General features: G+C 64.8%; 57 protein-coding genes (1 of these 57 running past the window's edge). 41 read left to right on the forward strand and 16 right to left on the reverse strand.

Translation table 11 applies throughout. The features are described 5' to 3' along the window. Positions 1-258: the 5' portion of a hypothetical protein gene (locus tag VMF11_13655; protein ID HTU71350.1), read on the reverse strand. 192 nt of this gene lie to the left of the window's left edge; only the first 258 of its 450 coding nucleotides appear in the window; it begins with the start codon at positions 256-258; its stop codon lies beyond the left edge, outside the window. A 132-nt stretch (positions 259-390) separates the two neighbouring features. Between VMF11_13655 and VMF11_13660 the strand changes: the two genes are divergently transcribed. Beyond that, positions 391-939, forward strand: a complete 549-nt coding sequence (locus VMF11_13660; GenBank protein ID HTU71351.1) for an acetate uptake transporter — start codon at positions 391-393, stop codon at positions 937-939. On the opposite strand, the gene VMF11_13665 is transcribed toward VMF11_13660, so the two are convergent. Then, positions 936-1316 (reverse strand): hypothetical protein, encoded by a 381-nt coding sequence (locus VMF11_13665; protein ID HTU71352.1) that lies wholly within the window; start codon positions 1314-1316, stop codon positions 936-938. The genes VMF11_13660 and VMF11_13665 overlap by 4 nt on opposite strands. Positions 1317-1332: 16 nt before the next feature. Between VMF11_13665 and VMF11_13670 the strand changes: the two genes are divergently transcribed. Further along, the gene (locus VMF11_13670; GenBank protein HTU71353.1) at positions 1333-2589 is read left to right on the forward strand and encodes a tetratricopeptide repeat protein; all 1257 of its coding nucleotides are present in this window, start codon (positions 1333-1335) and stop codon (positions 2587-2589) included. On the opposite strand, the gene VMF11_13675 is transcribed toward VMF11_13670, so the two are convergent. Then, positions 2555-3262, reverse strand: a complete 708-nt coding sequence (locus VMF11_13675; GenBank protein ID HTU71354.1) for a dienelactone hydrolase family protein — start codon at positions 3260-3262, stop codon at positions 2555-2557. The genes VMF11_13670 and VMF11_13675 overlap by 35 nt on opposite strands. Positions 3263-3292: 30 nt before the next feature. Here VMF11_13675 and VMF11_13680 point away from each other — a divergent pair, with 30 nt between their 5' ends. Genes VMF11_13680 through murI form a run of 4 tightly spaced genes read left to right on the forward strand, consistent with a single transcriptional unit; the run spans position 3293 to position 6886 of the window. Then, positions 3293-3652, forward strand: a complete 360-nt coding sequence (locus tag VMF11_13680; GenBank protein ID HTU71355.1) for a hypothetical protein — start codon at positions 3293-3295, stop codon at positions 3650-3652. A 3-nt stretch (positions 3653-3655) separates the two neighbouring features. Continuing rightward, positions 3656-4168 (forward strand): GerMN domain-containing protein, encoded by a 513-nt coding sequence (locus VMF11_13685; GenBank protein ID HTU71356.1) that lies wholly within the window; start codon positions 3656-3658, stop codon positions 4166-4168. Then, complete coding sequence (locus VMF11_13690) at positions 4140-6110, forward strand: N-acetylmuramoyl-L-alanine amidase (protein HTU71357.1); 1971 nt, start codon at positions 4140-4142, stop codon at positions 6108-6110. Before VMF11_13685 ends, VMF11_13690 begins: the two co-directional genes overlap by 29 nt. Beyond that, positions 6107-6886 carry a glutamate racemase gene (gene murI / locus VMF11_13695; GenBank protein HTU71358.1) on the forward strand — a complete coding sequence of 260 codons (780 nt, stop codon included), beginning with the start codon at positions 6107-6109 and terminating at the stop codon, positions 6884-6886. The genes VMF11_13690 and murI overlap by 4 nt, the downstream gene beginning before the upstream one ends. A gap of 656 nt (positions 6887-7542) precedes the next feature. On the opposite strand, the gene VMF11_13700 is transcribed toward murI, so the two are convergent. The 3 genes from VMF11_13700 to VMF11_13710 form a co-directional block, all read right to left on the reverse strand. Next, positions 7543-10182: a DctP family TRAP transporter solute-binding subunit gene (locus tag VMF11_13700; GenBank protein HTU71359.1), complete on the reverse strand. Its 2640-nt coding sequence runs from the start codon at positions 10180-10182 to the stop codon at positions 7543-7545. Then, the gene (locus tag VMF11_13705) at positions 10179-10370 is read right to left on the reverse strand and encodes a hypothetical protein (GenBank protein ID HTU71360.1); all 192 of its coding nucleotides are present in this window, start codon (positions 10368-10370) and stop codon (positions 10179-10181) included. Before VMF11_13705 ends, VMF11_13700 begins: the two co-directional genes overlap by 4 nt. Positions 10371-10539: 169 nt before the next feature. Continuing rightward, on the reverse strand, positions 10540-11184 hold the full coding sequence (locus VMF11_13710) for a phosphatase PAP2 family protein (GenBank protein ID HTU71361.1): 645 nt from the start codon (positions 11182-11184) through the stop codon (positions 10540-10542). A 68-nt stretch (positions 11185-11252) separates the two neighbouring features. Between VMF11_13710 and dxs the strand changes: the two genes are divergently transcribed. The 5 genes from dxs (at position 11253) to VMF11_13735 (ending at position 16338) form a co-directional block, all read left to right on the forward strand. Then, complete coding sequence (gene dxs, locus VMF11_13715) at positions 11253-13163, forward strand: 1-deoxy-D-xylulose-5-phosphate synthase (GenBank protein HTU71362.1); 1911 nt, start codon at positions 11253-11255, stop codon at positions 13161-13163. Beyond that, a complete protein-coding gene (secG, locus tag VMF11_13720; GenBank protein HTU71363.1) occupies positions 13160-13531 on the forward strand; it encodes a preprotein translocase subunit SecG in 372 nt (123 codons plus the stop codon). The genes dxs and secG overlap by 4 nt, the downstream gene beginning before the upstream one ends. Before the next feature lie 64 nt (positions 13532-13595). Beyond that, the gene (locus VMF11_13725) at positions 13596-14516 is read left to right on the forward strand and encodes an ABC transporter ATP-binding protein (GenBank protein ID HTU71364.1); all 921 of its coding nucleotides are present in this window, start codon (positions 13596-13598) and stop codon (positions 14514-14516) included. Further along, positions 14507-15529 carry a dipeptide ABC transporter ATP-binding protein gene (locus tag VMF11_13730; protein ID HTU71365.1) on the forward strand — a complete coding sequence of 341 codons (1023 nt, stop codon included), beginning with the start codon at positions 14507-14509 and terminating at the stop codon, positions 15527-15529. The genes VMF11_13725 and VMF11_13730 overlap by 10 nt, the downstream gene beginning before the upstream one ends. A 23-nt stretch (positions 15530-15552) precedes the next feature. Then, entirely contained in the window at positions 15553-16338 is a 786-nt protein-coding gene (locus VMF11_13735) for a phosphodiesterase (GenBank protein HTU71366.1), read from the forward strand. A 72-nt stretch (positions 16339-16410) separates the two neighbouring features. Here the strand turns inward: VMF11_13735 and VMF11_13740 are convergent, their stop codons facing one another. Beyond that, positions 16411-16761 carry a hypothetical protein gene (locus VMF11_13740; protein HTU71367.1) on the reverse strand — a complete coding sequence of 117 codons (351 nt, stop codon included), beginning with the start codon at positions 16759-16761 and terminating at the stop codon, positions 16411-16413. Between the two features lie 219 nt (positions 16762-16980). Here VMF11_13740 and topA point away from each other — a divergent pair, with 219 nt between their 5' ends. The 3 genes from topA (at position 16981) to trmFO (ending at position 21014) form a co-directional block, all read left to right on the forward strand. Further along, positions 16981-19176, forward strand: a complete 2196-nt coding sequence (topA, locus tag VMF11_13745) for a type I DNA topoisomerase (GenBank protein ID HTU71368.1) — start codon at positions 16981-16983, stop codon at positions 19174-19176. A gap of 69 nt (positions 19177-19245) precedes the next feature. Next, the gene (locus tag VMF11_13750) at positions 19246-19440 is read left to right on the forward strand and encodes a type II toxin-antitoxin system HicA family toxin (protein ID HTU71369.1); all 195 of its coding nucleotides are present in this window, start codon (positions 19246-19248) and stop codon (positions 19438-19440) included. A 221-nt stretch (positions 19441-19661) separates the two neighbouring features. Next, positions 19662-21014: a methylenetetrahydrofolate--tRNA-(uracil(54)-C(5))-methyltransferase (FADH(2)-oxidizing) TrmFO gene (gene trmFO / locus VMF11_13755; protein HTU71370.1), complete on the forward strand. Its 1353-nt coding sequence runs from the start codon at positions 19662-19664 to the stop codon at positions 21012-21014. Between the two features lie 5 nt (positions 21015-21019). Here the strand turns inward: trmFO and VMF11_13760 are convergent, their stop codons facing one another. Next, positions 21020-21733 carry an SIMPL domain-containing protein gene (locus VMF11_13760; protein HTU71371.1) on the reverse strand — a complete coding sequence of 238 codons (714 nt, stop codon included), beginning with the start codon at positions 21731-21733 and terminating at the stop codon, positions 21020-21022. 39 nt (positions 21734-21772) lie between these two features. On the opposite strand from VMF11_13760, the gene hslV reads away from it, so the two are divergent. Genes hslV through VMF11_13820 form a run of 12 tightly spaced genes read left to right on the forward strand, consistent with a single transcriptional unit; the run spans position 21773 to position 31345 of the window. Further along, entirely contained in the window at positions 21773-22303 is a 531-nt protein-coding gene (gene hslV, locus VMF11_13765; protein HTU71372.1) for an ATP-dependent protease subunit HslV, read from the forward strand. Beyond that, complete coding sequence (gene hslU / locus VMF11_13770) at positions 22300-23724, forward strand: ATP-dependent protease ATPase subunit HslU (protein ID HTU71373.1); 1425 nt, start codon at positions 22300-22302, stop codon at positions 23722-23724. The genes hslV and hslU overlap by 4 nt, the downstream gene beginning before the upstream one ends. A 56-nt stretch (positions 23725-23780) precedes the next feature. After that, on the forward strand, positions 23781-24251 hold the full coding sequence (locus VMF11_13775) for a hypothetical protein (protein HTU71374.1): 471 nt from the start codon (positions 23781-23783) through the stop codon (positions 24249-24251). A 58-nt stretch (positions 24252-24309) separates the two neighbouring features. Beyond that, positions 24310-24825 (forward strand): peptide deformylase, encoded by a 516-nt coding sequence (def, locus tag VMF11_13780; GenBank protein ID HTU71375.1) that lies wholly within the window; start codon positions 24310-24312, stop codon positions 24823-24825. A 10-nt stretch (positions 24826-24835) separates the two neighbouring features. Beyond that, entirely contained in the window at positions 24836-25672 is an 837-nt protein-coding gene (fmt, locus tag VMF11_13785; protein ID HTU71376.1) for a methionyl-tRNA formyltransferase, read from the forward strand. Then, positions 25669-27003, forward strand: a complete 1335-nt coding sequence (locus VMF11_13790) for a transcription antitermination factor NusB (GenBank protein HTU71377.1) — start codon at positions 25669-25671, stop codon at positions 27001-27003. The genes fmt and VMF11_13790 overlap by 4 nt, the downstream gene beginning before the upstream one ends. A gap of 13 nt (positions 27004-27016) precedes the next feature. Next, entirely contained in the window at positions 27017-27718 is a 702-nt protein-coding gene (locus tag VMF11_13795; protein ID HTU71378.1) for a DUF3662 and FHA domain-containing protein, read from the forward strand. 2 nt (positions 27719-27720) lie between these two features. Then, the gene (locus VMF11_13800) at positions 27721-28143 is read left to right on the forward strand and encodes an FHA domain-containing protein (GenBank protein HTU71379.1); all 423 of its coding nucleotides are present in this window, start codon (positions 27721-27723) and stop codon (positions 28141-28143) included. Further along, the gene (locus VMF11_13805; GenBank protein ID HTU71380.1) at positions 28134-28892 is read left to right on the forward strand and encodes a hypothetical protein; all 759 of its coding nucleotides are present in this window, start codon (positions 28134-28136) and stop codon (positions 28890-28892) included. Before VMF11_13800 ends, VMF11_13805 begins: the two co-directional genes overlap by 10 nt. 34 nt (positions 28893-28926) lie before the next feature. Next, entirely contained in the window at positions 28927-30156 is a 1230-nt protein-coding gene (locus VMF11_13810) for an FtsW/RodA/SpoVE family cell cycle protein (protein HTU71381.1), read from the forward strand. Then, entirely contained in the window at positions 30117-30902 is a 786-nt protein-coding gene (locus VMF11_13815) for a divergent polysaccharide deacetylase family protein (GenBank protein HTU71382.1), read from the forward strand. The genes VMF11_13810 and VMF11_13815 overlap by 40 nt, the downstream gene beginning before the upstream one ends. Next, a complete protein-coding gene (locus tag VMF11_13820) occupies positions 30899-31345 on the forward strand; it encodes a cytochrome c (protein HTU71383.1) in 447 nt (148 codons plus the stop codon). Before VMF11_13815 ends, VMF11_13820 begins: the two co-directional genes overlap by 4 nt. On the opposite strand, the gene hpnI is transcribed toward VMF11_13820, so the two are convergent. Then, positions 31337-32419: a bacteriohopanetetrol glucosamine biosynthesis glycosyltransferase HpnI gene (gene hpnI / locus VMF11_13825; GenBank protein ID HTU71384.1), complete on the reverse strand. Its 1083-nt coding sequence runs from the start codon at positions 32417-32419 to the stop codon at positions 31337-31339. The two genes, VMF11_13820 and hpnI, sit on opposite strands and share 9 nt — an antisense overlap. After that, a complete protein-coding gene (hpnK, locus tag VMF11_13830; GenBank protein ID HTU71385.1) occupies positions 32416-33228 on the reverse strand; it encodes a hopanoid biosynthesis-associated protein HpnK in 813 nt (270 codons plus the stop codon). The genes hpnI and hpnK overlap by 4 nt, the downstream gene beginning before the upstream one ends. 71 nt (positions 33229-33299) lie before the next feature. Between hpnK and VMF11_13835 the strand changes: the two genes are divergently transcribed. The 9 genes from VMF11_13835 to VMF11_13875 are packed head-to-tail and all read left to right on the forward strand — an operon-like array spanning position 33300 to position 42430. Next, a complete protein-coding gene (locus VMF11_13835; protein HTU71386.1) occupies positions 33300-34061 on the forward strand; it encodes a hypothetical protein in 762 nt (253 codons plus the stop codon). Next, on the forward strand, positions 34045-35103 hold the full coding sequence (gene fni / locus VMF11_13840) for a type 2 isopentenyl-diphosphate Delta-isomerase (protein ID HTU71387.1): 1059 nt from the start codon (positions 34045-34047) through the stop codon (positions 35101-35103). Before VMF11_13835 ends, fni begins: the two co-directional genes overlap by 17 nt. After that, positions 35100-35912, forward strand: a complete 813-nt coding sequence (locus VMF11_13845) for a squalene/phytoene synthase family protein (GenBank protein ID HTU71388.1) — start codon at positions 35100-35102, stop codon at positions 35910-35912. The genes fni and VMF11_13845 overlap by 4 nt, the downstream gene beginning before the upstream one ends. Then, a complete protein-coding gene (locus VMF11_13850) occupies positions 35905-36780 on the forward strand; it encodes a squalene/phytoene synthase family protein (protein ID HTU71389.1) in 876 nt (291 codons plus the stop codon). The genes VMF11_13845 and VMF11_13850 overlap by 8 nt, the downstream gene beginning before the upstream one ends. Beyond that, positions 36777-38048 (forward strand): hydroxysqualene dehydroxylase HpnE, encoded by a 1272-nt coding sequence (gene hpnE, locus VMF11_13855; GenBank protein HTU71390.1) that lies wholly within the window; start codon positions 36777-36779, stop codon positions 38046-38048. Before VMF11_13850 ends, hpnE begins: the two co-directional genes overlap by 4 nt. Then, on the forward strand, positions 38045-39934 hold the full coding sequence (gene shc, locus VMF11_13860; GenBank protein HTU71391.1) for a squalene--hopene cyclase: 1890 nt from the start codon (positions 38045-38047) through the stop codon (positions 39932-39934). The genes hpnE and shc overlap by 4 nt, the downstream gene beginning before the upstream one ends. Then, complete coding sequence (gene hpnH, locus VMF11_13865) at positions 39885-40892, forward strand: adenosyl-hopene transferase HpnH (GenBank protein ID HTU71392.1); 1008 nt, start codon at positions 39885-39887, stop codon at positions 40890-40892. The genes shc and hpnH overlap by 50 nt, the downstream gene beginning before the upstream one ends. After that, complete coding sequence (locus tag VMF11_13870) at positions 40879-41838, forward strand: NAD-dependent epimerase/dehydratase family protein (GenBank protein HTU71393.1); 960 nt, start codon at positions 40879-40881, stop codon at positions 41836-41838. The genes hpnH and VMF11_13870 overlap by 14 nt, the downstream gene beginning before the upstream one ends. Next, positions 41822-42430 carry a hypothetical protein gene (locus VMF11_13875; protein HTU71394.1) on the forward strand — a complete coding sequence of 203 codons (609 nt, stop codon included), beginning with the start codon at positions 41822-41824 and terminating at the stop codon, positions 42428-42430. Before VMF11_13870 ends, VMF11_13875 begins: the two co-directional genes overlap by 17 nt. On the opposite strand, the gene VMF11_13880 is transcribed toward VMF11_13875, so the two are convergent. Together VMF11_13880 and VMF11_13885 are read right to left on the reverse strand one after the other, a co-directional pair. Continuing rightward, complete coding sequence (locus tag VMF11_13880; GenBank protein HTU71395.1) at positions 42413-43564, reverse strand: hypothetical protein; 1152 nt, start codon at positions 43562-43564, stop codon at positions 42413-42415. The two genes, VMF11_13875 and VMF11_13880, sit on opposite strands and share 18 nt — an antisense overlap. Further along, the gene (locus VMF11_13885) at positions 43554-44747 is read right to left on the reverse strand and encodes an MFS transporter (GenBank protein ID HTU71396.1); all 1194 of its coding nucleotides are present in this window, start codon (positions 44745-44747) and stop codon (positions 43554-43556) included. The genes VMF11_13880 and VMF11_13885 overlap by 11 nt, the downstream gene beginning before the upstream one ends. Positions 44748-45015: 268 nt before the next feature. Here VMF11_13885 and VMF11_13890 point away from each other — a divergent pair, with 268 nt between their 5' ends. Next, positions 45016-45471, forward strand: a complete 456-nt coding sequence (locus tag VMF11_13890) for a tetratricopeptide repeat protein (protein ID HTU71397.1) — start codon at positions 45016-45018, stop codon at positions 45469-45471. Here VMF11_13890 and VMF11_13895 read toward each other — a convergent pair. Both VMF11_13895 and VMF11_13900 read right to left on the reverse strand, forming a co-directional pair. After that, positions 45452-46285 (reverse strand): hypothetical protein, encoded by an 834-nt coding sequence (locus VMF11_13895; protein ID HTU71398.1) that lies wholly within the window; start codon positions 46283-46285, stop codon positions 45452-45454. The genes VMF11_13890 and VMF11_13895 overlap by 20 nt on opposite strands. Next, a complete protein-coding gene (locus VMF11_13900) occupies positions 46285-46908 on the reverse strand; it encodes a TetR/AcrR family transcriptional regulator (GenBank protein ID HTU71399.1) in 624 nt (207 codons plus the stop codon). Before VMF11_13900 ends, VMF11_13895 begins: the two co-directional genes overlap by 1 nt. Before the next feature lie 84 nt (positions 46909-46992). On the opposite strand from VMF11_13900, the gene VMF11_13905 reads away from it, so the two are divergent. Beyond that, positions 46993-47745: an SDR family NAD(P)-dependent oxidoreductase gene (locus VMF11_13905; GenBank protein HTU71400.1), complete on the forward strand. Its 753-nt coding sequence runs from the start codon at positions 46993-46995 to the stop codon at positions 47743-47745. Positions 47746-47754: 9 nt separating this feature from the next. Here the strand turns inward: VMF11_13905 and VMF11_13910 are convergent, their stop codons facing one another. Both VMF11_13910 and VMF11_13915 read right to left on the reverse strand, forming a co-directional pair. After that, complete coding sequence (locus VMF11_13910; protein HTU71401.1) at positions 47755-47952, reverse strand: hypothetical protein; 198 nt, start codon at positions 47950-47952, stop codon at positions 47755-47757. A 71-nt stretch (positions 47953-48023) separates the two neighbouring features. Continuing rightward, positions 48024-48620 (reverse strand): hypothetical protein, encoded by a 597-nt coding sequence (locus VMF11_13915; protein ID HTU71402.1) that lies wholly within the window; start codon positions 48618-48620, stop codon positions 48024-48026. Positions 48621-48668: 48 nt separating this feature from the next. Between VMF11_13915 and VMF11_13920 the strand changes: the two genes are divergently transcribed. The 4 genes from VMF11_13920 to VMF11_13935 all read left to right on the forward strand — a co-directional run. Continuing rightward, positions 48669-49592: a hypothetical protein gene (locus VMF11_13920; GenBank protein HTU71403.1), complete on the forward strand. Its 924-nt coding sequence runs from the start codon at positions 48669-48671 to the stop codon at positions 49590-49592. A 10-nt stretch (positions 49593-49602) separates the two neighbouring features. Continuing rightward, on the forward strand, positions 49603-50115 hold the full coding sequence (locus VMF11_13925; protein HTU71404.1) for a metallophosphoesterase: 513 nt from the start codon (positions 49603-49605) through the stop codon (positions 50113-50115). Between the two features lie 72 nt (positions 50116-50187). After that, entirely contained in the window at positions 50188-50577 is a 390-nt protein-coding gene (locus VMF11_13930) for a PadR family transcriptional regulator (protein ID HTU71405.1), read from the forward strand. Between the two features lie 25 nt (positions 50578-50602). After that, positions 50603-51365 (forward strand): acyl-CoA dehydrogenase N-terminal domain-containing protein (locus VMF11_13935; protein ID HTU71406.1); only part of this gene is annotated, 763 nt, incomplete at its 3' end.

Raw genomic sequence — 51365 nt, forward strand, 5'->3', positions numbered from 1 at the left:
CATTGACGGAAGCGGCGCTTCCTCTTCGCGCGACCAATTGAACGAGAGCGCGCGTTCGCTGCAGCTCTCCGGAAGAAATCGGAATCGCGCTTCGATCGGAACGCCGCGCAGACCGGCGCGAATGCGTATCGCGAAGGGGTCGTGTCCGTTTGCCGGCGTGCATTCGGCGAGCGCTTTGAGCGGATCGATCGTCCCGTGCAAAAGCCACACAGCGGATTGCAATTCCGCCAATCCATCACGCGTCCGCAGCTTTGCCATGGCCCCGGCCTCCGTGGATGTTTCTTCGGTGCGACACGTACTGCTCCCGGTTGCTCGATACCCCAAGCAGGGAGCCGTGCACTTTTGTATATTCCCTTTTGCATAGCACATCCGTCTCGCGGAGGATCTCAAATGCAAGTCCCCCCGAAGATGGCGAATCCGGCAGCGCTCGGACTCGCTGGGTTTGCCCTCACTACATTCTTGCTCTCGTGCGCCAACGCCGGACTGCTCCCCGCAACCGACGGCGTCTGGATCGGTTTTGCCCTGTTCTACGGCGGCTCGGCGCAATTGCTCGCCGGCATGTGGGAATTTCCCCAAGGCAATACGTTCGGCGCAACCGCGTTCAGCTCGTACGGCGCGTTTTGGCTCGGAACGGCATTCTACGTCTGGTTCTTTGCCGGTAAGGCGGCTTCGGTGCCGCAGGACCTCGCCTATCTGCTCTTCGCCTGGGCCGTTTTTACCGTCTATATGACGATAGAGGCAGTCCGCCACACGGCATTGCCGGTGAAGCTCGTCTTCATCGTTTTGTCGATCACGTTCATTCTGCTCTGGCTCGGTGCCGGTTTCGCCCAACCCGGGCTGACCGTTGCCGGCGGCTGGACCGGAATAGTAACCGCAGTTCTCGCCTGGTATGCGTCGTGGAAGGCTGCGCACGACGCGCATCCATCGCTCCCAGTCTAAGGCGGGGACGGTGAAGCTTCGGGCGTGGCAGTAAACACGTACTGCCCGGCCTTCGGGCCGAGCGGCGCACCGTAGCCGATAATCGAGCCGTCGGGTTTCATCTTACCCGCGATGTGCACGCCGCCGAGGGTCGCGATATCGAACCAGATATCCGACCCTTGACGGCCGCCGCGCACCGTTTCGAGCCGGCCGCCCGTATCCGGGCGATAGGTACCGTTCACGTAACCGTTCTGAATCGTTATTTGCATTTCGCCGGTGTACCCGAACGCCTGAAACCGCGGGCGGATCTCGGTATGATAGCGCTTGACGACGGGCGCCGCCTGTGCGACCAGCGCCGGCGCGGGATGAACCAGCGCGAGCAATAGCGCAAGAATCATGGTGGCCAATGATACCATGATCCTCGCGCGCTTTCCTGAATTGGGCGAGCATACGGTTGCCCCGCCGGCGCTTCGTCCGTTCAGCGGAATCAGCGAGGCGGAACGCGAGCTGAGCGTGTGCTGCCGCGCCGCGCCTGCACCGCGCACGTACGCCATGCTCGGGAACGTGCTCGTACGCGAAGGACGGTACGTCGACGCGCTGGAGGCCTATCGCAGCGCCGCCGAACTCGACCCTTCCGATGCGTCCGCGCATTGGGCCTGTGCGGAGATCGCGCACGTACTCGACGATCTCGCGACGAGCCGGTTCCATCGCACGTGCGCGCTGACGCTGCGCCGCGTCTACCCGGATCCGTTGCCGGTCGGCTCGCGTACGCCGATCCTGCTGCTCTTACGCGATGCCCCTTACAGCGTCAACACGCCGCTGGAGCTGATTCTCGACCGCTCGCGCGTCGCCGTACACAAATACTACGTCGAGGAGGACGCGGAGCCGACGCTTCCGCTGTTCGCGCTGGCATTCTGCGCGTTCGGCGCAGCCGAGGCCGCCGCGCCGGCGATCCGGCGCGTCGCGGCGCTGACCGCTCGAGCCTCCGCCGCCTTCAACGACCCGGCTCTCCTGAACGGCACGGCGCGCGAAGCGCTCGCGCACACCCTGGACGGTATCGACGGCGTGCTTGCCGCGCAGGCGAGCGTCGTGACGCGCGAGCAGAGCGGATCGATCGCGATCCCGGCCTTGGTCCGGCCGGTGGATACGCACGCGGGCGACGGCCTTGCCTACCTGACCGATGCGGCGGACCTGGAGCGCCACCTCGCGCGCTTCGCCGCCGCGCGCTATCACGTCGGCCGATTCATCGAGTATCGAAGCGCCGACGGCTTCTACCGGAAATTCCGCGCGATCTTCGTGGACGGCGTCGCCTACCCATATCATTTGGCAATCGCGCCGCAGTGGAGCGTGCATTATCAGACCAGTCCGATGCGCGAGTCGCCCGCGCTGCGCGCGGAGGAGCGAGCCTTTCTCGAGGCGCCCGAACGGGTTGTGCCGGCCTGGAACCGGCTGATGCCGCAGATCGCGCGTGCAATCGGACTCGACTACTTCGGCATCGATGCGACCGTACTCCCGGACGGGCGGCTCTTCGTATTCGAAGCCGATGCCGGGATGCTCGTTCACGACGAAGATGCGCGCGACGTCTTTGCCTACAAGCGGCCGCACGTCGCGCGCATTCGCGAAGCGCTACACGCAGCTATTGCAGTCCGTACGCAGCCAAAAACTCTTTGACCAGCGCCCACGCTTGCCGTGCGGCGATCGCGTTGTAACTGGCGCGCGCATCACAAAAGAAGCCGTGGTCGGCCTGGGAAAAGATCACTTGTTCGTGATTGGCCTTGGCGGCCGTGAGCGCGTCGGAGACGGCGCGGTATTGATCGGGTCCGATGTGCCCGTCGAGCCCGCCCCAAAACATCAGGATCGGCCCGCTCTGGGCGGTGGCTAGGCCGAGTAGATCCGGCACGATGCCGCCGCCGTAGAACGAGACCGCTCCACCGAGCTCGGCGCGTGCGTTGGCCATGTACGCGACGCGTCCGCCCATGCAAAACCCGATCGCGCCGATGCGCCGCGCGTCCAGACCTCGTGTCCGCAGCCATGCGTAGGTTGCATCGATGTCGGCGTTCAACCCCTCCGGCCGCAGGCCCGCCATGTGTTCTCGCGCCCCTTCGAAATCGGTGTAGCTGCCTTCGAAGCCGGGCCCGGTGCGGTGAAACAGCTCGGGCGCGATCGCGACGAAGCCCAGCTCCGCGAAACGGTCGGCGATCGAGCGGATGTGCGCGTTCACGCCGAAAGCCTCCTGAAAAACCATCATTCCGGCTGCGCCGCCGGAACGCGGTCGCGCAACATAGGCACTCATCGTCGTTCCATCGGCGACGTCGAGCGCAATGCGTTCGGTTGAAGAGGACACGGATTCTCCTTCTCGGTACAAGAGCTATCTATGAGTGCTGTTGGTATCGTTCTCGAAATCCATTTGGTTCTGGCCTTTCTGGTGGCGCTCTGCGCCGTGGTGTTCAGTTGGACCGCCAATGGCCGGCGCGTCGTCAACGCCGTCGTCGGATTGCAATTCCTCGTCGGGCTGGTAGCGGCTGCAATGCTGGGCGCGAACCATCTTCCGATTCCTCCTGCGGTTTGGCTGCATCTGCTCATCGCCCTTGCGATCCTGGCGTCATACGGGATTGCCATGCGAACGGGAAAGCGAGCTGGCGGAGCACGTACGGCATTGCTGTATTCGATCGCCGGCGTCGTGCTGGTCTTCCTCAACATTTGGCTGGGGCTGCATATGGCGGGGATGACCTAAGCAGTGCGATCGTTGCGAATCGTTTTTGCGGTCGTCGTCGTCGCGCTGGCAGCGGCCGCCGGATGGTATTTTCTACATCCGCGCGCGCCGGGCGGCGAGAACCTCACCGTCTACTATACGAAACTTGACGGCACCACACTTGGATCCTGGCAGGTTTCCACCCGCACCGCGCAGCCGGGCGAGGAGAGTGCTGCGCGCTTGCACGACCTGGCGACCTACGCGGCGGTTCAAGCGGTGGCCGGGCCGCCGCCGGATATCCAGGCGGTGCGCTTTCCCAGCGGCACACGCGTGCTCGACGTTGCGGTCAACGGGCCGACCGCCGTGGTCGATCTGCATATGGGACCGAGTGACGGCGGCTCATTCCAAGAAACCGGCGAGTTCAAAGGTCTGGTGTATACGCTAACGGGAATTCCCTCTATCAATGCGGTCCAGATTACGATCGAGGGCCGAACTGTAGAGACGCTCCCGGGGGGACATCTTGAGCTCGATGAACCGCTTCGCCGCTCGGATTGGTAGCGCGTGTGCGATCTTCGTGCTGCTCGCAACGACCGTCGTCCGTGCCGACACGGTTAGCTACGCATTCGAACGATCGTCGATAACCTTCACCCACATCACCCATACTGGAGGCGCAACCGCGATCGGCATCGACGATCCGGCGCTGCGCTCGCTGCTCAAAGCGCTCGGCGCCGCGCTGACCTGGCGCGCGGGAGACCGCACCGTGCTGATTGCAACGTCCGCGCCCGAGGTGATCAGCTTCGGCGTCGGCGACGACCAGTACAGCATCGGCGCGCTCACCGCGCAGGCCGGCTTTGCACCGTATATGAACGGCACCGAAGTCTACCTTCCATTCGACGACCTGATGCGCGCGCTCGGCGTCGCGCCTGCGGGCGGCGTGCTCGAACGGCTCCTCACGTCGGTCGACGTCGAAGGATATGGTCCGCAGGCGGTGGTGGTCGCGCGCGGCGGCGGAATCTTGCACGGGCGCGCGATCGGCGATACACCCGATCACCTCGTCTACGAATTCGACGGAGTGGGAACTACGCTCGCGCCCGAACGTACGGTCAACGCGGGCGGCATCCGCGATCTGCAGATTACATCCGAGGGAAGCGTGCGCGATCCGAAAACCTACCTCTCATTCGATCTCGCACCGAACACGCGGCACGATCCGCCGCAGTCGGGAAGCGGCGAATTCGAGATCGCTTTCGGCGCGAACGGCAGCGCTCCGCCGTTGATGGAGCCGCTGCGCGAATCCCTTGCCGTCGCGGGCGCCGCAGCGCTGGCGGTCGTGGCGGAAGCGACGACCGCGCCCGCTCCGGTAGTGACGGCATCTCCGCTCGCAAATGCGCCCGCGGCGGCGAACGCCACCGTCGACAGCGTCAGCGTGAGCACACTCGCCGACGGCAGCGAAACAGTGGCGATCGGCGTGACCGGCGATGCATCCTACGAGTGGCATCGTCTGCGCGCGCCGGACGACCGCTTCTGGATCGACATCAAAAACGCACAGCTTGCGGGCGGCCCGCTGGAACAAGCCGAGGCCAATCCGTTGATCGCGCTGCGCGTGCGCCAGATCGATCCGCAAACGGTTCGCGTTGCGCTCTCGCTCGCCGGCGACACGGCGCTCGCGGTTTCACCCTCGGCGAGCGGAATCACGGTGAACGTCGGAACGACGATGGTCGGCGAGAGCGCGCCGCGCGAGGGCACGGGCACGATCGGCGCGGTGGTCTCCGCCAACGAACCGCAGCCCTCGATCACGCCGGTTCCGGCCGACGAGTACGGCGCGAGCAATTCGGGCGACGACACCAGCTGGAAATTCGGCCCGCGCGGCTACGTGCCGACCAATCCGAAGCTGATCGTCATCGATCCGGGGCACGGCGGCGACGATCGCGGCTCGGTTCACGGTGATCTTCAAGAAGCCGTGCTCACCCTCGACATGGCCAAGCGCGTGCAGTCGATTCTGATTGCGCGCGGCTGGCAAGTGAAGATGACGCGCACGACCGATCACGACGTCGACGCGACGCCGACCAGCACGGCTGAAGCGAAGAAAATGGGATACGACAACGACGCCGCCGACGATTTGCAGGCGCGCGACGACATCGCCAACGAGAGCGGCGCTCGATTGTTCGTCAGCATCCACTGCAATGCGTACATCAATAGCGGACCGAATGGAACGACGGTCTACTACTACAAACCGATTGATCAGCCGTTGGCTCAGATCATGGATCGCGACATCGCAATGGCCGGTCTCGCGAAAGACGACGGCATCGTCAAGGAGCACTTGTACGTAACCGCACATGCCGACATGCCGGCTGTATTGATCGAGACGGCGTTTCTGACCAATCCGGGCGATTACGCCAAGCTTTCCTCACCCGATTGGCGCGCGCAGATGGCCCAGGCGATCGCCAACGGCATCGACCAGTATGCGCGCGAGTACCCGGTCGTCGGCAGCACGCAGCAGTGATCGGCCTGTTCGATTCGGGACTGGGCGGGTTGACCGTCATCCGGCGCGTACGCGAACGCCTGCCGGACGTCGACATCCTCTATTTCGCCGATCAAGCGCACGTGCCGTACGGCGGACGCGCGCCGGACGATCTCTTCGCGTTGGTGCAGAGCAACCTCGCCTGGCTCGACGAGCGCGGGGTTGAGGCGATCGTCATGGCGTGCAACACTTCCTGCGCGATCGCAGACGTGTACGGATGGCCCTCCACCCGCGCCGAGGTGTTCGACCTGCTCGACTCGGCGACGATCGCGCTGCAGCGGCGCGCCGCGCGGCGCGTGGGTGTCGTCGCGACCGAGGCGACCGTTCGGTCCGGGGCGTACGGCCGGCGCATTCGCAACGCCATCCAGCAGAGTGAAGTGTGGGAAGTCGCCGCTCCGCAATTGGTGCCGCTGGTCGAAGCGGGCGAACACGAGAGCGAGGCAGCGCGCATCGCCGTCGCGCGCGTTTGCGCGGAGCTTCCGCCCGGGCTCGACGCAGTCGTCTACGGCTGCACGCACTACCCGGTGCTCGAGGCGCATTTTCGCGCTGCGCTCGGACCGGCCGTTGAATTGGTCGATCCCGCGTTCGTCCAGGCGGCGCGGCTGGCGGAGTTCTTGGCGCTCGACGAAACGCCGGTCGGCTCCGGAACGACACGTTACGTAACCAGCGGCGATCCCGAGCGCTTTCGCGCCAGCGTCGCCCGCATCATGGAAGAACGCACGCCGGTGATCATGACTACCTCGCTCCTGTCATCCTGAGGTGCCGCGCGAAGCGCGGCCTCGAAGGACGAACGAGCCCGCCTCCTCCGTCATCCTGAGACGGCAGTGCCTCCGTCATCCTGAGATGCTAGTGCCTCCGTCATCCTGAGACGGCAGTGCCTCCGTCATCCTGAGGTGCCGCGCGAAGCGCGGCCTCGAAGGACGAGAAGGACGAGAGCGACGGCGCTAGCGGACGGCAGTGCGCGCAGCAGAAGACGACGTATGAAGCGGTTTTACGTTTACATGCTACAGTGTGCCGACGATTCATTCTACGTCGGGATCACCAGCAAACTGGAGGAGCGTCTCGGGCAGCACGATTACGGCTGGGACGAACGCTGCTATACGTTCAAACGGCGGCCGTTACGCTGCGTCCACATTTCGGAATTTGCAACGTTTGACGACGCCGTCGCGTGGGAGAAGCATCTCAAGGGTTGGAGCCGCGCGAAAAAGCGCGCATTGGTAAATGGCGACTGGGGAGAAGTGCGGCGACTTGCAAAGCGTCCTTCTCGTTCCTTCTCGTCCTTCTCGTCCTTCGAGGCTCGGTCGCTGTGCGACCGAGCACCTCAGGATGACGGAAGCGAACGCACCTCAGGATGACGGAGGCGAATGCACCTCAGCCCTTCGAGGCTCGCTTCGCTCGCACCTCAGGATGACGCCTAGCTAAACAGGGCGCGGCGCTGGCGTTCGAGTTCGACCGTCGAGGTCGCCGCGGAGCGGCTATCCTGGACGTGCGATTCGACCAATGCGGCCATCTGTGAGTAATCGCCGTACATCGCGTAGGCGCGGCGGGCTTCGTCGTTGGCCGCGTCTTCGGCCTGTTCGAGCGTAAACTGAGCCGAGCTGGCAAATTGCTCGATGCGCCCGAAGGCTTCTTGCGCCATGCGCGCCTGGCGCGCGCTGTGTTCGGCTTTGGCGACGCCGTTTTCGATTGCGACGCCGGCAGCCTTGCCGCGCGATTCCAGATCGCTGAGCACCTTGCGAATGTCGAGCGTCGAGGCTTTGGTCTTGTCGGCCAAGCCTCGCACCTCGCCGGCGACGACGTTGAAGCCCTTGCCGTGATCGCCGGCGCGGGCGGCTTCGATCGCCGCGTTGAGCGCGAGTAGATTCGTCTTGTCGGAAACCGAGCGAACGAGGTTGATGATGTTGAAGATCTGGTGCATCGACTTTGCGAATTGATCGAGCGCGCTGCGGCTCTGGACTGCCATCGCGGAGAGCACGTTGATCGTTTCGATCAACTCGCCGACCGTGTCGCGCATGATGCGCACCTGCGGTGCGACCTGCTCGAACCGCTCACCGAGCGCCTGAAAATCTTTGCCGAGCTGCTCGTTCGAGGAGCTCAGCCCCATCGATTCTTGCGAGAGCTGGTTGAGGCTGGCGATCTGCGAGCGTGATTGCGTCCTGATCGTGTCGCCGGTCGCGCGCACCGAGTTGACGGAGCGGTCGATCGACTCGACGATGTCGTTGAGGGTGAAGCCGTGCGTCGGCCCGCCGGCAAGATTGATGCGCGGCCGCCAGCTCTCCAAATTGCGGTTGAGCAGCAGGCGGAAGACGTCGGTGGGGAAGAGCGGCTCCATTCGTTCCCACACGAACCGGGCGGCCTTGACGAAATCTTCCCGTTCGTCCGGCGCGAGTTCGTGGACTTCGAGATTCTTGCGCAGCTCGGCGAGCGCGTGCGCCTCGTCTTCGGTCGCGATGCGCCGGTGATACTCGGTCGCCTCTTTGAAGGCGAGTTCGATGATCGCGCGATCCTCCTCGGACAGCGAGCGCCAGCGCTCGACGTTGCCGAGCACGATCTGCGTGTTGTAGGTGTGCGCGGTCAGCGACAGGTAGCGCTGGAATTCGTTGAGCCGCGCGCCCAGCGTGTTTGCGAGCGGGTTCTCCTGCGCGTCCACCTCGTGATTCTGAAGCGAACGGTAGAGATCTTGGAATGGAATCACCTTTGGTGAAGCCCCGAGCGCGTGCATCAGCGCGAGGTAGACCACGGAGTCTTGGATGCGCACCCGCATCTTGCGCATGTCGGCCGGACGCCGGATCGGATGCAAGTTGTTGGTGAAGTGTCGCATCCCGTTTTCGAAATACGCCAGGCCGTGCAAACCGAACGATTCGAACGAGGTCAGGATATGCCGGCCGAGATGGCTGTCGAGCAGCCGGTAGGCCGCGTCGCGGTCGGCGAACACGAACGGAAGATCGAGCAGTTGCGCGAGCGGCAGCAGCGCGCCTGCAACGTAGGTGGTGACGCTCACCATGTCAAGCTCGCCCGAGCGAACGCGCAGCATCGCTTCCATTTCACTGCCGCCGGCGAACGGAATCTCGAGCTCGAACGTGAGCCGCCCGCTCGAAAGCTCGAGCGTGCGCTTCGCGACGTATTCCCACGCGCGCGACGGCGGATAGCCGAGCGGAAGCAGCGTCGCGACTTTGATCGTGGTGTGATCGGCCTTCGGCGCCGTGCGCGAGCGCGAGATGTATTCGATCTCCGCGCCGTAGTAGGCCAGGCGCTGCGTTGCAAAGGCGGATTCGAGCGCTTCGCGACCCTGCGCGGCCGCGACGTTCGCCAGTCCGTCGGTGGCCTTGCGCATCGCCTCCGCCGCCAGGCTGTGATTGCGTCCGCTGACCACCGCCCGATCGATGGTCACGGACAGGTCGGCGGCAAGTTCGGCGATCTCGGCCAGCGACGTGCGTGCGACTTCAGCGAGCGGCGCCGATTCGGCGGAGCGTTCGGCGTTGGCGCGGACGGAGCGAATCGTTGCCTCGGCTTCGCGCTGGATCTCCAGCACGAGGGTCTTGATCGCCGAAGTCGATTCGTTGGTCGTCTTTGCCAACCGTCCGACCTCGCCGGCGACGACGGCGAATCCCAATCCATGCGTTCCGGCGCGCGCGGCCTCGATTGCGGCGTTGAGCGCGAGCAGCTGCGTTTCGTCGCTGACGTCTTCGACGAACTCGGTCATGCGCCCGATCTCGCTCATGAGCCGGCCGAAGTTGTCCATCGCGGTAGCGGTGTCGGCCGAAAGCTCCGCGAGCTGCTGCACCGAGGTGAGTAAATTCTCGACGACTTCGAACGAGTTGCCCAAGTCGGAGGCGGCGGCTCGCGCCGAAGCTTGCGCGGTTTGCAGGCGCTCGGCGGTCTCACGCGAGGCAGCGGCAAGGGTGCCGGCGGTATCGGAAAGCGCGACCATGAGCGTGGTCTGTTCCTGCGCGGTCGCCGCGATCGCTTCGGAGGCGCGCCGAACGTCCTCGACCGCCTTGGAGACGCTCGCATTGAATCGGTCGAAGAGCGCGTCCTCGCGTTCGGAGATCATGATTTCGAGCTATTCGACGGACCGAGGAACCACCCATACGCCGCGTAGCCACGATAATGCGGTTGCGGACCGAAGCTGCGCCCCACCGAAAAGAGCAGCGCGTGGATTTCACCCAGGGAGTGGATGTAGCCCAAACCGACATCCGACTGCTGATAGTCATCGTGTGGGGTGGTTCGGGTCAACTCCATGCCAATAGTATCGTCCGCGGCTAGCGGATACATAGCCGCTAGGCCGGCCTGCCAATCGCCCGGGCCGGTCGCATCGCGTCCGACGCCGGGCTACGCCGGTCGCGAAGGTCACCTACGGATAGAGGGAGACCTGCGGCGCGTGCGCGCCCTCCGCTGCGCGCGTTCGGGCTCAGATCGCGACCGGCGCGCCGACGTGAAAGAGATGGAAGAAGAGCGCAGTCGAGAGCGTCGCCAAGACGGCGCCGGCAAGGACTTGCAGCAGCGTATGCGCTTTGAGATAGACGCGCGCCCAGCACACCATCGGAATCAGGACGAGAAACGGTAGCGTCTGGCTGCCGTAGAGCAGCGTGAGGGCAACCAGCGGGGCGGTGATGCCGATCGCGTGCGTGCTGATTTTCCAATACCGCGTGATGTACTGCACGATCAGGGTCGAGAGGGTATAGGCCGCCATCGCCGCGATCATCAGGCGCGGCGCATGAATGACCCACATCACCACCGTGCCGGCAAGATAGAACACGACGAAAGCGCTGAAGACCGCCTCGCGTTCGTGCCGCACCGACATGTCAAGATCCGAGATGCGATCGCTTCCGTAGAGCCAGAAGACGTACATCATCGGCCCGATCGAGGTGAAGAACGTAGAGATGAAGAGCAGCCACCAGAAGTCCAGCTCGTTGCGCGCGCTCGCATGGGCAAGGATTACGAAGAGGGCCAGCGCGGTAAGAAATGGATTGAAGATCGTCGAGAGGATGCGCGCGAGGTCGCGCCAGGCCCGCCGATTCTTGATCGGAACGATCTCTTGGAGCGGATCGTGCATTGGCCCGGTAGATTAGCCCCCTTGGCCGGAATCCCCTCAACCCTCGGCGAACCATCGCCGCTCACATTATGATCATTGAACGAATCGAGTCCCCGGCCGGCGTCAAAGCCCTTTCCCGCGATGAGTTGGACGTGCTCGCTCGTGAAATCCGCGACATGCTCGTCGTTACGTGCTCGCGCAACGGCGGCCATCTGGCGCCGAATTTGGGCGTCGTCGAATTGACCATCGCGCTTCACCGCGTTCTCGACCTGCCGACCGACAAACTGGTTTGGGACGTTTCACACCAGGCCTACGTCCACAAGATCCTCAGCGGCCGCCGCGACCGGTTCCACACCCTGCGCAAGGGCGGCGGCATCTCCGGCTTTGCGATGCGCAGCGAGTCGGCATACGATCAATTCGGCGCGGGTCACGCCTCGACGTCGGTCTCGGCCGCCTACGGAATGGCGGTCGCGCGCGATCTCTCCGGCGGCGGCGAAACGATCGTCGCGGTGCTGGGCGACGGCGCGCTGACCGGCGGGCTCGCGTACGAAGCGCTCAACAACGCCGGCCAGCTCCATTCGAATTTCATCGTCATTCTCAACGACAACGAGATGTCGATCGCGCCGAACGTGGGATCGATCGCCTCGTATCTTTCGATGCTGCGCAGCAAGCCGTTTGCCAATTTCGTGCGCGAACGCGCCAAAGACGTGTTCGGACACATCCCGTTCGGCGGGGCCGCGCGCAAAGCGTTCGCCAGTGCGGAGATGGGGGCGATGCGCTTCGTCGCGCCCTCCGAGAAGGCCGCGGTCATCTTCGAAGAGCTGGGCTTTCGCTACATGGGCCCGTTTGACGGGCACAACGTCGATACGATGATTGCGGCGCTGGAGACGGCCAAGAGCGTCGACCGCCCGGTGCTGCTGCACGTACGCACGGTCAAAGGCAAGGGCTACGAGCCGGCCGAGAAGGATTCGCGGACCTTTCACGGCGTCTCGAGCGCGTTCGACGTCGAAAACGGAAAACTCGAAGTCAAGCCCGACGCTCGGCCAACCTTCTCCGACGTCTTTGCCGGCGCGCTGATCGAACTTGCGCAGTCGTATCCCAAGCTGATCGCGATCACCGCCGCCATGCCCGACGGAACGAAGCTCTCCAAATTCGCCAAGCAATTTCCGGAGCGTTTCTTCGACGTCGGCATCGCCGAGGCGCACGCCGTTTGCATGGCGGCCGGCGCATCGACCAGCGGTCTGCAGCCGGTGTGTGCGATCTACTCGACCTTTCTGCAACGCGCCTACGATCAGGTCGTGCATGACGTGTGCGTGCAGAATCTGCCGGTCGTCTTCTGCCTCGATCGCGCCGGCTTCGTCGGCGACGACGGTCCCACGCACATGGGGCTCTACGACGTCGCCTATCTGCGCACGCTTCCCAACATGACGGTAATGGCGCCGCGCAACGAAGACGAGCTTGCGCCGATGCTGGCGCACGCGCTTACACGTAGCGGCCCGGCGGCGATCCGTTATCCGCGCGGTTCGACCAGCGGACGCCACCGCGATCCGGTCGCGCCGATCGAGCACGGCCGCGCCGAGGTGTTGCGCCGCGGCACCGGCGTCGCGGTCCTCGCCCTCGGGAATACGGTCGAGGTAGCGCTCGATGCGTACGGGCTGTTGGCGAGCGGAGAATTCGGCCGCTCCGACCGGCTGCCGACCGTCGTCAACGCGCGGTTCGCCAAACCGATCGACGGCGAGCTGCTGGCGGAACTGGCCGCCGATCACGACACGTTCCTTACGCTGGAAGAGCACTCGCTCGCAGGCGGCTTCGGATCGGCGGTCGTAGAGAATGTGTCGGATTCGGGCCTTGCGGTTCGGGTGCAGCGCGTCGGCGTTACCGACGTTCTGGTTGCGCACGATTCCCAGCCCAGCCAACGCGCGCTCTTCGGGCTATCCGCGCAAGCGATCGCGGAGCGCCTTGCGCGCGCGCTCGACCCGCATCAGGAGATACATCGTTGACCCTTTTACTCGCCGCAGCCGCAAAGGCCGCGACCGCTGCCGCCAAGGGCGCGCCCCTCAAAGTGCTGCCGCCCGTTCAAAACCTCGTCGTTCCGCCGGCCGCGACGCAGCCGCAGACCGTCTTTCAGGAACATTTCGGATGGCTCACCCACGGCATCGCCGGAATCTTCATTGTCGCGGCGATCGCGTTGATCGTGCTGCTTGCGGTTCAGACGACCAAACAAGAGGGTCTCTCGGGAACGATCGGCGGACGGGTCGAGTCGGCGTACTCGCGGATGGGCGGTGAGGAACAGCTCAAGCGGCTGACCGGATTTACCGCCGTCGTCTTCGTGCTCACGGGATTCATCCTGTCATTAACGGGGATCTAACGCGCTGAGCGCATTGCTCGACGTTCGCAACCTCCGGACGACGTTTCGAACGGAGGACGGCCCGGTGACGGCCGTCAACGGCCTTTCGTTTTCACTCCAGCCCGGCGAGACGCTGGGAATCGTCGGCGAGTCGGGCTCGGGGAAGTCGGTCACGGCACTCTCGATCATGCGCCTTCTCTCGCGTAACGCGAGCGTCGCCAGCGACGGCATCTTTTTCGAGGGCGAGAACCTGCTCGCCAAGAGCGAAGCTCAGATGCGCAGGATCCGCGGTCACAAGATCGCGATGATCTTCCAAGATCCGATGACGAGCCTCAATCCGGTGCTCACCGTCGGCGAACAGATCGCCGAAGCGGTGCGCGTGCACCTGGGGTATTCGCGCGCCGATTCCCGCGCCAAGGCGGCTGAAATGATGCGCAAGGTCCGCATCCCTTCACCCGAGGAACGCATCGACGACTATCCCCATCAATTCTCCGGCGGCATGCGTCAACGCGTGATGATCGCGATGGCGCTCTCGTGCAATCCGCAACTGTTGATCGCGGACGAACCGACGACCGCGCTCGACGTGACGATTCAGGCCCAGATCCTCGAGCTGATGAACGAAATGCAGCACGAGACGGGAGCGGCCATCGTCATGATCACGCACGACCTCGGCGTGGTGGCCGAAGTGTGCAAGAACGTGCTGGTGATGTACGGCGGAAATCTCGTCGAATACGGCACGGCCGATCAAATTTTCAGCGAGCCGAAGATGCCGTACACGCAAGGGCTGCTCGCATCCCTTCCCCGCCTCGACCAGAGCGAGCATCGCCGCTTGCAGCCGATCAAAGGCCAACCACCGAACTTGCTCAATCTTCCGGCCGGATGCGCGTTCGCACCGCGCTGCGATGCACGGATGACGGTTTGCGACGAACCCGTCGCCCTCTACGACTTCGGCGCCGACCACGCGGCACGCTGCTGGCTCTACGACGGGAAGGTTCCATGCCGCTGATCGAGGTCCGCGATCTCTACAAGTACTTTCCGATTCATGCGGGCCTGTTTTCCCAGCATGTCGCCGACGTCAAAGCCGTCGACGGCGTGAGTTTTACGATCGATGCCGGCGAAACGCTGGGCTTGGTGGGCGAGTCCGGGTCGGGCAAAACGACGATCGGGCGCATGCTGCTCCACTTGCTTGCGGTAACGAGCGGGTCGATCGCCTACGACGGCGCCGAGATCACGACGATGCGTGCCGACGAGATCCGCCGCCTGCGGCGGAAAATCCAAATCATCTTCCAGGATCCCTTTGCCAGTCTCAATCCGCGCATGACGATCGGCGAGATCATCGCGGAGCCCCTGCGTATTCATGGGCTCGCCCGCGGTGCGCAGGCGCAGGCGCGCGTCCAAGAACTGCTGCGGCTCGTCGGATTGCGGCCTTACAGCGCCAATCGCTACCCTCACGAGTTTTCGGGCGGCCAGCGGCAGCGGGTGGGCATCGCCCGCGCGCTCGCGGTCGACCCGAAGTTCATCGTCTGCGACGAGCCGGTCTCCGCACTCGACGTCTCGATCCAGGCACAGGTGATCAACCTGCTCGAGGACCTGCAGGCGCAACTGGGACTGACCTACCTGTTCATCGCGCACGACCTTTCGGTCGTGCGCCACATCTCCACCCGCGTCGCGGTCATGTACGTCGGCAAGATCGTGGAGCTCAGCTCGCGTGACGAACTCTACGAGCGGCCGCTGCACCCCTACACGCAGGCGCTGCTCTCCGCGATTCCCATTCCCGATCCGTCCGCCGAGCGTCGCCGCAAGCGCATCGTGCTCACCGGTGATATTCCCTCACCGGTCGATCCGCCGTCCGGGTGCCGCTTTCACACGCGCTGTCCGGTCGCGTTCGACCGCTGCTCGGTCGAAGACCCGGCGTTCACAGAATACGGCAGCGGTCATTTTGCGGCGTGCCATTGGGTCGACGAGCACCGCGGCGCCGCACCCGACTTGACCCACGGCCCGGCGTTAATTTCGGGATAAGGCGCGCGCGCTATGCTCGTCGTGTGATCGTTGCGCAGATTTCCGATCTTCACATACGACGCCGGGGGCACGTGCTGCACCACATGCCCAACACCGCCGACTACCTTCGCCGCACGATTGCGCGGCTGCATGCACTCCACCCCCGCCCCGATCTGGTCCTGGCAACGGGCGACCTCACCGAACGAGGTTCGCCGCACGAGTACCGGCGATTGCGGTCGATGCTCGGGCGGCTCGAAATTCCGCACTTTTTGATTCCGGGAAATCACGATGATCGCGAAGCGCTACGGCGGGCCTTTCGCGATCATCGTTATTTACGGACGTTCGCCCACCACGCAAGCTTCGCGATCGACGCCTGGCCGCTGCGGATCATTGCGCTGGACTCGACCGATCCGGGGCGCGCCGGCGGATTCGTGGATGGCGAACGCCTCGGATGGCTCGATGCCGAACTGGCCGCCTATCCGCGCCGCCCGACGATCGTCGCGCTGCATCATCCGCCGTTTCGTACCGGCATACCGGCGATGGATGCGTACGGCTTTGTCGGGGTCGAGCGGTTGGCTTCGGTCGTGCGCGCTCATCCGCAGATCGCGCGCATCGTGTCCGGCCACGTCCATACGATTCTGATGCGCCCCTGGAACGGCGCGATCGCATGCACGGCGCCGAGCACCTCGCCGCAATTCGTGATCGGGCGTTCGCGCCTGGGCATCGGGGTGGAGTCAGCCGGGTTCTTGCTCCACGAATGGAGCTTCAATGCCGACGTGCACACCTACATCGTCCGTTTAGAGGGTGGAATCGAACAGCAGATCGCGTAGGCGGTGTTTAAAAAGCGAGGCGGACGTTGTACGTCCGCCTTCATTTAGAACTGCGCAGATTCTCGCGTTCGGTTAAGCCTTTTTCTTGCGCGAGGACTTTCTGCGTCCGGCCTTCTTGCGGCCCGCGGCCTTTTTGCGTCCGCCGGCCTTCTTGCGGCCCGCAGCCTTTTTGCGTCCGGCTTTTTTCCGTCCCGCCTTTTTGCGTCCGCCGGCCTTCTTACGGCCGCCCGCCTTTTTGCGTCCGGCCTTTTTGCGTCCGCCGGCCTTTTTGCGTCCGCCGGCAGCTTTCTTGCGCGTCGCTTTTTTACGTCCGCCGGCTGCCTTTTTGCGTCCGCCCGCGGCGGCTTTCCGGCGAGCCTTACGGCGCGGCTTTTTCTTGGCCTCACCCATCGTCTCGCCATTCATCATGGTATCGGAGTCCATTCATTCCTCCTCGTCCCCCGGGGGACGAACAGCGTTATTTGGACAGCGCACGAAATGCGCTTTAAGCGCACTATAAAGGATTTTTTCGAATCATGCAAATCGCGCGTACGCACGCGTACGCGCGCGCACGTGCGCGCGTGCGCGAGCGGGGTCGATTCTTCGACTCGCTCGGGGCGCAAGGTTTGCCCCGGTCTTGACCCCGGGAGTATACTTAGCCCCGTGAAAAAGCCCCTGATCATCGTGGAGTCGCCGACCAAGGCGCGTACGATCAAGAAGTTTCTGCCGCCGCGCTATGCGGTCAAGGCATCGGTGGGCCACGTACGCGATCTGCCCAAGAGCACGCTCGGCGTCGACGTCGAGCACGACTTCGCGCCGAAGTATCTCACGATCAAAGGCAAGGGCGACATCATCAAAGAGCTCAAGAGCGCGGTCAAAAGCGCGAGCGACGTCTATCTCGCGACCGACCCGGATCGCGAAGGCGAGGCGATCGCATGGCATTTGGCCGAGCTGCTCAAGCTCGAGGACCCAAAGCGAATCGAACTCCACGAAATCACCAAGGATGCGGCGCTGGCCGCGCTGCGGGACCCGCACCGGATCGACATGGATCGCGTGAACGCACAGCAAGCGCGCCGCATTCTCGACCGGCTGGTCGGCTATAAGATTTCGCCGCTGCTCTGGGCCAAAGTCCGCGGCGGCCTCTCGGCCGGGCGCGTGCAGTCGGTCGCCGTGCGGCTCATCGTCGATCGGGAGCGCGAGATCAACGCGTTCACGCCGCGTGAATATTGGACCGTTACCGCTCAGCTCGCGACGCAGCGCGATCCCTCCGCCGTCTTCCCCGCCGATTTGGTGGCGCATCGCGGCGAGAAGCTCGAAATCACCAACGAAGCGCAAGCCGCTGGGATCCTGCGGGCGCTCGAGGGCGCGGCGTTCTCGGTCGCCTCGATCAAGCGCCGTGAGGTGCGGCGCAACGCTCCCGCGCCGTTCACGACCTCAACCCTCCAACAGGAAGCATCACGTAAACTGCGGCTGCGGGTGCGGCGCACGATGCAGATCGCCCAATCGCTCTATGAAGGCGTCGACCTGGGCGGCTCGGAGGGGACGCAGGGTCTGATCACCTACATGCGTACCGACTCGACGCGCATCGCCGACTCGGCGCGCGAGCACGCGCGGGAATATATCTCGCAGACCTACGGCGCCGAATTCCACGGCGGTGCGGCGCACAAGGTGCGCGAAGGCGCGCAAGACGCGCACGAGGCGATTCGTCCGACCAGCGTCTTCCGTACGCCCGAGAGCGTGGCGCACGTGCTCAAACGCGATGAACTGCGCTTATACACGCTGATCTGGGAGCGCTTCACCGCCTCGCAAATGGCGCCCGCCGTCCTCGACCAAACGACCGTCGACATCAGCGCCGCGGAATATACGTTCCGCGCGACCGGCAGCATCGTGAAATTCGCCGGCTTCACCCGCGTATACGAAGAAGGCAAAGACGAAGATCCTTCGACCGGCTCAGGGCAGGCTGCGCAAAACGGCGAAGATGCCGCGAAGGCGAACGGTGCGCTCCGAGGCAAAGGCCGCGTGCGGTTGCCCGAACTGCACGAACGCGACGCGCTCGATCCGCGGGCGATCGAACCCAAGCAGCACTTCACCGAACCGCCGCCGCGATACACCGAAGCGACGCTCGTCAAAGCGTTGGAAGAGAACGGCATCGGGCGCCCATCGACCTACTCGACGATCGTCGATACGATTCAAGCGCGGGGCTACGTAACGCAAGAGGAGCGCCGCTTCAAGCCGACCGACATCGGCATCGCGGTCAACGACCTGCTGGCCGAGCATTTCAAGGACATCGTCGATCTGAAATTTACCGCCGGCATGGAGGGCGATCTCGATAAAGTCGCCGAGGGCCACGCCGACTGGGCCGGGATTCTGCGCCAGTTCTACGCACCGTTCGCGCATCAGCTGGAAGAGGCGGAAAAGAAGCTGCCGCGACTCGAGATCAAGGACGAGCCAACCGACGAGATTTGCCCCAATTGCGGCCGGCCGATGGTAATCAAGACCGGCCGTTTCGGCAAGTTCATCTCATGCACGGGCTATCCCGAGTGCAAGACGACCAAACCGATCGTCAAGGACACCGGTGCAAAGTGTCCCAAGGACGGCGGCATGATCGTCGAGCGCCGTTCGAAGAAGGGCCGCACGTTCTACGGCTGCGCCAACTATCCGAACTGCGACTTCGTCTCGTGGGATCGCGTGATCCCGCAGCCCTGTCCGGTTTGCGGAAGTTACGTCGTCGCGAAGAACCGCCGCGGCGGCGTCGTGCACCTCGAATGTGCCGCCGACAAGGAACACGACGTCTCCTCGCTCGCGAAATCCACCTCCGGTGAGGAACCGAGCGAAGACCGCGAACTCGCGGAAGTCTAGCCGTGTGCGAAGAGTCGACAGCGTTCCCATCCCCTTGCCATTAGGATCGATCCGGGTGAATGAAGATGAGTGCCAGCGAAGGTTCGAGACGCCCTCAGGGCGCTCAAGCGTGATGGTTGGGTTCTCACCACCCAACGAGGGTCGCACCGCCAATTCAAGCACCCACGTAAGCCCGGGAAGGTGACGGTGAGCGGGCATGAGAGCGATGATCTTCCCCCGAAGTTGGAACGGTCGATTTTGAGGCAGGCGGGGCTCTGGCCATGAAGTTTTTCGTTGAGATATCTAAGACCGATACCGGATACGCAGCGCACGCGCCGAGCGTTGTCGGGTGCGTCGCAACCGGTGCGACGCTCGAAGAAACCGAAAGGCGAATTGGAGAAGCGCTGCAATTGCATCTCGATCTGGATTCAATTCCCGATCTTGAGTTTCGTGTATGTGCTTAAGGGAAATCGCCATGCGATTGAGGATCGACGCCGTGATGGGAAATGTTCAATAAGCTGACCGTCATCGGAGGCGGCCTGGCCGGCTGCGAGGCGGCGTGGCAGGCGGCGAATGCGGGCGTGGACGTCGACCTGTACGAGATGCGTCCGCTGCGGAGCGGACCCGCGCACACGACCGGACGACTCGCCGAACTGGTGTGCAGCAACTCGCTGCGCGGCGCGGCGCTCGAAAACGCCGTCGGCTTGCTCAAAGAAGAGCTGGCGCGGCTCGATTCGATCGTCGTCACCAGCGCGCGCGAGGCCGCGGTTCCGGCCGGCGGCGCGCTCGCCGTCGACCGCGCGAAATTCGCCGACGCGGTCGAGGGGCGCATCACCGCACATCCGCGCATCGCGCTGCACCGTCAAGAGGTGAGCGCGATTCCGCTCGATCGTCCGGCGATCGTCGCCTGCGGCCCGTTACCGAGCGACGCATTGCTGCAGAGCATCGACGCACTGCTTCGAGAACCTCAGCATGACACAAAAGGGCGCCTGCACTACTACGATGCGGCCTCGCCGATCGTGGCTGCGGATTCGATCGACGAATCGCCGATGTACCGGAAGTCCCGCTACGAAAAGGGCGAGGGCGACGACTATCTCAACATCCCGCTCGATCGCGCGCAGTACGCGCAGCTCCTCCACGATTTGCGCACGCTCGAGCGCCATCAACCCAAAGGTTTCGAGCTGGACGCAAGCGCCAACTACTTCGAAGGCTGCTTGCCGATCGAAGAGATGGCCGATCGTGGCGACGACGTGCTGCGCTTCGGACCGCTCAAGCCGGTCGGCCTACGTGACCCGCGCACCGGACGGACGCCGCACGCGGTCGTGCAGCTGCGCAAAGAAAACACCGAGGGCACGGCGTTCAACCTGGTCGGATTTCAAACGCGGCTGTCGTGGCCGGCGCAGAAGGCGGCCTTCGGAAAGCTGCCGGGCTTGGCCGACGCGGAGTGGCTGCGGCTCGGCGTGATGCACCGCAACACGTTCCTCGACTCGCCGCGCGTGCTGGATGCGCGTCTACGGCTACGCGGTTACGAGAACCTGTACTTCGCCGGACAGATCACCGGCGCCGAGGGCTATGTCGAGGCGGCCGCCTGCGGTGCGATGACCGGTCTTCATGCGGCGCGCGCGATTCTCGGACTCGAGCCCATCGAATTTCCGCGCGAAAGTGCGTTCGGCGCGGTCGTCGCGCATCTGCAAAACCGTGCGACACACGACTTTCAACCGGCCAACGCGACCTGGGCTTACTTCCCGCCGCTCGACCGCGAGGTTCGAGACAAGAAAGAACGGCGTCGCCTCATGGCGCAACGCGCGCTGGCTGCGATCGATGGTTTCAAAAACCGAATCGCCCTGCTGCCGGTATAACGCGGTTACTTGATCGCGTAGGTGATCGTGATCGTTGAGGCGACCGGCACCGTCACGTAGTCCTGCGGCGTCTGGGGCGCGTCGGGTCCCGTCATCATGCCGTTGACGAAGTACTGCGTCGAGCAGGAGCCGTCGGGCGTGTTTTGTTCGATCGATTGAACGTTGATCGCGCCGCCGATATGTACGTTCAGATCTTTGGCGATCGATTCGGCCTTCGCATGAGCCCGCGCGATCGCGCGTTCGCGCGCGCTATCGAGAGCGGTTTGACAGTCCGCTGCGCTGAGGAAGACCTGCGCGCTATTCAGCAGAACGCCCTTCATCGAAGCCACCGCCGTCCCGACCGTGACGATGCCGCTTTGCAGCATCGCAACCGTCGGATGCATCGCCGTCGCCGTGATCGTCGCCACATTCGAGGTGCCGGGAGCCCGGAAGTTGATCGGCAGCCGTACACTCGCCGGATCGGCGCCGGCTTTGACGAGCGCGTCGACGATCGGCTGGACCTTCTCGGTGTCGAGGGTGAGAGCGCGGTTCGCGGTCACGATTTGCAGCGTGATCCGCGCGCTCGTAGCGGGAACGCGCGTCGACGCGCTGCCGGTGACGGTGATGCCCCGGGCTGCGTTCGGCGCCGGTCCGGATATCGGGCCCCGCAACATCGGCTGGGCGCCGGCGACGGACGGCAGGAGGAGTGCGGCTACGACAACGACCGTTGTGCGCTTCATGAAACCCCCAACGCTTGGAACGGGTAGAACGGTGACGACATGAGGATTCGCTCCACCACTATTCTGGCCGTTCGCCGCAACGGCATGCTGGCCATCGCCGGCGACGGGCAGGTCACCCTCGATAAGACGATCGTCAAGCACAGCGCGCGCAAAGTGCGTAAGATCGCGGGCGGCAAAGTTTTGGCCGGGTTCGCCGGATCGGCCGCCGACGGCATCACGCTGCTCGAGAAGTTCGAGAACAAGTTCGCCGAGTTCAAAGATATCACGCGCGCGTCCGTCGAGCTGGCCAAAGACTGGCGCCAGGATCGTGCGCTGCGGCGGCTCGAGGCGCTGCTCGTGGTCGGGACGCCCGACCATCTCTTCGTGCTCTCCGGCACGGGTGACGTGATCGAACCCGACGAGGGCATCGCGGCGATCGGCAGCGGCGGACCGTACGCGCAGGCGGCGGCCGCCGCGCTGCTGCGCAACAGCGATCTTTCGGCGCCCGACATTGCGCGCAAGGCGCTGGAGATCGCGGGCGAAATCTGTATCTACACCAACGACGACATCACGGTTGAAACACTTCCATGACCACCGCACTTCCCGACATCGCCGGACTCACGCCACGCCAGATCGCGAGCGAACTCGATAAGTACATCGTCGGCCAGGGCAAGGCCAAACGCGCGGTCGCGATCGCGCTGCGCAACCGCTACCGCCGCTCGCACGTACGCGAAGACCTACGCGAAGAGATCACGCCGAAAAACATTCTGATGATCGGCCCGACCGGTGTCGGCAAGACCGAGATTGCGCGGCGTCTGGCCGGCTTGGTCGGCGCACCGTTCGTCAAAGTCGAAGCGACGAAATATACCGAGGTCGGTTACGTGGGCCGCGACGTCGAGTCGATGGTGCGCGATCTGGTCGAAGCCTCGGTGCGCATGGTGACCGAAGAGCGCCGCTCCGAGGTGGCGGAGCTCGCCGAGAAAGCCGCAGTCGAGCGGTTGATCGACGAATTGCATCCCGAGACCGCGACGCGATCGAACACGCCCGGCAATCCGTTCGCCGCGACGCTCGGTTCGATCTTCGGGAACTCCGCGCCGCAACCGCAGCCGCAGCCGCCGTCGGGACCGCCCAGCGACGTCGCGCGGATTCGCGAACAAACCCGCAGCGAGATCGAGCGTGGCTTCTACGACGTGCGCCTGATCGAGATCGAGGTCGAAGAAACGCCGAGCGTGCCGATCGGCATGATCGGCATGGACCAAGGCGGCGGCGCGGATCTGGGCGAGATGCTCGGCGGCTTGATTCCCAAACGCAAGACGAAAAAGCGCGTCACCGTCGCCGAGGCGCGGCGCATCTTCACCCAAGAAGAGGCCGCCAAGCTGATCGACATGGACGCGGTCAAACGCGAAGCGCTGCGCCGGGCGGGCGAGGATGGGATCATCTTCATCGACGAGATCGACAAGGTCGCGAGGCGTGAAGGCGCGCGCGGCGGTCCCGACGTTTCACGCGAAGGCGTACAACGCGACATCCTGCCGATCGTCGAGGGCAGCACGGTCACGACCAAGCACGGCCAGGTAAAAACCGATCATGTGCTCTTCATCGCGGCGGGAGCCTTTCACATCAGCAAGCCCTCCGACCTGATTCCCGAGTTGCAGGGACGTTTTCCGATCCGGGTCGAGCTCGACTCGCTGACCGCCGAGGATTTCAAGACGATTCTCACCCAGCCGAAGAACGCGCTGATCGAGCAGTACCGGGCGTTGCTCGCGACCGAAGGCGTCGCGCTCACGTTCACCGAGGATGCGATCGAGCAGTTGGCCCGCTTCGCGATGCAAGTCAACGAGCAGAGCGAGAATATCGGTGCGCGACGGTTGCACACCGTGCTCGAGCGGCTGCTCGAAGACATCAGCTACGGTGCGCCGGAGGAGCGCGGCGCGGTGACGATCGACGCGGCCTACGTTCGCGAACGGCTCAAAGACGTCGTGGAAAACGCCGATCTTTCGGGATATATTCTCTAATCGATCTCTAAAACGTTCTCATTCTTTGCCCAGGAACGCCGGAGTAGGATGGTAGCATGTTGACCTTGCGCAATCTCATCGCCGGTTCCGCATTTGCCGTATTCGCCGTGGCGATCGCCGCCTGCGGCGGCGGCGGAACCACGATCCAAGCTCCGACGCCCGGGCCGACGTGTTCGCCGGGTGAAGCCGTCCAGATGGTCTATCCGATTCCCGGCGCGACCGGCGTGACCGATAATCCGCAGCAGTTCGTATTCGCGGTCGCTTCGCCGCTGCCGAACACCTGGAACGCCTACATCAACACCTCGGATTCGCTGAGCGGCTCGGTACAGACATACGCCGGTATGGAGACGATCCCGGCATCGAACGTCCCCTCTCCCTCGGCAACGCCGTCGATCTCCAACCCGTACTACCAAAGCATCACGCTTACCGGAGGATTCTCTTCGGGCGAGACGATTTACGTCTGGCTCAACAATGAGTCGAGCAATTGCACGCCGCTCGGCCCGGTCGGGAGCTTCACGACGCAATAGGGTCCTCCTCGAAGGGCTCGGGATGACAGAAGGGCATGGGCCGTAGAATAGGCGCCCCATGCCCTACATCCGCGAGATCATCACGGACGGTCATCCGACGTTGCGTAAGGTTGCCAAGAAGGTCAGTCCGAGAGAATTGGCCGACCCTCTCTTTCAGCAGCTCATCGACGACATGTTCGAGACGATGTATGCCGCACCGGGCGTGGGCCTCGCCGCGCCGCAGGTCAACGTCTCCAAACGCCTCTTCGTGATCGACGTGCAAGACGATATCCACGATCCCGCGGTCGTCGTCAATCCCAAGATCGAGCTGGCCGAAGAAGAGGTCGAGCTGACCGAAGGCTGCCTCTCGGTCCCCGGCTTCGTCGGCGAGATCACGCGCTACCGGCGCGTTGCGGTCAGCGGGCTCGACCGCAACGGCGAGAAGATCCGGCTCGAAGGCGAGGGACTCTTCGCGCAATGTCTGCAGCACGAGATCGATCACCTCAACGGCGTGCTGTACGTCGACAAGGCTAAAGACGTGCGCTTGCCGCAAACCGAAGAAGAGCACGAAATCGTCGAAACGGCCGAAGCCTAGGTCACTCATCTTGCGCTCACTGTTTTTTGGGACGAGCGCGTTCGCGGTCCCGAGCCTTCACGTCACCGCGGCAAAGACGCAGCTCGCCGGCGTGGTGACGCAGCCCGACCGGCCCGCCGGACGCGGTCACCGGCTGCAGCCGACGCCGGTCAAGAGCGCGGCACTCGAACTCGGGCTGCGCGTCTACGAACCCGCCTCACTCAAAGCGTTCCTCGAAGAGATCGCCCACGCATCGTTCGATCTTTTCGCGCTTGCGTCATATGGAAAGATCTTGCCGCAGGCACTTCTCGACCGGCCGAAGCTCGGCGCGCTCAACGTGCATCCCTCGCTGCTGCCGAACTACCGCGGTGCGACACCGATCCAGAGCGCGCTGCTCGCCGGCGAGACGGTCACGGGCGTGACGATCATGCTGATGGACGCGGGGATGGACACCGGCCCGGTCGTGTTGCAGGAGAAGGTGGAGATCGCGCCCGACGACGACTATGGAACGCTGCACGATCGCCTCGCGCTTTTCGGCGGCGACTTGCTGGGCGACGCGATCGACCTCGCCGCGCGTGGTCCGCTGCAAGGACAGCCGCAGCGCGGCGAGCCGAGCTTCACCCGCCCGATTCGCAAAGAGGATCTCGAGATCGACTGGTCGTGGCCGCCGCAGCGCATCGTCAACACCGTGCGCGCCTTCGCGCCCGCACCCGGCGCGCGCGCGCTCATCGACGGCGAAACCGTAAAAGTGCTGCGTGCGCACGTCGAGCGCGAACGGGTCGTGATCGACGAGTTGATCGCGCCGAACCGCGGGCGCATGAGCGCAGAGAGCTACGAACGGTCGCGGCGCGACCGCGAACGGACATGAACGCGCGCGACGTTGCGCTGCACACGGTACGCGACGTCTTCATCACGCCGGGCGGCGGAACCGAGCGGGGTGCACAGGAAGCGCTCGATTACCGGGCGCGCAAGGCGAATCTCGACTCGCGCGATCGCGCCTTCGCGACCGAACTGGCATACGGCGCGATCAAGATGCGGCGCGCACTCGATTGGTATCTGCAGCCGTTCGTCGGAGAACGCAAAGCGCCGCTTCCTCCGGCGATTCACGAAATTCTGCGTCTGGCGGTCTACGAGTTCGTCTACACCCTTGCCGACGTGCACGCGACCGTCTTCGAATGGGTCAACCTCGCCAAGCGTCACGGCCATCGCGGCGTCGCCAACCTGGTCAACGCGGTGCTGCGCTCGTTTCTGCGGATGCGGCCGCGCGACCCGACCCGCGATCTGTTCGGCAGCGAGGAAGAGTACCTGGGCACACGCTACTCGCTGCCGAGCTGGCTCGTCCGGCAGTGGAGCGCGGTCTACGCCGGGCAGACCGAAGCCGTTTGTGCGGCGGTGAACGCGCCGGCGCGCGCCGCGGTTACGGTCAACACCGCGCGTACGAGCCGCGCGCAGTTCGAGGAGCGTCTCGCGGTTGACGGCATTACGGCCATTCCCTCGGCGTTCGTCGCCGATTCGCTCGTTATCGAAAGCGACGCCGCCGCGGTCCATACCCGCGAAGCGCGCGCACGCGGCGAATGGTGGCTGCAGTCGGAGAGTTCGGCAATGCCGGTCGAAGTGCTCAACCCTCAGCCCGAGGAGGCGGTTCTCGACGCCTGCAGCGGCCGCGGCAACAAGGCGCTGCAGATCGGGGCGCGGATGGGGGGAGACGGATCGGAACTGTGCATCGAGCGCGACCCGCGCAAGGCAAAGATTCTGCAAAGCCGGCTGGAGGAGGCCGGCGTTGCGGCCGGGGTTATCGTGGGCGACGCCACCGCGCCCCTGCTCGAGCCGCAGCAGCGCTTCGACCGGGTGCTGATCGATGCACCCTGCTCGGGCATCGGCCTGGTAGGACGTCACCCCGAAGCGCGCTGGAAGAAGCAGCCGGGCGACGGCGAACGCCTAGCCTTGACGCAGCGGGCTTTGCTCGAAGCGCTGGCTCCGTCGGTCCATGAGGGCGGCGCGCTCGTCTACGCGGTGTGTTCGACCGACCCGCGCGAGACAATCGAGGTCGTCGAATGGTTCCGAAGCCGGGCGAATTTCGAGCGGGGGCTGATTCCTGCGGCGTTCGAACCGTTCATTACGGAAGAGGGCGACGTGCTCGTTCCACCCGGGTTGGACGGCCGCGACGGGTTCTTTGTTTCCAGACTGGAGCGCCGGTAACTCGCACAACGAAATGAGTTGGTTTGCTCGAATCGAGCAGGCATGCGCGGCATTCATCGAGCGCACGTTTGCGAAAACCTTCCCGAGCGATCTCGAGCCGGCTCAGATCGCGCGCAAGCTCGTCACGACGATGGAGGGGCGAACGCGCGGTGATGACGGTCATCTGCTCGCTCCGGGATCCTATCTGGTTTACGTCAGCCCCGACGATTTCTCGCGGCTGGCGCAGCATCGGGCGTACTTGGAACGCGAGTGGGGCGAACTCTTGCGCGACATGGCGGCGCGCGTGGGGGTCTACTTCTTCGACGGAGGACCGAACGTAGAGATGGTTTCGCGCGAGGGCATCCCCCAGGGTTTGGCCGACGTAGCCGTGGCGAGCGACGTGACGATCTCGATTCCCAATGCACCCGCGCTGACGCCGCCCAAACGCTACCATCTTCGCATGATGAAAGGTGTGCCGGCGTACGGCGTCTACTTCATCGACAAAGCGGCGACGATCGGGCGCAGCGAAGATTGCGATATCTTCTTGGTCGACCCGAGCGTCTCGCGCAATCACGCGACACTGACGATCCAAGGTGATTTCGGCGAGGTCAAGGATCTTCGCTCGACCAACGGCACGTTCGTAAACGGCGAGCGCGTCACCGACGCGCGGCGCGTCGTCTCCGGTGACGTGTTGACGTTCGGGAACACGCAGATGCGGCTGGAAGCCTGGGAATAGCGATGACGTTCGCGGCGCAGATGCGCATCGGTTCGCTCGAAATCACCGCGTTGCTGGCCTTCGCCGCGTTGATCGCCTCGCGTCCGCGAGCCGGCTCGGCGGCCGAGATCGGCAACCTCATGCCGGTGAACGCGATGCTGCGCGTCATCGAATTTGGCCGCGAGCGCATCTTCGAAGGACTCTGCCCGCTGACGATCGGTCGCGATCGCAGCTGTCAGCTCGTGCTTGCCGACGTTGAGGTCTCTCGCAAGCATGCGCGGCTGGAGACGAAAGACGGCGTGGTGTACGTGCGCGATCTGGGAAGCAGCAACGGAACCTTTATCAACGGGCGCCGCGTGACCAGCGCGATCGAAACGCGCGAAGGCGACGCCATCGACGTGGGTACGACCAGGCTGCTGGTGGAACGGTTGGAAGAATGGACGTAGCGATTCGCGGCGATCGTACCTGCGCGCTCTCCTTGCAGCTGGGGCCGCGCTCGTGGCTTTTCGGCGTCGCGCGCGGCTTCGGCACGATCGACGGTGTGGCCGCCGGGCCGGCCACCTTGCAGCGCTTGCGCGCCGAGTGCGAACGCCGCTTGCGCACGGAACGCTTTCGCCGCGCCGTGGACCGCGTGCAAGCCGCACCGACGGCGATCTTGGGCGTGCTCGCGCGCGTCAACGGCGAACTCTTCTCGCGCAGCGCTTCGCACGCGGACTACGTCACCGCGGGCTGCTCGATCACGATCGCGGTCATCGTTCGCGGCTACGCCTGTGTGATTCACACCGGCGGCACCGCGGCTTATCTCGCGCATCGCGGCGAGATCAGCGTGCTGACCGGCGATGACTCATTGGGCGGAACGGCGCACGAGCTGCTCGGGCGCGCGCTCGGAACGAGCGCTGCGCTCGACGTCTCGGTTTCCAGCGTCACCTTCGACGCGGGCGACGTGATGATCTTGATCGGGCACCGCGTGCGCGGCGAGATCGACCGGCAGGCATTGGTCGCGCACGTCGAACGCGCCGGCGAGAACGAGCATCTGCTGGTTTTGCGCTTCGACGAGAGCGATCGCGCAATCGAGGAACTCGGCACGCCGGCGCTGCCGGTCGTCGTGTACCGCGCGAACATCGGCGTGCGCTCTGGGCTGCTCTTGGGCGCGCTGACGGTCGCGTTCGCGCTTCTCACCGCGTGGGCGCAGTAGCACGCTGATCACCCTTGCACGGCGGGCGCTTCCGATGCTCGCGGCGCTGGCGGCGTGCGCCCTGATGCTCGCCTACGCCCCGCCGGGTTCGGTTGGACCGCCCGTGTTGCTCGCCGCGCTCGCGTTCCTTGCGCTCGGGTGGGTGCTGCTGCAGCCGGCGAACGGCAGGCGCGACGACATCTTGCCGGCGCTCGCCGTCGTCCTGGCGGGGCTCGGGCTGCTGCTGGTCGCGCGCTTGGCGCCGGATCTTGCTCAGCGCCAACAGTGGTGGCTGCTCGTTTCGCTGCTGCTCGCGATCGCGTGCGGGCCGGCGTTCACGCATTTCCGCCGTTTCGCGGCCTACAAATACCTCTGGGTCGTCGCCTCGCTGGTTCTCTTCGTGCTGCTGCTGTTCTTCGGTCAAGAAGTCAACGGCGCGCGGCTGTGGATCAAGTTTGGCCCCGTTCAGTACGAGCCCGTCGAACTGATCAAGCTGTTCATCGTGTTCTTTCTCGCCGCGTATTTGGGTGAGACCGCCGACGTCATCGCGCGCGCGCGGCCGTGGTCGGTTCGTGCCAACTTGCGCTACCTCGGCCCGCTCTTCATCGGCTGGGGGGCTTCGATGGCGATCCTCGTGCTGCAGCGAGACCTTGGCATGGCGACCTTGCTGCTCTCGACCTTCGCCGCGCTGCTCTACGTGGCCACGCGGCGCATCGACATCGTGATCGGCGGCGTGGTGATCTTCGCGTTGGCCGTCATCTGGGCGGTCCATCATTATCCGTACGTGCAGACGCGCATCGCGGTGTGGCGCAATCCGTTCTCCGATCCGCTCGGCGCGGGTTATCAAAGCTCGCAGGCCTACTATGCGCTCGCGGCCGGCGGATTGTTCGGCACGGGTCTCGATCTCGGCCATCCGGGTTTCATCCCCGACGTGGCAACGGATTACGTGTTTGCCGCGTTCTCGGAGGAGTTCGGGTTGATCGGCGCTCTCGCCGTGATCGGCCTCTTTGCCGTCCTCGTGCGGCGCATCTTTGCGACCGCGAGCGAACAGCCCGATCTCTATGCCAAATTGCTCGGGACCGGGATGGCTGCGACGCTGGGCTTTCAAGTCTTCATCATCATCGGCGGCGTGATCGGTCTCTTTCCACTCACCGGGATCACCTTGCCGTTCATCTCGTACGGCGGAAGTTCGCTGGTCGCCAATTTCCTGCTCGTCGCGCTGGTGTGGGCGATGAGTTCGCGCGCGTGCGTTCTCAAATCTTCTGGCTCGCCGTCATCGCGTTAGCGCTGACGGCAATCGTCAGCGGCTACGTGAGCGGTCGCGCGACCGCGCCGCCCGCGTTGGCACTGCGGGCCCGAGCTTCGCCTCCTCCGGCCGTGCATGCCGTGCTGCGCGATCCCTCCGACTCCGCGGCCGATGATATCTTTTCGGCTGACGACGTGGTCGTCGATCGTTCGCCTGCGGTTACGGCACGATGGCTCGAACCGGCGCTCTCGGTCGTCGTGGGCCTGTGCGGTGGGTCGGCACCGATCGACGCGCAATTCATGCGGCTGAACGTTCCCATCGCGTTCGACATCGATCCGAACGCCGGCGAAGCGGTCGAGGTCGCGCGCCTGGCGCATGAGTCCGGCGACGTCGTGCTCTTGCATGTCGGGACCGCTCCGTCGCAATCGCAGCTTGCGCGGCTGCGCGCGCGCTTCGGCGACTTCGACGGCATCGCGTCGCGCACGAGCGAGCGGTTCGTCCAAGCGCTCAACGGAACCGGATTGCTCTTCTTCGACGAGCGCGGCGACGCGGACGCCGCCGAATTCACCGGCGCCGGCATTCCGATCGTCCAGCGTGACGAAACCGTCGACGACCGAACCGCGCGCAGCTACATCCGTTTCATGCTCGAACGCGCGGTGCAGCGTTCGCAGCACGCCGGACGGCTAGTGATCTTCATGCGTCCTCGCGCGCACTCGCTGGAGGCGCTGACGGCGTTGGTCTCGGCGAGGAGTGCGCAACTGGTGCCGCTAACGCAGCACGAATGAAGTACGCCTCCCTGACTGCGTTGGCGTTCGTCGCCGTCCTCGCGGCATGCGCGAAGAGCGGTGGAGGGAATGCGGCGTCTTCGGCCGCTCCGGCGGCGTCGGCCGCGGTGACGGCGGCGGCGGTAAACCCCGGCCAAAGCGTGTATCAGGCGAACTGCTCGACCTGCCACCAAACAAATGGCGGCGGCGTGCGCGGCGCGTTTCCGCCGCTGGCACAAAACCCGACCGTCATCGGCGATCCGATCGCCGTCATCCACGACGTGAAATTTGGGTTGAGCGGGGAAATCCACGTGAACGGAAACGGCTACAACGGCATGATGCCCGCCTGGGGGCAACAACTTTCGGACTCGGACATCGCGGCGGTGATCACCTACGTTCGCTCCGCTTGGGGAAATAAAGCGAGCGCCGTTACCTCGGCGCAGGTCGCCGCCGTTTCACAGTGAGACGCGCCGGCCGCGCCAGCGCACGGTCTTTCCAAAGAGGCCGGCGGCCCAAACCGCCAGCCCGAGACAGTCGCGCAGCGGAATGAGCGCCGGCGGAAGAGATTCGCGAAGCGCGAGCGCGCGGCGCACCGCGTAGTGCAGGCTCACGCGAAGCGCGAGAATCACGGCCAGCGCGATCCACGCGGAGCCATTGGTGATACCCAGCGCGACCCAGAGCAGCGCGAACGGCAGCGGAAAGGTGACGAAAGAGAACGCGTATCCGAGCGGCCGGACCGAACGGATCGTTCGCGCCCAGCGAAGCTCGTGGTGCAGCAGTGAACTCAAGTCCGCCTCGGCGACGACGTCGTAGACGACGTAGCGCGAAAGGGCGACGCGATATCCGTGCGCGCTGACCAGAGCGCCCAGCATGTAGTCGTCGGCGACGTACGGCGCGAGCGCGGCGAAGCCGCCGATCGCGTCGAGCGCGGCGCGGCGCACGGCCATGGTCGACCCAAAGCAATAGCGCGGCGGCGCCGTCAATGTCGCGACCAGCACCGATGGCGCGAATTGATCGTTGAGCTGCATCGCGCCGAGTGTCGAGGCCGCACCGCCGCGTGCGAGTGCCCCGTACAGACACGTCGCGGCGCCGACGCGCTCGTCGGTGAACTCGCCTGCGACCGACGCGACGTAGTGCCGGTCCACGCGCATGTCGGCATCCGCGACGAAGAGCAGATCGTGTTTCGCGTGCGCGACCATGTTGACGACGTTGGCGACTTTGGGATTGCCGCTCGCCGCCCGCTCGCCGACGGCGAGCGTGAGGTCCGCTTCGGGAAAATGCTCGATTACGCGGCGGATGATCTCGATCGCCGGGTCGTCAGCGCGCGCAACGCCGAAGACGACTTGAAAGTGCGGGTAGCTTTGATCGCAAAACGAGCAAAGATTTTCGAACAGCTCGGCTTCGAGTCCGTGAATCGGCTTCAGTACGGTCACGCCGGGCTGCGCCGGCGCATGCCGCGTGCGGCGGCGCGCGAAACGGGCGGTCGCGACGAGCGCCGCAACCAGGTATGCGGCTCCCGCGACGATGACGACGATCACGCGGTCAAATCCGAATAGGCGAGCGTTTCGATTCCGGCGGCAACGATTTTCGTGCGAACCTCGGGGCTCGTGAGCGCGTCCAGCTCTCCGGCAAAATCGTAACCGGCAATCTGCGAGTCGATGCCGCTCCATGGTCCCGTCGCCGGATGGAAGTACATTTCGGAAACACCGGGTGTGAGCTCGTCGAGTAGTTCCAGCACCCGCCTGCGCGTCATGTGACCGGAATCACGAATACCGAATACCGCGTCGTTCGTAGCAATTTGCGCGCGCCGTAGGCGCGCGCGCATCAGCATGAGCCAGGGACGCAGGAACGCGGCGTCGCCGGGCTCGTAGGGGACGCGTACCGCCCGCATGCCGTACTCGCGCCCAACCGCGATGATGATGCCGAGCACGGTCGGGTGTACGTGCATGTGATTCTGCGCGTTGACGTGATCGAGCGCGAGACCGCTGCGTGCGAAGGCCTCGAACTGCGCGCGGATCTCCGCTTTCAGCGCTGCCCGCGCGTCCGGGTGCAGGAAAAATCGTATTCCGGCGGCCGCGAGGCCGGAGAGAAAATTTCCGTTGCCGTCGACGAGTGGTGCGACGCGCTCGGGCGGCAGCAGGGGCCTGCCGTTCACCAAAACCACGTGCAAGCCGATGCGCAGCGTCGGAAGAGCGCGCGCCCGCCGGATCGCATCCTGTGTGGCGGGGGCCGCCACCATCAGGCTCGCTGCCTGCAGAACCCCGTCGCGATGTGCGCGCTCGACCGCCTCGTTGACTTCGGTCGAAAGACCGTAATCATCCGCGGAAATGATGAGCTGCTTAGCCATTGGAGGGGTATAGTGTACCGGAGCGAACGCAACGTTCCTTCGCGCGAACGATGGGGAGACTCGATTTGATTTTGCCTCTTCTGCGTGAGCGAGGGGCGCTCGCGCTGGAGTACCTGAACGGTGCGGACGTGCAGTTCAGCGACATGTTCGAACGAATCATGCGTCACTCGTTCGGGTATGCGGATCCGCTCGGCGCGAGCCTGGTGCTCTGGGCTTGCGACGCGTGCGGCGGGGACACGCGCAGCGCACTGCCGCTCGCGGCTTCCGTCGAGTGCTTTCAGCGGTTCTGCGCTCTCCACGACGAGTTGCAATTGCCGCCGACCGTTTTGCCCGAGCCGAAGACCACCTCTTCGATCTGGGGTCTCGCGCAAACACTGAATGCAGGCGACGCGTTTCACGCGATGTGCCTGGAATTGTTGGGGCGAGATGCGGTGCACGGCGACGAGCGTACGCTGGATGCCGGCATCATGGTCGCGAATGCCGTGTTACTCGGCGTCGAGCGGCGCGACCGTCTCGTTCGCTCGGCTCGAGGGCACCGCCGTCGCCGGATGCGCGTCGCCCACGACGGAACGCAGGTCGTCACGCTCTCGCTCAGCCTGCGCGTGGGTGCGCGCATGGCCGAGGCGTCACCGGAATTGAGTGGTTCGCTCGAGCGCGCGGGTAGGCTGCTCGGAATCGTGGTACAACTGGCAAGTCAGGCGCGCGGGAAATCGAGCCCGCTCGCGCAGCGATACGCGCGCAAAGCCGTGGAGCTCGTCGAGCGCTCCCCGCTTCGTGCACCCTACCAGTCGGAATTCAGGGAGATTGCATACGGCCTTGCAGCAGGAAACTGAACGTGGCGGCCGCTCGGGTGACGGAACCGCGTCGAGAAAGGCCGAGCATCTTCGCATCAATATCGAGAACGACGTACGCTCCAAAGGTGTCGGCACCGGCTTCGAGCGCTATCGTTTCGTGCACTGCGCACTGCCGGAAATCGCGTTGGCCGAGGTCGATCCGAGCGTAACGCATTTCGGACGCACGTTGCGGGCGCCCATCCTTATTTCGTGCATGACCGGCGGCACGCCTCAGGCGGCTCTCGTCAACCGGACGTTGGCGGCCGTCGCGCAAGAATTCGGCTTGGCGATGGGTTTGGGCTCGGGACGCGTGCTCATCGAACATCCGGAAACGATCGAGAGCTTCGATGTACGCGCTCTCGCCCCGGACGTGCTGCTCTTTGCGAACCTCGGCGCCGTGCAGTTGAACAAAGGATACGGACCGCGCGAATGCCGGCGGATGATCGAACTCGTCGGCGCCGACGCGCTCGTGCTCCATTTGAACCCGCTGCAGGAAGCGCTCCAGCCGGACGGTGATACCGATTTTCGCGGTCTGCTCGCACGAATCGGTGCGCTTTGTGCGGAAGTGGACGCTCCCGTACTGGTCAAGGAAGTCGGCTGGGGATTGAGCGCCGGCGTCGTGCACGCGCTCTTCGCGGCAGGCGTCGCCGGTGTCGACGTGGCCGGTGCGGGCGGCACGTCGTGGAGTGAAGTCGAACGTCACCGGATTCCGGAAGCGTGGCGAGCACGGGTTGCCGGCGAGTTCGCGTCGTGGGGAATTCCAACCGCGGATTGCGTTCGTGACGCGCGCGCGGTCGCGCCCGATGAATTGATCATCGCGAGCGGCGGCGTACGTAGCGGCATCGACGCGGCCAAGGCGATCGCGCTCGGCGCCGACCTTGCCGGCATCGCCGGGCCGTTTCTGCGCGCGGCGGCCGAAGGCCCCGACGAGGCCGCCGATCTCGCACGCGAAATCGTCGAGGTCTTGCGTGCCGCGATGTTTTCGCTCGGGCTGCGTTCGATCCGGGAACTGCGATCGACCGACAAACTGGTGCCGGTATGAATCCGGTTACGCTGGCGGCCGCGGACGCGTACTGCCGCGAGCTCACAAGGCGCCACTACGAAAATTTTCTGGTTGCGTCTCCGCTCGTCGGCGCAGACCGGCGCCTCGACCTGGCGCGCATCTACGCGTTCTGTCGAACGACTGATGATTTCGGCGACGAGAGCGGATCGAGAGAAGAAGCACTCGATGCGCTCGAGCGTTGGCGCGGCGAGCTGCACGCATCGTTCGGCGGCCGGATGCCGGCCCATCCGGTGCTGATCGCCCTGCGCGAAACCATCGTGCGCCGATCGATTCCCGCTCAGCCCTTTTTCGACCTGATCGAGGCCAATCGCCTCGATCAGCGCGCGCCGGTCTACGAAACATGGGAACAACTCGACGCTTATTGCCGCCTTTCGGCTGCACCGGTGGGACGCATGGTCCTCTCGATCTTCGGTGTAACCGACGCGCGCGCACACGGGTTGTCGGATGATGTGTGCATCGGATTGCAACTCGCCAATCACGCGCAGGACGTCAAGCGCGACGCGGAGATCGGCCGGCGATACCTGCCGGCCGAAGACATCGCCGCCTATGGAACGAAGGGTGCTGTGCGCGCTCTGGTCGAACGCGCGCGCCGGCTGCTCGATTCGGGACGTACGCTCGAGGGGATGGTTCCCCTCGCGTTGCGTTTGCAGCTTCGGCTCTATCGAATGGGCGGGCTCGCAATCTGCTCTGCGATCGAACGGCTCGGATACGGTACCGACGCGCAGCGGCCGACCGTCGGCGGCGGCGAGCGTGCGGTCATTCTTCTGCGGGCGGTCAGCGGTGCTTGAACTCGACGATGCAGAGCGCTTTTGTCGCGACATGGCGCGGCGTGAAGCGAAGAATTTTTATTGGGGATTCATTTCACTTCCGCGCGATCAGCGCAACGCCATCTACGCGCTGTACGATTTCGCCCGGCAAGTCGACGACGAAGCCGATTCTACCGCGCACGCGCCCGATCTGCCGGGCCGCTTGCAGCGTCAGCGCGAACGCGTTGCGAAGTGCGTACGCGGTGAATACGACGACGATCCGGTAATGCAGGTGCTGGCGGGCGCCGTGCGCCGGTTCGCGATTCCCGAACGCGAGCTCCAGATGTTGATCGACGGCGTCGAGATGGACGGAACGAAGACGCGGTACGCGAGCTGGGAGGAATTGCGCGTCTATTGCAATCTGGTCGCCTCGGTGGTCGGACGGATGTGCGTTCGGATCTTCGGTTTCGAGGACGACGCGGCGCTCGAGCGCGCCGACGACCTGGGGGTCGCGCTGCAGCTCACGAATATTTTGCGTGACGTGCGTGAGGATCTCGGCCTCGGGCGCATCTATCTCCCGCTCGAGGACTTGAGGCGTTTCGGTATCAGCGAGGACCGGCTGCGTCATCCTGAGGAACTCGCGCGCAGCGCGAGCCTCGAAGGACGAGAAGGATGGGATGCGCTGATCGCTTTCGAGTCGGCGCGCGCGCGTGAGTATTTCGCGCGCGGTTACGAGGTGCTCGATTACATCAACCGGCGTCCGGCGGCGTGCGTGCGGACGATGGCCGGCATCTACGAGCGTATTCTCGAGAAGATCGAGCGGGAGCCCGCGCTGCCCTTGCATCGCCGAGCCGGTCTCACCAAGACCGAGAAGATCGCCGCGATGGTGCGCGCGTGGCTGGGGGTGTGAACCCGAAGCGCGTCGCGATCGTCGGGGCGGGGCTCGCGGGATTGGCGGCCGGGCTCGAATTGCGGGAGCGGGGTTTCGAGGTCGAGGTGTTCGAACGCACGCGGCTTCTCGGCGGCCGCGCAACCTCGTTTGAGATCGACGGCCGCGAGATCGACAACGGTCAGCACGTGTTCCTTCACTGCTGCGAGCGTTTCATCGCTTTCGTCGAGCGCGTTGGGATGCGCGACGCGTTACGGGAGCAGCCGCGCTTCGAAGCGCTGGTGTTGGCGCGCGACGGCACGACGAGCCGGCTGCGCGCGGCGCCGCTGCCCGCGCCCTTGCATCTCCTGGCTTCCTTCGCCGGCTACGGTCATCTCGACGTCGGCGGCCGCCTTCGCGTCGCACGCGCGTTTGCGGGAGCGGCGCTGGGCCCGCGTCCTGCGCCGGACCTCACGTTTGACGCGTGGCTCGAGCGCAACGGTCAGAACCCCGCCACGCGCCGCGCGTTCTGGGATCCGTTCTTCGTCCCCGCTCTCAACGCGTCGTTCGAACGCGTCAGCGCGGCCGACGCGCTCTTCGTGATCTCGACCGCTTTTCTGCGCGATTCGTCCGCGGCGCGCTTCGGTTTCGCAACGGTTCCGCTCGCACACGTCGCGGCAGCGGCGGCGGCGCGTATCGGCGCGGTTCATCTTTCGACCGGCGTGTTGGCGCTCGACGTGGAAGACGACGGCGTCGACCTGCAGTTGCCGGAGGGACGGCGCGAACGCTTCGACGCGGTCGTGCTCGCGGTCTCGCCGCGTACGACCGCGAAGCTGCTGGGATCACCCGAGCGGTTCGGCGTGCGCGCCCTCGAGACGTACGATCCGTATCCGATCGTCGACGTGCACGTGTGGCACGATCGAGGGGCGCTGGGTTTCGATTTTGCCGCGGTGCTCGACTCGCCGCTGCAATGGGTGTTCGAGAAGGACGCGGGTTACGTGTGCTGCAGCATCAGCGTCGCCGGCGACGTGCTCACCGTTCCGACCGCGCAGCTCGAACGCCTGGTGTGGACCGAGCTCTCGGCGTTCATTCCGAAGCTGCGGGGCGGATCGGTGCTGCGCGCCGCGGCAACGCGCAATCCCGAGGCGACGTATCTGCCGCGCCCCGGCACGGCGCGAACGCTGCAGCGCACGGCTCATCCGCGGGTTGCGATCGCTGGCTCGTGGACCGATACCGGCTGGCCGGACACGATGGAATCGGCCGTGCGCAGCGGAACGCTCGCAGCGGAGGCAATAGTGGGTTCCTTATGAGCGACGCGCTCGAACGCAGTATCGACTGGCTGCTCGAACGGCAATCCGGGCAGGGTTGGTGGACCGGTGAGCTCGAGACCAACGTCACGATGACGGCGGAGCAGGTGCTGCTCTACCGGTTTCTCGGCATCGATCTCGCGCCGTTCCGTGACGGCGCGATCGCGCACATGCTCGATTGCCAGCGCGAGGACGGGTCGTGGGCGCTCTACTACGACGGGCCGGCCGATCTCAGCACGACGATCGAAGCGTATGTCGCGCTGAAGGCGATCGGATTCGATCCGGCCCGCCCGCAGATGCAGCGCGCGCTCGGCGTGATTCGCCGGATGGGGGGGCTTGCACGGGCGCGCGTCTTCACCAAGATCTGGCTCGCGCTCTTCGGCGTGTATCCGTGGGACGGCATTCCGTCGCTGCCGCCGGAGATGATCTTCTTTCCGCGCTGGATGCCCTTCAACGTGTACGACTTCTCGTGCTGGGCGCGCGGCACGGTTGCGCCGCTCACGATCGTGGTCTCGAAGCGGCCGGTTCGGCCGCTCGGCGTCGACGTGCGCGAAGTGATCGACCCGCGAACCGAACCGGATCTGCATCGCGTTCCGGGATCGGGATGGATGTGGTGGCTCGACGGAGCGCTGAAAATCTACGATCGCTTCGGTTCCAATCCGATACGAGGCGCGGCGATGCGCGCGATGACGCGCTGGATCGTCGAGCGTCAGGAAGCCGACGGAAGTTGGGGCGGCATTCAACCACCCTGGGTCTATTCGTTGATCGCGCTGGACTTGATGGGGTACGCACTCGATCATCCGGTGATGCGCAAGGGACTGCGCGGGTTCGACCGTTTCATCATCGCGGACCAGGCGCACGGATGGCGTGTCCAAGCCTGCATGTCGCCGGTGTGGGACACGGCCTGGGTGTTGCGCGCGCTCGCGCTCGCCGGCTTTACGCCCGATCATCCGGTGATACGCCGCGCGGTGCGCTGGCTACTCGACGAGCAGATTCCCGCCGGCGCGCCGGGCGACTGGCGCGTGCGCTGCGACTTTCGCGACGGCAACGGTTGGGCGTTCGAGTTCGACAACGACGCGTATCCGGATATCGACGACACCGCGGTGGTCGTCTTGGCGCTGCACGAAGCCGGCGATCCGCGGAACGTGCGCGAGGCGGTGCAGACCGGTACCGCATGGACGCGCGCGATGCGCTCGCGAAACGGCGCCTGGGGCGCGTTCGACCGCGACAATACCCGCGAGCTGCTCTATCGCATGCCCTTCGCCGACTTCGGTGCGTTGATCGATCCGCCGACCGAAGACGTGACCGCGCACGTCGTGGAGATGCTCGCGGCGCTCGGTTGCGACACGCGCGATCCCGACGTCGCAAACGGCGTCGCCTATTTGCGCGCGACGCAGCGGGCCGACGGGTCGTGGTGGGGACGCTGGGGCGTCAACTTCATCTACGGAACCTGGTGCGCGATATCGGCACTGGGCATGCTGGGAGAAGGCGCAGATATGATCGAACGCGCTGCCGCCTGGCTGATTTCCAAGCAGAACGGTGACGGCGGCTGGGGTGAGAGCTGCCATTCCTACGTCGACGAATCGTTCGCCGGTGTAGGCACCAGCACGCCCTCGCAGACCGCCTGGGCGGTCAACGCGCTCCAGGTCGCCAAACGTGGCGACCACCCGGCCGCGCGCCGCGGCCTGACCTATCTCAAGGAGACCCAGACCCCCGAGGGAACCTGGGAAGAGCGTCATTTTACGGGAACGGGGTTTCCACGAGACTTCTACCTGAACTACCATCTTTATCGCCACGTCTTCCCCATGATGGCGTTGGCAACCGAAAAGCGAGAAAGCGTTGAGTTCGTTACACGAGAAACTGACGGTCGGGCGTTACATCTTCGGTAAGAAGCTGCGAGGCGAGAAGAAGTATCCGCTCGTCCTCGAGCTCGAACCGCTCCTGCAATGCAACCTCGCGTGCGCGGGCTGCGGCAAGATCCAGCACCCCACCGACATTTTGCGCAAGCGCCTGAGCGTCGAGGAATGTCTTGCAGCGGTGGAAGAGTGCGGGGCGCCGTGCGTCTCGATCGCAGGGGGCGAGCCGCTGATCCACGATCAGATGCCGCAGATCGTCAGCGAACTGCTCGCGCGCAAGAAATTCGTCTTCCTGTGCACCAACGCGCTATTGCTCGAGAAGAAGATCGATCAGTTCAAGCCGTCACCGTATTTCGCGTGGATGATCCATCTCGACGGGCTCGAAGAGGGCCACGACGCTTCGGTCTGCCGCGACGGCGTGTTCGAGAAAGCGATATCGGCGATCAAGACGGCGAAGGCGAAGGGTTTCAAGGTCATCACCAATACGACGTTCTTCAATCGTGACGACGCGGCGTCGATCCGGGCCGTACTCGACTATCTCAACAACGATCTCAAAGTCGACATGATGCAGATCTCACCGGGTTACGCCTACGAGAAAGCGCCGGACCAGGAAGGTTTCCTCGGCGTCGAGCGTACGCGCGAGATTTTCCGCGAGGCGTTCGCCGGCGAGAAGCGCAAGGAATGGCGGCTCAACCACAGCCCGCTCTATCTCGATTTCCTCGAAGGCAAGGTCGATTTCGAGTGCACGCCGTGGGGCATTCCCTGTTACACGGTTTTCGGTTGGCAGCGCCCCTGTTACTTGATGAGTGACGCGCCGTACGCGAAAACGTACAAGGAATTGATCGAAGAGACCGATTGGGAGAAGTACGGTCGCGGCAAGCACCCCAGCTGCAACAACTGCATGGCGCACTGCGGCTACGAGCCGACGGCCGTGATTCGCACCACCGGCTCGGTCAAGGAATCGATTCGCGCAGCCCTTGGCAGCCGGTAGCCGCGATCTCGTCTTTCTCACCGGCGCGTCCGGGTTCGTCGGTGCGCACGTCTTGCGCGCACTGATCGGCGCCGGCTATGAGGTACGGGCGCTCGCTCGCGCCCCGCTCGCCGTCGAGGGTGAATGTGAGACGGTTCGCGGTGACCTGAGCGAACCCGGCGCCGTCGCGCGTTCGCTGGAAGGATGCCGCTATCTCGTCCACACCGCCGCGCACTACTCGTTTGCACCAAGCGATCGCGAACGAATCTATCGCGTGAACGTCGCGGGCACCGAGGGCCTCTTCGCGGCCGCGCACATCGCCGGTGTCGAACGCGCCGTGCTGACCTCGAGCTCGGCAACGCTCGGTCACGAAAGCGAGCCCAACGCATTGCGCGCCGCTTCCTATCATCGATCGAAAGTGTTGCAAGAGCGCGCCGCCTTTGCCGGGCGCGTTCCGACCGTGGCGGTCTTGCCGACCGCGCCGGTTGGCCCCGGCGATTGGAAGCCAACGCCGACGGGCCGGATGATCGTCGATTTCATGCGCGGCAGGATGATCGCCCGTCCGCCTGCGAGCGGCGGAATGAACGTCGTGGACGTCGAGCAGGTCGCGCAAGCGCACGTCGCGGCGCTGCAACGCGGGACTGCCGGCGAACGCTACGTGGTCGGCGGCGAAGATCTTTCGTTCGATGCCCTCTGGGATCTGCTGGCGCAACTCACCGGCCGCAGCGCTCCGCGTTGGCGCGCCCCGGTTGCGCTCATGTTTGCGGCCGGGTGGTTCGACGAGGTGCGCTGCCGCCTCACGCGCGCCGAGCCGTTCGTTCCGCTCGAAGGCGTGCGGCTTTCGCGCACGCGGATGTACGCGGATTCTTCGGCCGCGCAGCAGGCGCTCGGCGTATCGCTGCGCCCGGTTCGCGATGCGCTCGCGCGTGCCGTCGCGTGGTATCGAGAGCATGGATACGCAGCATGAGCCGCCGACGGTTGTTACGGCGACCGGATTGGAAACACGTGCGGTCCGCCGCCGGGCGGCCGGCGCTCGCGTGGTGGAAGCCGGCGTCGGGCTTGCGAATGTAGGTCGGGCATCGTTTCGCGGGCTCGCCGTCAGCTGCGGTCTTGCGGGCGGCGTACGCGACGATCTTGCAACCGGTACGATCCTGATTCCGTCCGTGGTTGCGACGACCGCGGGACGGAGCATCGCGTGTGATGCGATGTGGACCGCTCGTTTACGTGCGGCGGCAGCGCGTCTGGGCTATGCGTACGTCGATGCGCCGCTGCTCACCAGCGAAACGCTGATCACCGGCAGCGCGCGGGCGCCGTGGGCATCGCGCGGCTTTGCCGCCGTCGATATGGAAACGGCCGCGATTCCGGCGAGCGCGATTGCGGCGGTCCGCGTGATCCTCGATACGCCGAAGCGAGAGCTTTCGCCGGATTGGCTGTACCCGGCGCGCGCGATGCTGCGGCCGAAGAACTGGGGCCAAGCGCTTTGGCTCGCGCGCGTCGCGCCGCGCTGCGCGGACGTGGCGGCGCACATCGTTGCGGCAGCGTTAGCGCAGGGCGCGTAGTCCTTCGAGCGTCTCCGCGTGAAAATTGAACTGATACGCGATCATGTCGTCGGTGCGCGGAAATTCGGGGTGTTTGCGACCGTAGCGCCGCAGCCCGTCAAGCGCGTCGCGTACCGCCCGTTCCGGATCGCGGCGCAGCTCGGGCGCGACGAAGGCCGTCTGCGGTAGCTCGCGCAGCAGACGCTCGACGCCGGCGATCGCGTCGGCCGGGGCGAATTCTCCGTCTCGTTCGAAGAGCCAGGTGCACAGCAGCGCGCTCGTCGTGACCGGGCGGCCGGCTTTCAGTTGCGCGTCGATGGCGACGCCGGCGCGTGCGGGAAAGACGCGATAGAGCAGGCTCAAACGCCGGCGCACGTAGGGATCGTAACTGATCCCGACCAGCCAGATCGTCGCCAGCGGCGCCAAGCGCGCGAGGATACCGCGCAGCGGGCGCATCTTGCCGTCGCCGCTGTAGAAGCCCTCCGGGGTGAGAAAGATCGTCGCGCCGTCGCGTACCAGGTCTTCGAAGTGGGCGATGTCGGCATCGAGCTGTTCGCGCGTCGCGCGCAGCACGGCCTGGCGGTACGGTTCGAGCAGATCGATGATCCGCAGGTACGAGCGTGCGAAGACGAAGTTGCGCGGATCGAGCACGTCGCTGATGCGCGCGACGCCGGGCGGCAACTGCGCGAGTGCACGCGGGTTCAGGATTTGTTCGAGCGGAAGGTCGCCGTACAAACCGGTGAGCATAAAGGCGATGCCGGCGTACGGGCGCGCCTGCAGTTCGTTTTCGATCGGCTGCATGCCGATCGATCCGAAGAGCCAGCCGAGGTTGCTGCCGCGCAAGACCCGCAGCCAGGGAACGCGTTCGGCGAAGAAACCCGGCTCCCACATCCGGCGCGAGGACACGGTGAAGATCGGGTCGCGCCACGCGAGCGACTGCAAGGCCAATTCCGCAACGACCACCGGCGACTCGATCTCGTGCTGGTGATTGGCGACGATCAGACTCGGGCCGCGTTCGCGCGGCAGCGTACCCCAGCGTACGATGCGATACGCGATCCGGTGATAGACGTAGACGCATACGACGGCCAGCCAGCGCAGCGGCTGCAGGTACAACGGCGCGACCGCGCGGATTTCGCTGCGACTCCTACGTTTCACTGTGATTGCCGCGTACGGCGAGCACGGATGACGAGCCGACGGCGAACGCGAGCGCGGCGAGCGCAAAGAGCGCACGATAGCCGTTGAAGGAACCGTTGAAATAACGAATCATGGCGCCGCCGACGAGCGGAGCAATGATCGAGGGCACGTGTGTGGCCATGCCCCAAATCCCCAGATCGCGAGCGACGTCGCGCATCGCGGGCATCGAATCGAGCGCGAGCGCCCACCCGTTCGAGAGCACGCCGCCGTATCCGACGCCGAAGAGCAGCGCAAAGAGAAAGATCGACGCGTCGTGCGGCTCGATCGCGTACCCGACGGCAGCGATCGTCATCGGAATGCCGCTGAGCGCGACGATGATCTTGCGATACGGGCGGATACGATCCGAAAGAACGCCGAGCGCGATGCTGGCGAGGGCCGCGCCGGCCAGCGCGGCGATGCCGGTGATGCCGGTTCCGCGCGAGGGGTCGGTCGCGTGCAGCACGTCGCGGAAGAAGTAGAGGACGAACGTTGCGAGCAGCGAGAGCCCGAAGACGATCGACGCGCGTGCGATGAACACGACGATGAAGTCGTGCCAGTCGCGAATGTGCGCCCGGTCGTCGGCGTCTTGCTCGCGCGGCACGAGCCCGCGCAGGCTGATCGCACCGAATGCGACTAGACCGGCGCAAATCAGGAAGGCCAGTTTCGGCGAAGCAAGTCCCCCGAGCGTGAGGCCGAGAACCGTGCCCACCAACGTCGCGGCGCCGCGAATGCCGGAGGCGACGCCCCACTGCGCGCGCGCGACCGCGTCCGGCAGCATGGCTTGATACGCGGTCGTACTGACCGTCTGACCGACCGTGGCAAGGATGATCGTTTCGTAGAACGTGCCGATCGACGATGCGCTCGCTGCGAGAACCAAGCCCGCGACGTTGAGCGCGGCTCCGAGCAGCGCCAAAGCCTGGCGCGGCGTGCCGTCACCGCGCAAGCGGTCCGAGAGCGCGCCGATCGGCCAGGGAAGAAAGACGTTCACCAGCGAGATGAGGCTCGCCAGGATCGCGTACGCCGCGACGTGGTTCGCAGGCGCGAGGCGCAGCATCGCCGCCGGAATCGCGATTGCCAGCAGCGCCGCTTCTTGGAGCGAGAGGGGAAGCCAGTAGACGTTGACCAGAACGAGCGCGCCGACGGGGGCGTCCTTGCCGATCCTCATGTAGCCGGGGCGTTCGATGCGCGTATTCGCCGTACCTTAGCCGCTCGCGCACCTACTCCCAAATCGCGAAGAAGACCACCGGTAGAGACTGAGACATACCGCGTCCTTCTACGCCGTTCTATGATAGGCTCATGCCATGGAAACACAACCGTCAGTTTTCTGGCAGCATGATTACGCGGCGATGCTCGAACGCGCCAGGACCGAGCACAAGTTCATCTTCCTGGATATTTTCAACCCCGGTTGAGGAGGGTGCCAAGCGCTGGATACCGTGACGTATCCGCTCGACCTGGTCAAAGAGACCATTGCCGCACACGCGATCCCGGTGCAGATCGACAACTCGGACGCGAAGAACAATGCCTTTCTCCACACGATTCACCATATCTGGACGCCCGATATCCGCATCATTCATAGCGACGGATACGAGCTGTATCGCTGGGACGGCTTCTTGCCGCCGTTCGAGTTCGTGCCGCGGGTGCAGTGCGCGATCGGTCTGGCGTTTCTGCGTCTGAAGCGTTTCGACGACGCGGAGCGCTGCTACGTCGACGTGCTGCGCCGCTATTCGACGAGTTACGCGGCTCCCGAAGCGCAGTACTATCTCGGCGTGACGCGCTATCGCCGCGATCACGAGAGCGACGAGCTGCCGGCGCAGTGGGCGCAGCTGCGCGCGCGCTACCCGATGAGTGAATACCGCGTCAAGCAGTCGTTCAAAGAATTGCCCGAGTAAGCGCCAGCGATTGGCCGGCGAGGCGATCGTCTTCGGCAACGAACCGCGCTCGGCCGAAGGTGGCGACGTCGACGGCCACGACGCCGTTCTGGGCGCACAGCAAAAGTGTGCCGTCCTGCGCAAACGTGATTCCGCGCGGCTTGCGCAGTTTACCGAAGACGGGTGTGTCCTGCGCAGACCACGCGCCGGCCGCCGCACCGGTTCGCGCGTCGTAGCGGCGCAGTGACACGACGGCGTCCTCGGCGCCGAACGGAGCCTCGCTCGTCACGTAGATCGAGCCGTCGCGGACGGCAAGGTCGAGCGGGTCCAAAAGGCGATCGTCGACGAAGGCATCGCTTTCGATCTTGCCGTCGCGGTCGTAGCGAAAGAGGGCCCGGCGTCCGCCTCCGCGCACCGGATGCGTCCCGCTCGCGACGACGAAGCCGCCGTCCTCGAGAACGGCGAAGCCGCGCGGAAACGCAATGCCCTCGAGCGCGAGCGCGCGTCCGGCGTAGCGCCGCGCCGTCAAATCGACTCGTTCGATCGAACGCTGGGCTCGTGATCCGACGTAATACGTGCCGTCGGGCGCAAAGGCTCCTCCTCCGGGATCGAGCCCAGCCGGAAGCGCGATCTGCGCGAGTACGGCTCCATCGAAGTCCAGCAGCCAAACGCCGGCGATCGGATCGTTGACGAGAAGATACGGGTCGTCGGCTCGCCGCCGGACGCCGCGCGGATCCGCGATCTCGGGTGGTCCGAAAGCCGTCCAACCGGCGGATTCCTCAAACGCGCGCAAGGCACCGTACCCGAGAGCGGCCGCGCTGGAAACGACGAGCATCAGCGCGTCAGCGATTCGATGTAATCGAGCATCGTGTCGACGCTGGCCTCGAGCGGCGCCGTGTCGCGCCGCACCTGCGTGAGAATCAATCCTCCCTGGACCGCACCGAGCAGCGCCGTCGCCAATTTCGCCGGATCGACGTCACGGCGTAATTCACCGCGATCGTGCATCGCGCGCAATCCGCTTCCAATTCCCTCTTCCCACCAGGCAAAAGCAAGCTCGAGGTCCAAGCGCGCGGTGGGTGCCGTTTCGGCGAGCTGCGATGCGAGCGTGCCCAGCGGACAACCGCCCTCGCAGTGCAATCCGCGCTGAATACGCACGAGCAGATCGCGCCATTGCCGTAACGCGGCGATGCTATCGAGATCGCCCAAGAAATCGGCCTGCGCGCCGAGAACCGCATCGGTCAAATACGCGATCACCGCGCGCACCAGGCTCATCTTGTCGCGAAAGTAGTGATACAACTGCGATGAGCTCACGCCCGCGGCCTCGCGCACGTCCTCCGTGCTCGTCCCGGCAACGCCGCGCTCCTGAATCAACGCCGCGGCTGCCGCCACGATCCGGTCGCGCGTACCCTGCCCTTTGCGGGTAAGCTTGCGGCCGTTCGCGCCGGAGGATAGCAGCACGGCCGAAATTTTGGACTTGACAATCCAATTTTCCTCCTGTAAATTGGACCGAACACTCCAATTCTGACGAGGGACACTCCTGCTATGCAATTCGAACGCGATCTGGCCGGAAGCACGGCCTTGGTAACCGGATCCACCAGCGGAATCGGGAAGGCGACGGCGGTGGCGCTGGCTCGCCGGGGAGCGCGCGTGCTGGTCTCCGGCCGCGACGAGAAGCGGGGGCAGGAGGTCGCGGCCGCGATCCGGGCTGCCGGCGGCGAAGCCCAGTTTCTCAAGGCCGATCTGAGCGACGGCAGCTCGGTGCGCGAGCTTGCTCGCGCGGCCATCGCTGCTGCCGGCCGCGTCGATATCCTGGTCAACAACGCCGGCATCTTCCCGTTCGGGCCGACGCAAGAAATGACGGAAGAGACGTTCGATCGCGTCTACGCAACAAACGTCAAAGCGCCGTTTCTGCTCGTCGCGGAACTTGCGCCGCAGATGGCGGAGCGCGGCGCGGGTGCGATCGTCAACGTGAGCTCGATGGTCGGAGACTTCGGCCAAGCCGGGATGGCGTTGTACGGATCGAGCAAAGCGGCGCTCAATCTGCTCACGAAAGCGTGGGCGGCGGAATTCGGACCGAAGGGCGTTCGCGTGAACGCCGTCAGCCCCGGGCCGACGAGAACCGAAGGAACCGCCGCGATGGGCGACGGTGTCGCGCAACTCGCGGCGATGGCGCCGGCCGGTCACCCGGGCACGCCGGAAGAAATTGCCGACGCGATCGTCTACTTGGCATCGAGCGGCGCGAGCTTCGTGCACGGCGTCGTGCTGCCGGTCGACGGCGGCCGTGCGGCCGTGTAGCACACGAGTTCAGCGATGAAACAGAATAGCGAGTATCGTCGTGATCCAGGTGCCGACGATCGTGCCGATCACCCAATTGAACCGCTGGTCGATTTGCGCGAAACGGCTATCGATCTGAAAGAAGCGCTGTTCGAACCCATCGAGGCGACGATCGATCGAGCCGAGGCGCTTGTCAACTTGATCGAAGGCGCCTTCGATGTGGGACATTCGCGCTTCCAGCCCGCCCATGCGAGCTTCAAGGGCCTGGACACTCATTTCTTCTCCCAGCATATCATAGGTCAGGCGGCTTGCGAAAACTCGGTGCGGAACAGTTGCTCCACATACGCGAACATCTGCGGATCGATCGCCGCAAGTCGCGCTCTCGTAGCGCGCGGCCAATGCGACGCGGGATCATTCGCCTCCACGAACGCACGCAGTCCCTCGGCAAAATACTCGTCGATCCCGGTTGCGGCGTAGGGTGTGACGAACGTGTGAGCCGCGACGAAGAGCCGGCGCAATTCGGGGTCGGTGCCGGAGCGATAGATGCCGTCGCCGAGCGCGCAGTCGAGCGCGTGACCGAACTCGTGCGCGACCGTCATCGCGCTGCGCGAGCGCAGATACACCGTGCGTTCCTCGACGACGAAGAGTCCGGCGGGCGGCGCCGGCCATTCGTCGACGTCGATCCCGAGGCGCGCGAGGGCGGGCGAGGCTTCGCGATAATACTCACCGCGATGCAGCGGCGCGACGCGCGTCCCGCGTTCGAGCGCGTAACGTAGGGCGCCGCCGCCGAAACGCTCGAGCGTCGCGGCGATCGCGCTCGCCCCGGTTGGACGATTGGGCACAACGAGTGCCCGGGCAAGGCTAAAACAGTCTCCCATGAAGGCAGAGTGTTGCACGCGGGCATTGCTGAAGGATCAACGCGATATGACCGAGATGAGCACGTCATGGGCAAGCCGTTCGATCGCCGCACGTTTCTTCTCGCCGCCGGACTAGAATTCTGCGCGGTTATCGCTCCGGCGGATTCGGCGCCCGCGGCTTCGGCGAGTCCGACGCCCGAACCACCGCTGCCGGGAAAGACGTTTTTGCCGCAGCTGCCCAGCGCGCCGTTTCCTCACCCCAGCCGTGCGAACGGGCACGAGTACGACGGTAAATTCTACAGCGCATCCGAGCACTACAGCGACTCGACGGTCGGCATTTACGTTCCGGCGAAGTTTCGCCCGAGCGCGGGCACCGATTTCGTCGTGCACTTCCACGGTTGGAACAATCACGTGACCGAGGTCTTTCGGCGCTACGAGCTGCGCGAGCAGCTCGAGGAGAGTGGGCGCAACGCGGTGCTGGTGGTACCGCAAGGCCCGAAGGACGCGCCCGATTCCGGGGACGGCAAGCTCGAACTCGACCCGAACGGTTTCGCGCGATTCATGTCCGACGTCGTACGCTTTCTTCGCGATCGAGGCGTGACCGGCAGCGACGGGATCGGAAGGATCGTGCTCTCGTCGCACAGCGGCGGCTACGGCGGCCTCGGCGGCGTGCTCACGCGCGGCGGCTTGAACGCACACGTCAGCGATGTGCTCCTGTTCGATTCGGCCTACGGGTATTTCGATGCCGTCGCGGCGTGGGCGGCGAGCGCTGCGAACCGGCATCTCCTCAGCCTGTTCACGGATGATACCGCATTGGGAAATACGGAGCTGATGTCGCTGCTGCAAGGGAAGTCCCCGTTTCAGGTGCTCAACGCCGCCGCCATGACGCTATCACCGCTGCAGACCCGCGAGGCGACGTTCGTTCTGACCACGAGCGTGGCGCACGACGAGTTGCTGCAGCGTTACCATTGGTACGCGCTCTTCTTGCAGACGACCGCGCTCACGGCGTGACGCCTCGGCAATGATTCTCGGCGTTGTCTCGGACACGCATCTCCCGCGCTTCGGGCGAGCGCTGCCGTCGGCGCTCGTTCGCGGTCTCACCAAGGCCGGCGTCGAAGCGATCGTCCACTGCGGCGATCTGGTCGAGCAGCTGGCGATCGATTTGCTCGAAGAGATCGCGCCGGTCTTCGCGGTGGCCGGCAACAACGACGGCAAGGCGCTGCACCAGCTTCTGGGCGAGCGCGGCATCATCGAAACATGCGGGCGGCGCATCGGTGTCGTCCACGGACACGCGGGACACGGCCGCACGACCGCCGACCGTGCCTTCAACACGTTCGCCGGCGACCGGGTCGATCTGATCCTCTTCGGTCACTCGCACATACCCTACCGTGAGCGGCGGGAGGGCATCGTGCTTTTCAATCCCGGGTCGCCGACCGATAAGCGCTTCAATCCGCTCTACTCCTACGGGATCGTACGGATCGCGGAAGGCGGTATCCGCGTCTCCCACCGGTTCTATCTGAACCGCAAGCTCTGACGGCTCGCGCCCCCTCCGGGCGGGGTCTTGACACTTTCGTAGGATATTAGATTTAATAATATCCTATCTATCATGAATCGCAACCAGCCCGGCCATGCCGAAGAGGTCCTCCGAGGGCCTATCAAATCGAAGACGGTCTTTCCCGTCCTGGTCCTGCACTTGCTTGCCGACCAACCCGACCACGGGTCCGGCCTGATGGCCCGGATCGAAACCCTTTGCGCCGGGCTTCTGGCGGTGAATACGAACACGATCTATCCGCTGTTGCGGCGCTTGGAGGATCGCGGATTCATCGTCGGGGAGTGGGAACACCCCACCAAACGCTCGCGCCGCTACTACCGCATTACCGACGCCGGCCGTGCGCGACTCGAACGCATCAAGTCGGGCATGCTACCGTACCTCGACACACTCGCGGGCTCGATCGCCCGCTTACGCAACGAACTCTACAACGTCAGCGCCGCCTAAATCGGCGGAGGAGAACACGACGAGCATGAGCACCTACCAAGCCCCACTACGCGACATGCAATTCGTACTGCGCGAGCTCGCAGGCGTCGATGAGGTCGCGAAGCTTCCCGGATTCGAGGATACGACCGATGTGTGGGAGTCGATTCTCGAGGAAGCCGGATCGTTTGCCAGCGGTGTGCTCGATCCGCTCAATCGTGTCGCCGACAAAGAGGGCTGCACCTGGAACAACGGTGAGGTCACGACGCCCAAAGGCTTCAAGGAAGCGTACAAAAAGTTTGCCGACGCAGGTTGGATCGGTCTTCCGGTTCCCGGCGAATACGGCGGTCAAGGCTTGCCCTCGCTCTTGCTCGGTCCGACGCTCGAGATGTGGAATGCGTCGAACATCGGTTTTGCTAACGGTCCGCTGCTCAATCAGGGCGCGATCGAAGCGATCGAGCTGGTCGGCTCGCACGAGCAGAAGCAGAAGTGGATTCCGAATCTCGTCTCGGGCAAGTGGACGGGCACGATGAACCTGACCGAGCCGCAGGCCGGTTCGGATCTCGCGCAAGTGCGCACCAAAGCGGTCCCGAGCGGCGATCACTATCTGCTCACCGGTGAGAAGATCTTCATCACCTTCGGCGAGCACGACATGGCCGAGAACATCGTTCACCTCGTCCTGGCGCGTCTTCCCGACGCTCCCGAAGGCGTGAAGGGCATTTCGCTCTTCATCGTGCCCAAAGTGCTGGTGAACGACAACGGCGCGCTGGGCGAACGCAACGACGTCGTCTGCGCCGGCATCGAGCACAAGC

It is taken from the genome of Candidatus Baltobacteraceae bacterium (genome assembly GCA_035502855.1).
In the GTDB taxonomy this organism is placed as follows: Bacteria; Vulcanimicrobiota; Vulcanimicrobiia; order Vulcanimicrobiales; family Vulcanimicrobiaceae; genus Aquilonibacter.

Excerpts from the sequence above, each read along its gene's own strand:
- VMF11_13660 (HTU71351.1), top strand. The coding sequence starts at position 391 with ATGCAAGTCCCCCCGAAGATGGCGAATCCGGCAGCGCTCGGACTCGCT.
- VMF11_13665 (HTU71352.1), bottom strand. The coding sequence starts at position 1,316 with ATGATTCTTGCGCTATTGCTCGCGCTGGTTCATCCCGCGCCGGCGCTG.
- VMF11_13670 (HTU71353.1), top strand. The coding sequence starts at position 1,333 with ATGATCCTCGCGCGCTTTCCTGAATTGGGCGAGCATACGGTTGCCCCG.
- VMF11_13680 (HTU71355.1), top strand. The coding sequence starts at position 3,293 with ATGAGTGCTGTTGGTATCGTTCTCGAAATCCATTTGGTTCTGGCCTTT.
- VMF11_13690 (HTU71357.1), top strand. The coding sequence starts at position 4,140 with ATGAACCGCTTCGCCGCTCGGATTGGTAGCGCGTGTGCGATCTTCGTG.
- VMF11_13700 (HTU71359.1), bottom strand. The coding sequence starts at position 10,182 with ATGATCTCCGAACGCGAGGACGCGCTCTTCGACCGATTCAATGCGAGC.
- VMF11_13705 (HTU71360.1), bottom strand. The coding sequence starts at position 10,370 with ATGGAGTTGACCCGAACCACCCCACACGATGACTATCAGCAGTCGGAT.
- VMF11_13710 (HTU71361.1), bottom strand. The coding sequence starts at position 11,184 with ATGCACGATCCGCTCCAAGAGATCGTTCCGATCAAGAATCGGCGGGCC.
- dxs (HTU71362.1), top strand. The coding sequence starts at position 11,253 with ATGATCATTGAACGAATCGAGTCCCCGGCCGGCGTCAAAGCCCTTTCC.
- VMF11_13730 (HTU71365.1), top strand. The coding sequence starts at position 14,507 with ATGCCGCTGATCGAGGTCCGCGATCTCTACAAGTACTTTCCGATTCAT.
- VMF11_13740 (HTU71367.1), bottom strand. The coding sequence starts at position 16,761 with ATGGACTCCGATACCATGATGAATGGCGAGACGATGGGTGAGGCCAAG.
- trmFO (HTU71370.1), top strand. The coding sequence starts at position 19,662 with ATGTTCAATAAGCTGACCGTCATCGGAGGCGGCCTGGCCGGCTGCGAG.
- VMF11_13760 (HTU71371.1), bottom strand. The coding sequence starts at position 21,733 with ATGAAGCGCACAACGGTCGTTGTCGTAGCCGCACTCCTCCTGCCGTCC.
- hslV (HTU71372.1), top strand. The coding sequence starts at position 21,773 with ATGAGGATTCGCTCCACCACTATTCTGGCCGTTCGCCGCAACGGCATG.
- hslU (HTU71373.1), top strand. The coding sequence starts at position 22,300 with ATGACCACCGCACTTCCCGACATCGCCGGACTCACGCCACGCCAGATC.
- VMF11_13775 (HTU71374.1), top strand. The coding sequence starts at position 23,781 with ATGTTGACCTTGCGCAATCTCATCGCCGGTTCCGCATTTGCCGTATTC.
- def (HTU71375.1), top strand. The coding sequence starts at position 24,310 with ATGCCCTACATCCGCGAGATCATCACGGACGGTCATCCGACGTTGCGT.
- VMF11_13790 (HTU71377.1), top strand. The coding sequence starts at position 25,669 with ATGAACGCGCGCGACGTTGCGCTGCACACGGTACGCGACGTCTTCATC.
- VMF11_13795 (HTU71378.1), top strand. The coding sequence starts at position 27,017 with ATGAGTTGGTTTGCTCGAATCGAGCAGGCATGCGCGGCATTCATCGAG.
- VMF11_13800 (HTU71379.1), top strand. The coding sequence starts at position 27,721 with ATGACGTTCGCGGCGCAGATGCGCATCGGTTCGCTCGAAATCACCGCG.
- VMF11_13805 (HTU71380.1), top strand. The coding sequence starts at position 28,134 with ATGGACGTAGCGATTCGCGGCGATCGTACCTGCGCGCTCTCCTTGCAG.
- VMF11_13810 (HTU71381.1), top strand. The coding sequence starts at position 28,927 with ATGCTCGCGGCGCTGGCGGCGTGCGCCCTGATGCTCGCCTACGCCCCG.
- VMF11_13820 (HTU71383.1), top strand. The coding sequence starts at position 30,899 with ATGAAGTACGCCTCCCTGACTGCGTTGGCGTTCGTCGCCGTCCTCGCG.
- hpnK (HTU71385.1), bottom strand. The coding sequence starts at position 33,228 with ATGGCTAAGCAGCTCATCATTTCCGCGGATGATTACGGTCTTTCGACC.
- VMF11_13845 (HTU71388.1), top strand. The coding sequence starts at position 35,100 with ATGAATCCGGTTACGCTGGCGGCCGCGGACGCGTACTGCCGCGAGCTC.
- shc (HTU71391.1), top strand. The coding sequence starts at position 38,045 with ATGAGCGACGCGCTCGAACGCAGTATCGACTGGCTGCTCGAACGGCAA.
- VMF11_13875 (HTU71394.1), top strand. The coding sequence starts at position 41,822 with ATGGATACGCAGCATGAGCCGCCGACGGTTGTTACGGCGACCGGATTG.
- VMF11_13885 (HTU71396.1), bottom strand. The coding sequence starts at position 44,747 with ATGAGGATCGGCAAGGACGCCCCCGTCGGCGCGCTCGTTCTGGTCAAC.
- VMF11_13895 (HTU71398.1), bottom strand. The coding sequence starts at position 46,285 with ATGCTCGTCGTTTCCAGCGCGGCCGCTCTCGGGTACGGTGCCTTGCGC.
- VMF11_13905 (HTU71400.1), top strand. The coding sequence starts at position 46,993 with ATGCAATTCGAACGCGATCTGGCCGGAAGCACGGCCTTGGTAACCGGA.
- VMF11_13910 (HTU71401.1), bottom strand. The coding sequence starts at position 47,952 with ATGTCCCACATCGAAGGCGCCTTCGATCAAGTTGACAAGCGCCTCGGC.
- VMF11_13920 (HTU71403.1), top strand. The coding sequence starts at position 48,669 with ATGGGCAAGCCGTTCGATCGCCGCACGTTTCTTCTCGCCGCCGGACTA.
- VMF11_13925 (HTU71404.1), top strand. The coding sequence starts at position 49,603 with ATGATTCTCGGCGTTGTCTCGGACACGCATCTCCCGCGCTTCGGGCGA.
- VMF11_13930 (HTU71405.1), top strand. The coding sequence starts at position 50,188 with ATGAATCGCAACCAGCCCGGCCATGCCGAAGAGGTCCTCCGAGGGCCT.